Annotated in this window: 42 protein-coding genes (2 of these 42 running past the window's edge); 38 read left to right on the top strand and 4 right to left on the bottom strand. The window is 53.2% G+C overall.

What is annotated here, in order from left to right; translation table 11 throughout:
* Window positions 1-985, top strand: the 3' portion of a protein-coding gene (locus tag QMO62_RS29980; protein ID WP_284646143.1) for a glycoside hydrolase family 28 protein. Its footprint begins 398 nt before the window's first position; the window shows 985 of its 1,383 coding nt (coding positions 399-1,383); the start codon falls outside the window, past its left edge; it ends in the stop codon at window positions 983-985.
* A 21-nt stretch (window positions 986-1,006) separates the two neighbouring features.
* Window positions 1,007-4,438 (top strand): alginate lyase family protein, encoded by a 3,432-nt coding sequence (locus QMO62_RS29975; protein ID WP_284646142.1) that lies wholly within the window; start codon window positions 1,007-1,009, stop codon window positions 4,436-4,438.
* A gap of 147 nt (window positions 4,439-4,585) precedes the next feature.
* Here the strand turns inward: QMO62_RS29975 and QMO62_RS29970 are convergent, their stop codons facing one another.
* Window positions 4,586-5,581, bottom strand: a complete 996-nt coding sequence (locus QMO62_RS29970; RefSeq protein WP_284646141.1) for a helveticin J family class III bacteriocin — start codon at window positions 5,579-5,581, stop codon at window positions 4,586-4,588.
* A gap of 407 nt (window positions 5,582-5,988) precedes the next feature.
* Here QMO62_RS29970 and QMO62_RS29965 point away from each other — a divergent pair, with 407 nt between their 5' ends.
* The 18 genes from QMO62_RS29965 (at window position 5,989) to QMO62_RS29880 (ending at window position 25,475) form a co-directional block, all read left to right on the top strand.
* Entirely contained in the window at window positions 5,989-7,023 is a 1,035-nt protein-coding gene (locus QMO62_RS29965; RefSeq protein WP_284646140.1) for a dienelactone hydrolase family protein, read from the top strand.
* A 92-nt stretch (window positions 7,024-7,115) separates the two neighbouring features.
* The gene (locus QMO62_RS29960) at window positions 7,116-8,126 is read left to right on the top strand and encodes a medium chain dehydrogenase/reductase family protein (protein ID WP_284646139.1); all 1,011 of its coding nucleotides are present in this window, start codon (window positions 7,116-7,118) and stop codon (window positions 8,124-8,126) included.
* A gap of 17 nt (window positions 8,127-8,143) precedes the next feature.
* Window positions 8,144-8,575: a MerR family transcriptional regulator gene (locus tag QMO62_RS29955; protein WP_284646138.1), complete on the top strand. Its 432-nt coding sequence runs from the start codon at window positions 8,144-8,146 to the stop codon at window positions 8,573-8,575.
* 57 nt (window positions 8,576-8,632) lie between these two features.
* Entirely contained in the window at window positions 8,633-9,403 is a 771-nt protein-coding gene (locus tag QMO62_RS29950) for a glycerophosphodiester phosphodiesterase (protein WP_284646137.1), read from the top strand.
* Between the two features lie 303 nt (window positions 9,404-9,706).
* Window positions 9,707-11,695, top strand: a complete 1,989-nt coding sequence (locus QMO62_RS29945) for an ABC transporter substrate-binding protein (protein WP_284646136.1) — start codon at window positions 9,707-9,709, stop codon at window positions 11,693-11,695.
* Between the two features lie 58 nt (window positions 11,696-11,753).
* Window positions 11,754-12,752: an ABC transporter permease gene (locus QMO62_RS29940; protein WP_284646135.1), complete on the top strand. Its 999-nt coding sequence runs from the start codon at window positions 11,754-11,756 to the stop codon at window positions 12,750-12,752.
* A 3-nt stretch (window positions 12,753-12,755) separates the two neighbouring features.
* On the top strand, window positions 12,756-13,901 hold the full coding sequence (locus tag QMO62_RS29935; protein WP_284646134.1) for an ABC transporter permease: 1,146 nt from the start codon (window positions 12,756-12,758) through the stop codon (window positions 13,899-13,901).
* A 20-nt stretch (window positions 13,902-13,921) separates the two neighbouring features.
* A complete protein-coding gene (locus tag QMO62_RS29930) occupies window positions 13,922-14,983 on the top strand; it encodes an ABC transporter ATP-binding protein (RefSeq protein ID WP_284646133.1) in 1,062 nt (353 codons plus the stop codon).
* Complete coding sequence (locus tag QMO62_RS29925) at window positions 14,958-15,986, top strand: ABC transporter ATP-binding protein (protein WP_284646132.1); 1,029 nt, start codon at window positions 14,958-14,960, stop codon at window positions 15,984-15,986. Before QMO62_RS29930 ends, QMO62_RS29925 begins: the two co-directional genes overlap by 26 nt.
* A 4-nt stretch (window positions 15,987-15,990) precedes the next feature.
* Window positions 15,991-16,554, top strand: coding sequence for an HAD family hydrolase (locus tag QMO62_RS29920; RefSeq protein WP_284646131.1), 564 nt, complete (start codon window positions 15,991-15,993; stop codon window positions 16,552-16,554).
* Entirely contained in the window at window positions 16,544-17,602 is a 1,059-nt protein-coding gene (locus QMO62_RS29915) for a Gfo/Idh/MocA family protein (protein WP_284646130.1), read from the top strand. Before QMO62_RS29920 ends, QMO62_RS29915 begins: the two co-directional genes overlap by 11 nt.
* A gap of 21 nt (window positions 17,603-17,623) precedes the next feature.
* Entirely contained in the window at window positions 17,624-18,355 is a 732-nt protein-coding gene (locus QMO62_RS29910) for a ThuA domain-containing protein (protein ID WP_284646129.1), read from the top strand.
* Complete coding sequence (locus QMO62_RS29905) at window positions 18,352-19,164, top strand: MBL fold metallo-hydrolase (RefSeq protein ID WP_284646128.1); 813 nt, start codon at window positions 18,352-18,354, stop codon at window positions 19,162-19,164. Before QMO62_RS29910 ends, QMO62_RS29905 begins: the two co-directional genes overlap by 4 nt.
* Window positions 19,165-19,292: 128 nt before the next feature.
* Window positions 19,293-20,891, top strand: coding sequence for a response regulator (locus QMO62_RS29900; protein ID WP_284646127.1), 1,599 nt, complete (start codon window positions 19,293-19,295; stop codon window positions 20,889-20,891).
* A gap of 175 nt (window positions 20,892-21,066) precedes the next feature.
* Entirely contained in the window at window positions 21,067-21,990 is a 924-nt protein-coding gene (locus QMO62_RS29895) for an ABC transporter permease (protein ID WP_284646126.1), read from the top strand.
* Window positions 21,991-22,015: 25 nt separating this feature from the next.
* A complete protein-coding gene (locus tag QMO62_RS29890) occupies window positions 22,016-22,936 on the top strand; it encodes a carbohydrate ABC transporter permease (RefSeq protein ID WP_284646125.1) in 921 nt (306 codons plus the stop codon).
* A gap of 106 nt (window positions 22,937-23,042) precedes the next feature.
* Window positions 23,043-24,572: a type 2 periplasmic-binding domain-containing protein gene (locus tag QMO62_RS29885; protein WP_284646124.1), complete on the top strand. Its 1,530-nt coding sequence runs from the start codon at window positions 23,043-23,045 to the stop codon at window positions 24,570-24,572.
* Window positions 24,573-24,629: 57 nt separating this feature from the next.
* Window positions 24,630-25,475, top strand: coding sequence for a Gfo/Idh/MocA family oxidoreductase (locus tag QMO62_RS29880; protein WP_284646123.1), 846 nt, complete (start codon window positions 24,630-24,632; stop codon window positions 25,473-25,475).
* A 768-nt stretch (window positions 25,476-26,243) separates the two neighbouring features.
* On the opposite strand, the gene QMO62_RS29875 is transcribed toward QMO62_RS29880, so the two are convergent.
* The 3 genes from QMO62_RS29875 to QMO62_RS29865 are packed head-to-tail and all read right to left on the bottom strand — an operon-like array spanning window position 26,244 to window position 32,116.
* The gene (locus QMO62_RS29875) at window positions 26,244-29,417 is read right to left on the bottom strand and encodes a family 10 glycosylhydrolase (RefSeq protein ID WP_284646122.1); all 3,174 of its coding nucleotides are present in this window, start codon (window positions 29,415-29,417) and stop codon (window positions 26,244-26,246) included.
* 13 nt (window positions 29,418-29,430) lie between these two features.
* Entirely contained in the window at window positions 29,431-30,489 is a 1,059-nt protein-coding gene (locus tag QMO62_RS29870) for a Gfo/Idh/MocA family protein (RefSeq protein ID WP_284646121.1), read from the bottom strand.
* A 28-nt stretch (window positions 30,490-30,517) separates the two neighbouring features.
* Window positions 30,518-32,116 carry an FAD-dependent oxidoreductase gene (locus QMO62_RS29865; RefSeq protein ID WP_284646120.1) on the bottom strand — a complete coding sequence of 533 codons (1,599 nt, stop codon included), beginning with the start codon at window positions 32,114-32,116 and terminating at the stop codon, window positions 30,518-30,520.
* Between the two features lie 221 nt (window positions 32,117-32,337).
* Here QMO62_RS29865 and QMO62_RS29860 point away from each other — a divergent pair, with 221 nt between their 5' ends.
* The 18 genes from QMO62_RS29860 to QMO62_RS29775 form a co-directional block, all read left to right on the top strand.
* Window positions 32,338-33,858, top strand: a complete 1,521-nt coding sequence (locus QMO62_RS29860) for an extracellular solute-binding protein (RefSeq protein WP_284646119.1) — start codon at window positions 32,338-32,340, stop codon at window positions 33,856-33,858.
* A 27-nt stretch (window positions 33,859-33,885) separates the two neighbouring features.
* Window positions 33,886-35,727 carry a cache domain-containing sensor histidine kinase gene (locus tag QMO62_RS29855; protein ID WP_284646118.1) on the top strand — a complete coding sequence of 614 codons (1,842 nt, stop codon included), beginning with the start codon at window positions 33,886-33,888 and terminating at the stop codon, window positions 35,725-35,727.
* Between the two features lie 43 nt (window positions 35,728-35,770).
* Window positions 35,771-37,357 (top strand): hypothetical protein, encoded by a 1,587-nt coding sequence (locus QMO62_RS29850; protein ID WP_284646117.1) that lies wholly within the window; start codon window positions 35,771-35,773, stop codon window positions 37,355-37,357.
* Window positions 37,358-37,561: 204 nt separating this feature from the next.
* Complete coding sequence (locus tag QMO62_RS29845) at window positions 37,562-39,430, top strand: 3-oxoacyl-[acyl-carrier-protein] synthase III C-terminal domain-containing protein (protein ID WP_284646116.1); 1,869 nt, start codon at window positions 37,562-37,564, stop codon at window positions 39,428-39,430.
* Complete coding sequence (locus tag QMO62_RS29840; protein ID WP_284646115.1) at window positions 39,427-40,317, top strand: DUF6999 family protein; 891 nt, start codon at window positions 39,427-39,429, stop codon at window positions 40,315-40,317. Before QMO62_RS29845 ends, QMO62_RS29840 begins: the two co-directional genes overlap by 4 nt.
* Before the next feature lie 172 nt (window positions 40,318-40,489).
* Window positions 40,490-41,431, top strand: a complete 942-nt coding sequence (locus QMO62_RS29835; RefSeq protein ID WP_284646114.1) for an aldo/keto reductase — start codon at window positions 40,490-40,492, stop codon at window positions 41,429-41,431.
* Window positions 41,432-41,445: 14 nt separating this feature from the next.
* Window positions 41,446-42,459, top strand: coding sequence for a zinc-binding alcohol dehydrogenase family protein (locus QMO62_RS29830; RefSeq protein ID WP_284646113.1), 1,014 nt, complete (start codon window positions 41,446-41,448; stop codon window positions 42,457-42,459).
* Window positions 42,460-42,759: 300 nt separating this feature from the next.
* Window positions 42,760-43,599: a carbohydrate ABC transporter permease gene (locus QMO62_RS29825; protein WP_284646735.1), complete on the top strand. Its 840-nt coding sequence runs from the start codon at window positions 42,760-42,762 to the stop codon at window positions 43,597-43,599.
* A 28-nt stretch (window positions 43,600-43,627) separates the two neighbouring features.
* Entirely contained in the window at window positions 43,628-44,509 is an 882-nt protein-coding gene (locus tag QMO62_RS29820; protein ID WP_284646112.1) for a carbohydrate ABC transporter permease, read from the top strand.
* A gap of 26 nt (window positions 44,510-44,535) precedes the next feature.
* A complete protein-coding gene (locus tag QMO62_RS29815) occupies window positions 44,536-45,669 on the top strand; it encodes an efflux RND transporter periplasmic adaptor subunit (RefSeq protein ID WP_284646111.1) in 1,134 nt (377 codons plus the stop codon).
* A gap of 25 nt (window positions 45,670-45,694) precedes the next feature.
* Window positions 45,695-47,092 carry an ABC transporter permease gene (locus QMO62_RS29810; RefSeq protein ID WP_284646110.1) on the top strand — a complete coding sequence of 466 codons (1,398 nt, stop codon included), beginning with the start codon at window positions 45,695-45,697 and terminating at the stop codon, window positions 47,090-47,092.
* Window positions 47,073-48,494 carry an ABC transporter substrate-binding protein gene (locus tag QMO62_RS29805; RefSeq protein WP_284646109.1) on the top strand — a complete coding sequence of 474 codons (1,422 nt, stop codon included), beginning with the start codon at window positions 47,073-47,075 and terminating at the stop codon, window positions 48,492-48,494. The genes QMO62_RS29810 and QMO62_RS29805 overlap by 20 nt, the downstream gene beginning before the upstream one ends.
* A 10-nt stretch (window positions 48,495-48,504) precedes the next feature.
* Window positions 48,505-50,688, top strand: a complete 2,184-nt coding sequence (locus QMO62_RS29800) for a hypothetical protein (RefSeq protein ID WP_284646108.1) — start codon at window positions 48,505-48,507, stop codon at window positions 50,686-50,688.
* A 109-nt stretch (window positions 50,689-50,797) separates the two neighbouring features.
* Window positions 50,798-51,502 (top strand): response regulator transcription factor, encoded by a 705-nt coding sequence (locus QMO62_RS29795; protein WP_284646107.1) that lies wholly within the window; start codon window positions 50,798-50,800, stop codon window positions 51,500-51,502.
* Window positions 51,475-52,845 (top strand): sensor histidine kinase, encoded by a 1,371-nt coding sequence (locus QMO62_RS29790; protein ID WP_284646106.1) that lies wholly within the window; start codon window positions 51,475-51,477, stop codon window positions 52,843-52,845. Before QMO62_RS29795 ends, QMO62_RS29790 begins: the two co-directional genes overlap by 28 nt.
* Before the next feature lie 284 nt (window positions 52,846-53,129).
* A complete protein-coding gene (locus QMO62_RS29785; protein WP_284646105.1) occupies window positions 53,130-54,488 on the top strand; it encodes a diaminobutyrate--2-oxoglutarate transaminase in 1,359 nt (452 codons plus the stop codon).
* Window positions 54,485-56,008, top strand: a complete 1,524-nt coding sequence (locus QMO62_RS29780; RefSeq protein ID WP_284646104.1) for a pyridoxal phosphate-dependent decarboxylase family protein — start codon at window positions 54,485-54,487, stop codon at window positions 56,006-56,008. Before QMO62_RS29785 ends, QMO62_RS29780 begins: the two co-directional genes overlap by 4 nt.
* Before the next feature lie 6 nt (window positions 56,009-56,014).
* A protein-coding gene (locus tag QMO62_RS29775) for an IucA/IucC family protein (protein ID WP_284646103.1) crosses the window boundary here: on the top strand, window positions 56,015-57,671 show its 5' portion. It continues 158 nt past the right edge of the window; the window shows 1,657 of its 1,815 coding nt (coding positions 1-1,657); it begins with the start codon at window positions 56,015-56,017; its stop codon lies beyond the right edge, outside the window.

The following is a 57,671-nucleotide window of genomic DNA, read 5'->3' as shown; positions in this document are numbered from 1 at the left end:
TTTGCGCTGCAAAAACATTCACGTTAAAGGACTTCGTCTCTACAACTCGACGGCGTGGACCACGGCCTTCCTGGACAGTGAGAATATTTGGTGTGAGGACTTGGATATTCGGAATGACAGAAGGTACAACGGAGACGGGCTTGATTATGACGGCTGCAGGAACGTATTTGTCTCCAATTGCAAAATTTTGGGTACGGATGATAACCTTTGTTTACAAGCAAGCAGCAAAGACTTTCCGATGAAAAATGTGCACATATCGAACTGCCACTTCACCTCCATTTGTGCAGGCATTCGCATAGGACTTAAATCCGTGGGCGATATTTCGAACGTTACGATTCATAATTGTACGTTTGAGAATGTGTGGCGTGAGGGGATCAAGATTGAATGCACCGAAGGCGGCAGTATTACAGATATCGTAGCACAAGGCCTTGTCATGCGGAATGTAACACGGCCGATCTTTATCATTCTGAACAATCGTTTAGCTCGTATCGGTTCTTCGATCAGTCTTGGTGAAATGCCGGAGATCGGCACCCTGGAGCGGATTATGCTGTCGGATATTATTGCGACGGACGATGACGAGATGAGCAATACCCATTACCGCTTCACCGATGATATGATGGGTTGCCCCTCGTTCAACGGAATTCGAGTCGATGCCTGCGAAAGTTATCCTATTCGCGATCTAACCTTGAAGAACATAACCTATACTTTTGTTGGCGGGGTAAAAAAGGAGGACATTCCTTTGGCATATCCCAAGGTTTGGGATATGCGGTATGCGCACCCGAAGGCCGTATCTGAAAATTATTATCCGACCTGGAGCAGGACGACATTTATGGATATTCGAAATGTGGAGCGGCTTACGCTGGACGGCTTGAAGTTCCATGCCATGAAAGAAGATACGAGAATGTCATATATCCTTGAAAATTGCAAGACGTGGAAGGAAGATATCACCGAAATTGATAATAAAATTCGAATCGGGCTTCTATGATCATAAGGAGGTTATCAAATTATGGCTTTGTTAATGTCACTGCATGTTTTGATGGATTGGAACATCCAGGGGCAAAAGCTGGAGCAAGGCTACGAACTCAGCAACGGTTTAAAGGCAGAGTTTCCGGCGCCTGATGATGCGCAGGGATGGTTTCCTATCGGCTTTGAGCAGGGCAATGACTCTGCCGTGGATGTTATGGGATGGTTCGGATGTAAGCTCACGATCCTGGCAAGTGAGGAGGAAACGGAGATTTCCATGAAAGCGAGCTTCATGGACGATCGAAACGTAGAAACTTCGATAGGGCTCGCCGGAAAGGGAAAACACGAAGTAACGGTCAAATTGTCCGATTTCTCTATTGAATCTGCTAAATCGAACATCTGGAGATTCCTGAAACGGCTGGAATGGAGCGGTAACGCAGTGCTGCTCGATGCACGGCTGGTTCGAGGTGCGAAGCTATACGTCGAGTCGCCTATACGGGGGAAATCGGGTGATGCTGGAGAGACCGTTGTCTACTCCATGAGGGTGTATAATTGTACGGATCGGAGGCAAAGCGTTGCCGTGAAGCAACAGTTCACCGGCTGGGAATCGCTGCTGCCCGTGGTGACCCCGTCCCGGTTTGTGCTGGAGCCATACGGCAGCAAGGAAATAATGGTTGCCGTAAACGTGCACGAGAACATGGTGCACGGCGGCCATGAGAAGACGGTGCTTCGCCTCACTGCTAACGGAGACGGGGCAAGCGCTGTGGACATCGAGCTGCTGACGCTGCGCAGGCTGCCTCACCCGTATCTTTATCACAACGATGAAATGTGGGCTGCGGCGAAGGCCAAGATTGACCGATACCCACAGTTCCGACCGGGGTACAATCAGATCATAGCGGATGCGGAAGCCTGGATCGTACGGCCGCCGGTGCCGGTTGGGGAACGCGACTATTGTTATGAGACCAGCGAAGAGCATTACATCATGTCGGCCGCCTATGCCTATGCGTTGACCAAGGAGCTTCGCTATGCGGAGAAGGTGGCAGCGTTCCTGCGTTATTTTACCGATGAGGAGACCGGCTATCCGCGTAAGAAGAAGGGCTGCAGTCAAAGCTACGTGCAGGAGGGACACTTCTTCCAGCATCTGGCGATCCCTTACGATATCATTCACAGCTCCGGCGTGCTGACACCGGAGGATCATGAGGCGATAGAACGAACGTTCCGAATCTATATGGACATTCTGGATCACCATATCCAGAGGGGACATATTTCCAACTGGCTGCTGTCCGAAATTACGGGCGCATTCTACTGCGCGTTGGCGATTGAAGATATGGAGCGGGCGCTTCGCTTCGTCTTCGGACCGATGGGCGCGATCGATCAGCTGAAATACGGCTTGTTCAGTGACGGCTGGTGGTACGAATGCTCTGTGGGGTACAACAATTGGGTCTCCTCCATGTATATCCATACTGCGCATGCGCTGCTGCCCTTCGGGATCAATTTGCTGCATACGCATTTTCCAATTCCGTGGAACGATGAGGTAAACAGTACGTTTAACGGCCGGGAGATTCCGGTCCGCTTCGGCATGCACAACAAGAAATGGGGAGCTCGAATGAAAAATTACGTGTGCATCAAGGATATGTTCGATGCAACGCTTCCGTTCCTCAATGACCGGGGGGTGCTCTTCGGCATCAGCGATTCCGATGAGAAGAAGCTGGAGGGCGTGCATTTCGGTTCAACCTTCGATCTGGCCTACCATTATTACAAGGATCCCGAATACATACCCGTCATTCGCATGAACAGCTATGTCGATCCGATCTTCGGACATGCCGAGCTGCCGTCTTACGAGTCGACGTACAACAAGAAGAATGCCTTTGCGGACAATGTTGGCATTGCGATGCTGCGCAGCCAGACGGAGACCCGTGAGCCCAGGGAGCAGATCCAGGCGGTCATTCGTTATGGCTCGCACGGATATGCGCATGGCCATTTCGACCGGACCGGTCTCTTGTCCGTGATGCGTTACGGACGGAGCTTCTTTAACCCTGAGCATGTGTGGTGGGGCTATGCCCATTTCATGTACAAGTTCTATGTGCAAAATTCCATCACCAAGAACATGGTCGTAGTCGACGAGAAGCTGCAGGTGCCAAGCGATTCCCGCCGGCTGCTGTTCTATAGCGGGAAAGCGCTGCAGGCGACGGCGATAGAGACGAAGTCGCAGTGGGCTTACCCTCCGTACGGCGGGATGGTCTACCGAGAGGATGAATCGCTGGAGGAGCGCTGCCGGATGAATGCCAGCTCGCTGCCTTTCTTGAAAAGCCCGCCCAAGTATGGTGAGTTAACCGATTTTACAGAGCCGGTGCTTCAGAGGAGGGTCATGGCCGTTACGGACGATTACATCGTGTTATTCGATTATTTGCAGGGCGACTCGGAGCATCAATATGACAGGCTGTTCCAGATCAAGGGCTTCCAAGGCTTAAGCGGTTCTGACGGGCAGGAAGGCTTGCGCTTCATGAAGCATACGAGCCAGCTTACTGAGGATCCGCTGTCGGACGCTCAATTCGTTACGGATTGCCGCTGGTACGAGGCGGAGGGTCCGACGGTTGCAAGGTTTGAGACTGTATTCGGGGAAGGAGAGGACATGCGCGGCAACCGAACGAACCATAATGAACCGGGATTGCTCAAAATGGACGTCCATACCGCTTGGCCGCCGCGGACGGTACAGATCGTCGGAAGGGCCGCCGAGTATCACGGCGTGACGATTCCGTTGAAGTATGCGGTGGAGGTCGATGGCGAGATTCGGGCTGAAGGCGAATTCGGCGCATGGCTGCTCGGCGAGGGCAGGTGCGATATTGATGTAAGCGGCGCGCGGCTGCTCCGCTTGCGGGTGAAGAATGACCCGATCTATAACGAGCAAAGGTATCCGCAAAGGACCAAGCAAGCGCTCTTCTGGGGCGAGGCGTTCGTGGTTACGGCGAACGGCTCAACGATACCGCTTAGCGAGCTGAGCTATCAGTGCGATAACGTGGATCCCGGGCGCGGTGTCGGCAAGGATTATGAGGGCGGACGCGTGACGATCGTTGGCAACGAGTATCCGCAGGCCATTCCGGCAAGTCCGATCGACCATGAGCGGGAGGGTGTCATTACTGTCGACTTGGCCTGCCTGAACGCGGTTCGCTTCGTCGGGCTCATCGGCGCGGATGCCTTCCCTGGTGACGAGTCGCAGCGCCGGATGACCTATGCGGTGCGAACGAAGGGCAGGGTTGGGCGGTTTATTACAGTAGTCGAGCCGTATGAAGCGGAGGCGGTGGTCGTCGCTGTTAACGCATCGACGGAGCAATCGGTTACGGTGGAGCTTCGAGATGGAAGGACGCAGGAGCTCTTCGTTGACGGCTTGGCGGGAGATGACATTCGCGTTCGAATGGCGGAATATCGCTCAGGTCGATTACTTCGTGAGGAATGGGCTGATGGCACGAAGGGGTAAGCGGTAAAGGTCGGCGAACGGGAATAACCATAGTTCCCTTCGAGGGCGTACCGTCAGCTAAATTTTTTACCGAGAATAAAACAAAACGCAGCTTGCCCACGAAAGCGGGCAAGCTCGTATTGGTTTGGCAATCGGTTTTTGGCTTTATTATTCAAATACGCTATCGGCAACGTAATAAATTTTCTGCGTATTCGTTTTATTCACGGGATCTGTAACGATTGTAAAATAAACGTTGCCGTTTTTAGTCTGTACTCCTTCAATTTCATGAGTTCCCACATTGGTAATTTTCACAAGGGATTTGTAGGCTCCAGTGTTTGACATCATAACGATCTGCGGAGTATCTCCTTCCGCACCGCCCGATGTATATATTTCCGTACTACCGAGCATATCAAGACCCTGGAAGGATCCGTTCGGTCTGATAATATCGCTGCCCGACTGTGTAAAGCTGGTAATGCAGGCATCTACCGCCGCCGCACTGTCCAATCGTACCTGTTCGTTGCTGTCAAGAAGCTGGTTCAAGGCTACCGTATCGTAAATTGTCCAAGTTACGGTTCCTTCTTTCGTCTGAACACGGAAAATCGTATGGGTACTGTTGCCGCCGCCATCAACACGGTACGTTTCACCTAATCTCGAACCGGTTTCATTAGCGTAATTCATATAAGTGAACCGGCGAAGATCCGTATAATCCACGGTCGTGCCGGGTGAGTACTGGAGTCTTGCTACCTGAAGCGACCAGTAATACGTTGTGTTAGTTGTATCCGCTTTTGAACTGAAATAAAAGTAATTGATCCCGTTGTAGGTATACATGTCGAGCGTTTGGCAATGACCGGTATTCGTGACGGTCATTTCATCGACGTAGGTGGCGTCGCTTCCGTTGATGAGCAATCTGGAGAGATAGCATGTTCCTCCGGACCGCTGGGTCACATAAACATACGTTGAAGCGATGTAAGCCTTCTGTACAGCCACGTTGTGTTTAAGTCCTTTGAGGTTATAAGCAAGAGTTGCCGAAGCGTTGACCGTCTTCTGGGGAGTTGCCGCAAATGCGGGCAAAACAGACATTCCCCAAAGAAGAATGGAGACGACAACCATTGTGAGAGGCAACAATTTCTTTCGAATAAGGCTCAATACTTGAACTTGAAACATCCGGATACCTCCTTTTTTGTGCATTCTTTATAACTTAATCCAAGGTCTCATGCTGCCTTAGCCGTAAGCCGCGAAACGCACCTCCTCCTAGTCGGATGAGCCCTCGAACAAAACAAAAACCCCAACAATAAGATAAGCTCGCAAGCGAACGCATCCAATTGTTCGGGTTTTCTCGTGGACTCCAACCGTCACATTTGTATTCAAATAAGCACATATCGGTAAACGCTTACAAGGCGCTCACATGTTTCATGCTATCCGTTTATTTCCAAAAAGTCAAGGAAAGTTTCAGAGCCTTTTCGAGTAGGTATATGATGTAAATTAAATTTGCTCCTTGATTGCACAACGAATGAACAGGTTGGTTTATACTATGAACATGTACAATAAAACCGCTATGGGAGGGTTCGACAGTGCGAAAGCCCGACGCTTTTTTGAAGCAGTTGTTTGATGAATTGGAGAAACGGCGTGAGGAGCTGAACGAACCGTGGGGGGCAAAAAGGAATCGGGTGCTTTCCGAGCTACAAAAGTCGCTTGGGACATTTGATCTGCCTCATCGAGGGAATGAAGGATTAGATCCGGTTCTGATGGAACGGGTAGAATTGGAGGAAGTAGTACGGGAGCGCGTAGAATTCAGCACGCTTGGCGGCCTACGTATGCCTGCTTATGTCGTGATTCCAAAGGCAATGAAGCCTGGTGAACGCAGACCCGGTGTGCTGCTTTGGCACGGGCACGGGTATGGAAGCCGGTCATTGGTCGGTCTGGACAAGGACGGAAATCCGGGGCCCGAAACCGGTAAGCCATCGGATAACATCGCCTTGGAGTTGGCCCGCCGAGGTCTTGTGGTGCTGGCGCCCGAGATCGTAGGCTTCGGGGACCGTATGCTGGAACGAGATGAACGGCAAGATCCGACATTAGGCAATTCCTGTTACAACTTGTCCGTCTCTTTAATGATGAGCGGAAAAACGACCGCCGGCTTGCGTACTGCGGAAGCACTGCGTGCCGCCGATTATTTGTCCGGCAGGCCGGAGGTTTCGGGGGATCGTCTTGGAACCATGGGGCATTCCGGCGGTGGAATCGTCGCTTCCCTATCCGCTGCTCTCGACCCGAGAATTCAGGCTTCGGTGGTAGGCATCTACCCCAACACGTATCGGGGAAGTATTTTGGCCATGCGGCATTGTTTATGCAATTACATTCCTGGAATTTTGGCCCATGCGGAGATGCCGGACGTTCTTGCACTGATGGCTCCCCGTCCGCTGTTTGTGGAAGCTGGAATCGACGACCCGATTTTTCCGGTAGAAACAACGAAGACGGCTATCGAATATCTGCGTGTCATTTATGACGAGCTCGGGGAAGGCGCTCGGTTCCGTTATGATCTATTTGAAGGCAAGCATGAGGTTAGCGGACGATTGTCCTTCGACTGGCTCGCAAAGACGCTTCAGGCGTAAATCGTCGATCTCCTATCCCCCTTGACTTAGAGTTTACTCTAAGCCCTACAATAAACTCACTAGTGACATCAAAGGGATAGGAGAGATGGGAAATGGAAAACCGTCGAATCATTGTCAGTGAATATGGGGGCCCGGAAGTAGTAAAGCTGATCGAGGAACCGCTGCGGCTTCCGGGGCCGGGGGAGATAAGGGTGAGGATGCTGAGCGCGGGTGTCGCCCTTGCCGATGTAATGCGAAGAGAGGGCGTTTATCCGGCTTCGCCGGAACCCCCCTTTACACCGGGTTATGATGTGGTAGGGATAGTCGATGCTCGCGGTGAAGGGGTGGAGCAGATGGCCGAGGGTGAGCGTGTCGGGCTTCTGTTTCCGGGGACGGGAGGCTATGCGGCATATGTGTACGCTCCCGCGGAAGAGGCGGTGAAGGTGCCGGAATCGGTCGATCCCGCTCAAGCGGCAGCCGTCCTGCTCAATTATGTCACAGCGTATCAGATGCTGCATCGCGTCGCAAAGGTCTCCCAAGGGGATCATATTCTGATCCATGGCGCGGCGGGCGGCGTAGGTTCGGCATTGCTGGAGCTAGGGAGATTGGCGGAGCTGACAATGTACGGTACGGCTTCTGCGGCGAAGCATCCTGTGGTAGCCGCGTATGGAGCCAGCCCGATCGACTACCGTACGGAGGATTTCGTAGATTTGATCCAAAGTAGGGTGCCTGGAGGAGTAGATGCGGTCTTTGACCCGATTGGGGGAGACAACTGGCAAAGATCGATGCAAACGCTCAAGAGAGGGGGGCGTTTCGTAGGTTATGGGTATACCTCATCTTTGGGAGAGGCGACACAGGAGGATTGGATTCGCGATTGGAAGCTGCTCTCGAACCGGCAGCAGACAAGTGACGGCCCCGAGGTGTTTATGTACAGTATCACCACCTTGAAGCAGCAACGGCCGAATTGGTATCATGAAGACGCGACACGGCTTCTTTCCTTATTGGAGAACAGGACTCTGCAGCCGATCATCTCGCATCGGGTACCTCTTTCGGAGGCAGCCCGTGCGCAGCAACTGCTGCATAACACCGGCACCGTAGGGAAGGTTATCTTGACCGGTTTGTAAAGGGAGGAGGACGGACTTTGTATTCCATCGGGGAAATGGCGAAGCTAACGGGAATCAGTGCATTCACACTGCGATATTACGAGAAAATAGGCATTCTTCCTAAGCCCAGCCGCTACCAGGGCCATCGGAGCTACCAGGAGCAGGATTTGCAATATATTCGATTCATTCATGAGCTGAAGCAAACGGGCATGAGCCTGGAGGATATTGCGGCTTTCACCGAGTCGGGATGTCTGCTGGCTTTGCGCGAGGAGGATACGGATATCAATGAGCTGCTTAAGAAACGCATTCAATTTCTCGCACAGCATATGGAAAAGCTGAATCTGAAGATGGAGCAGCTCCAAGGCGTCAAACGGATAGCGGAGGAAAAAAGCGCCTATTACGCTGCGATTTTGAGCCGGCGGGAGGATGCCTGCCGTACAACTGGCAACCATGATCAAGCAAGGGATTAAGCGCTTAACCTTAGAAGAGGGATTAACCCTATCCGAGTGGCGAAAGGAGACATGAAAATGGCAGCATTTCCGATGATAACCGCACATAGCGGGTGCATGGGGACATTAGACAATACAATGGAATCGGTGGAGGCGGGTATTCGGCTTGGGGCGGACGTCGTGGAGGAAGACATTCGAGTTACGCGGGACGGAGTGCCGATACTTGCCCATGATGATCATGTACGCTCGGTTGACGGCACTTGGTACAGCCTCTCCCAGATGACGTATGCAGAAGCTCAGACATTAACTGTGGCTGTAGAGCATAACGGGGCAGTGCAAACCATGAAGCTCCTTCGGCTGGAAGACATCATGCCGCTTATTGCTTCGTCGGGCGTAAAGATGAATCTTGACCTGAAAGCGGATGAAAGCATTGAGTCGACAGCGGACTTGATCCATCGATACGGATTATCTCAATCCGTATATTTTTCCGGCTGTGAACGGGATCGGGCGCTAATGGTTCAGCGGCTGTGCCCCGGGCTGCCGAAGCTGCTGAATGCGGAGCAGAGCTTATTTGCGAAGGTACCCTACGAGGCTGCCATGCGACAAACCTGCCTTGATGCGCTGAAAGCAGAATGCGTCGGGGTCAATATCCATTATGGGCTTGTACGACAGCAGCTTATTGAATATGCAGCGTCTTTAGGGCTGCCGCTTTATGTTTGGACGGTGAACGATCCTTTGATAATGGAGGAGTTTATCGATATGGGCGTATTCTCCATTACGACTCGCAATGTACAGGCACTGGTGGAACTCAAAAACAAACGGACGCGTTCGAGCGGCAATGAGACATGATATCTTTTCGGGCCCGGTCATTTTTTTTACGAGAGAAGAATATAATAATTGAAAGTACAAGCAATGTTGTGATAGGATTTGGGTAAGCGCTTACGCGGTATATATTGCCAATTTAAGCGCATTATGAAAGAACGTGCTTCTGCACAAAAAAAGGTGAACGTTTGTCATTCATTAAACCGGTTTAATAAACCGGTTTAATGAAAAGGGAAGGAGGCGACACGGAAATAATGTCACGTAAGTCATGCAAGCTTTCATGAAGAAGCAAGGCCTATTAGGGTTTTATCCTTTGAAGGGGGTATTTGCATGGTGAAGCGATTATCCGTATATGTCCTTATGCTGCTGCTCGTACTGTTTGCCGCAGCCTGTGAAGACAGCAATGACGCGGCAAAGGCGCCTGCCGACAAGCCGCAGGTCACAGAACCGGTTAAAGCGGGAGAAAAATCAGCACCGACGAAAACGCCAGTTCTTTCTGTAAGCGCTTTAACTGAATCTCCGGTGCTGGCTCAAGCCGTGAAATCCGGCAGCTTGCTTTCTCTCGACAAACGAATTCCTGCAAAGGAAGACGTCATGGTGGAAGGCGTCGTGGAGGAAATCGGCAAATACGGCGGGGAATGGCGCATGCCATGGAAGGGACCGAACGACCGATGGGCTATCGGCAAGCCGACGGAGGAGGCGCTGTTCCGGTTTAAATCGGACGGCAGCGGCGTGGAGCCGAACGTAGCCAAAAGCTATGAGGTCAATGCAGATTCGACGGAATTCACGATTCATTTGCGCAAAGGTATGAAATGGTCCGACGGAGCTCCATTTACCGCAGACGACGTTATTTTCTACTGGGAGCACATGCTGAAGAAAGAAACGTTCGGCAAGAAAATTTATGATGCCTATTATTCAGTTGACCCGGTCACGGGGGAGAAAGCCCTGGCGGAAGTGACGAAGGTCGATGATTACACCTTTAAGGTGAAGCATAAGTATCCTAGCGTACTGTTCTTGGAAAGGGTAGCCATCGACAATAAGTGGTTTTTTGCCCCCGCTCACTTCCATAAGACGATTCTTCCCGAGTTTGTAGGCGAGGAGAAGGCGCTTGAAATTGCGAAGCAGTGGGGCTTTAAGGACGTCAAATCGTTCCTTGTTGAAACAGGGTATTATTTCTGGATCTATCCTCAGATTCCTACGCTGAGAGCATGGCATGCCAAGAACGACCCGAACAGCGACGTGTTCGTCATGGAACGTAATCCGTATTATTGGAAGGTTGACGAGCAAGGCAAGCAGCTTCCCTATATCGACCGGATCAACTTGAAAAAAATACAGGACCCTAACCAATCCCTGCTCGACTCCTTGGCGGGCAATTACGATTTGAACCAATTTACGTTTAAAGATTTCACGGTACTGAAGGAAAATGAGAAGCGCGGCGACTACCGCGTATTGCAATGGACGAATACCGCATGGTCGAGCACCGGCATTCAATTGAATCAAACAACGGAGGATCCGAAGTACCGCACCTTGTTCCAGGATATCCGATTCCGGGAAGCGCTGTCCGTCGCCGTCGACCGCAAAGAAATATCCGAGATTATTACCAGCGGGCTGGGTAAGCCGCAGCAGGCATCCGTACCGAAAGGGCTGGTAGGTTATCAGGAGGGCTGGGAAAACCAGTGGGCTGCCTATGACGTAGCCAGGGCTAACAAGCTGCTCGATGAGATCGGCTTAACCAAGCGGGATAGCCAGAAGTTCCGATTGTTCGCGGACGGCTCCGACTTGGCGCTTACCTTCTACACGGATACGACCACGAACGCTCCGTTTATGGAGCTGATTAAGAAGTATTATGAGACGGTAGGCATCAAAACGGATCTAAAAATCGTAGATCAAGGCACATTACAGGATCTCAAATACGGCAACAAGGTGCCGGCTTTCCCGAATACGGTTAACCTAGTGAATGTAGCGTATCGTCCTGACGAACTGGTTCCGCTCCGGGTACTGACCCCGTGGCTCGGTCATTACGGATTGTATACCCAATCGCAGGGGAAGGAAGGCGTGAAGCCGGAAGGTGACGTAGCCAAAATCCTGGAGAACTGGGATAAAGTGAAGGCAGCCAAAAACCAGGAGGAAATTTTGAAATACAGCAATGAAATCATCAAGCTGCATCAGAAAAATCAATGGGTGATCGGTTATACAGGCCCTACACCGTCGTTGACAGTGGTGAAGAATGACCTGCGGAACGTTCCGAAGGAGCTGGTGGATATCGATGAATTCCGAAATCTGGGCCATGCGCATCCAGCGCAGTTCTTTTTTAAGTAATCGTCAGTGACCCAAGGGGGAGTGACTTCCCCCTTTCTTAAGAAAAGAGGGAGAACGGATGCTGCGATATATTGTTCGAAGATGCCTGCTCATGATTCCTGTCGTATTTGTGATCTCCGTAATTGTTTTCTACATCATTCAACTTCCGCCGGGCGACTTCGTTTCGACTTATGCCGCCAAGATGGCGGCGGCCGGGGATGTCATGACAACGGAGGATATGGCGCGGATGAGGGAGCAGTACGGTCTGGACCAGCCTTGGTTTATTCAATACTTGTATTGGGCCAAAAACATTATTCTACACTTTGACTTCGGGTACTCCTACAACTTCAACAAGCCGGTGACGGCTGTCATCGGACAATTCCTGCCTTTGACGCTGATCGTGTCCCTGGTCACCATGGCCTTCACTTATTTAGTCGCAATCCCGGTGGGTATATACAGCGCAATCAAGCAGTATACCGTAGGAGATTATATCTTCACGGCTATCGGATTTCTGGGCATGGCAACGCCTCACTTCCTGCTGGCGGTTATTTTGATGTACCTCTCTTATGTGTATCTGGGCGACCCGCTGCTCGGACTTTTCTCAGAAGAGCATGCCAACAGCGCCTGGTCGGCTGCGAAGGTGCTCGACCTGCTCAAGCATATGATCATCCCGATTATCGTCATCGGCATGGCGAGTACCGCCGAGCTTATGCGCGTCATGCGAGGACAGATGCTGGAGGAGATCAATAAGCCCAACGTGGTAACGGCCCGCGCCAAAGGCTTGTCGGAAATGAAGATTATACTGAAATATCCGACCCGCGTCGCGATCAATCCCATTATCAGCACTATCGGCTGGTCGCTCACCCATATTTTTACCGGATCGACTATTACCGCAATTGTGCTTAACCTCCCGCTGCAGGGACCCGTTATGTACAACGCCTTGCTTGCGCAAGACATGTATTTGGCAGGGACGTGGCTGTTTTTTATGGCGATTTTGACCGTGCTCGGAACGTTGATTTCGGATATTCTGCTTGCTTGGCTTGACCCGAAAATCCGGACGGAATATCGAGGTGCGTAGCGAATGAAAACGATACTGAAACATCCGACCCAGCTTTTCGGCAGACGCAAGGCGAAGGCCGCGACCGAGGAATATTATAGCTCGCAGTGGCGCTTAATGTACAAGAAATTCAAGAAGCATAAGCTGGCTCGCGTGAGCTTGGTCTTCCTGCTGGTATTATACGCCGTTGCCCTATTCGCCCCATTTATCGCCCCGCAGGGGCTGCTGAGCTATGACAGCCAGTATATTAATACGGCACCTATGACGATACGGTGGATTGATGCGGAAGGGAAGTTTCAGTTGCAGCCGTTCGTGTACGGGCTTAAATCGAGCAGGGATCCGGTCACCCTCCGCAAAATGTATGTGGACGATACGCAAGTCAAATACCCCGTCAAGCTGTTCGTCGAGGGAGAGAGCTACAAGCTGTGGGGGATCATTCCCACGAATAAGCATCTGTTCGGGGTGGATCCGCCCGGAAAGCTGTTCCTGTTCGGAACGGACGGCATGGGACGTGACCTGTTCTCCAGAATTGTGCTCGGCAGCCAAATTTCATTAAGCATTCCGCTGGTCGGCGTAACGATCAGTTTCATCTTGGGCATTGTGATCGGCGGCATATCCGGATACTTCGGCGGCCTGCTCGACTCCATTATCCAGAGACTAATCGAGATCATCCGCTCCTTTCCGACGCTTCCGCTCTGGATGGCGCTCTCTGCCGCCATTCCGCCTAGAATCCCGGTCGTGCAAATGTACTTTTATATCACGATCATCCTTGCTTTTATCGACTGGACGGGGTTAGCACGGGTTGTGCGAAGCAAATTCATTTCCTTAAAAAATGAAGATTACGTCATGGCGGCCAAAATCTCCGGGGTACGCAATATGAAAATTATCCGGGTGCACCTGGTACCGGGCTTCATCAGCTATTTGGTCGTAGCCGCTACGTTGGCGATCCCGTCCATGATTCTGGGCGAAACCGCTATGAGCTTTCTGGGTCTCGGCATCCGCTCGCCGGCCACAAGCTGGGGCGTGCTGCTGCAAGAGGCGCAGCAGATCGAGAATGTCGCCTTATACCCTTGGAAGCTCATCCCGCTGGGCACGGTCATCCTTACAGTGCTTGCCTACAATTTCGTGGGCGACGGCTTGCGCGATGCCGCCGATCCTTACAAGAAATAATGGAAGTGAGGGATTAACCTATGACGGCACATCAGACGGACCCCGGGTCGCCTCTGCTCACCGTTCAAGATCTGAAGATTCACATCCGTATGGATGCCGGCACGCTGGCTGCTGTTGACGGTGTGGACTTTGAAATCAAGAAGGGGAAAACGTTAGGCTTGGTCGGAGAGTCGGGCTGCGGCAAGAGCTTGACCAGCAGGGCGATTATTGCTATCAATCCGAAGGAGTGCGAAACCTCCGGCAGTATTGTGTTCCATGGGAATGCGGCTCCTTCGGCGAAGCCGGCCGATCTGCTGCAGATGGATCCGAAGGGACGGCAAATACGAGCCATACGCGGCAAGCGGATTTCTATGATTTTTCAGGAGCCAATGACCGCCTTCTCTCCGATGTACACCATCGGCAATCAGATTATGGAGGCCATTCTGACGCATCGTACGAAGAATAAGCGTGAGGCCAAGCAGATTGCTCTCGAGATGCTGCGCAAGGTCGGCATTTCCGATGAGGAGAAGCGCTTCGAGCAGTTTCCCCATGAATTCTCAGGCGGTATGCGGCAGCGTGCGATGATTGCGATGTCGCTGTCCTGCAATCCGGAGCTGCTCATCGCCGATGAACCGACAACGGCGCTCGACGTCACGATCCAAGCCCAAGTCCTTGAATTAATGAAGGAGCTGCAGAAGGAATTCGGCATGGCAATTCTGCTCGTTACCCATGATCTCGGGATCATCGCCGAGATGTGTGACGAGGTGGCGGTCATGTATTTAGGCAAAATTGTGGAGCAGGCCCCGGTGAAGGAAATTTTCAATAATCCGAAGCATCCGTATACCAAAGGACTGCTGCATTCCATGCCGAAGCTTGGACGCAAGAATAAGCGGCTGGAGTCGATAGAAGGCACGGTGCCGCTTGCCCTGAATATGCCGCCGATGTGCGGATTTTATGACCGGTGCAAGGACCGGATACCCGGTTTATGCGACAAGAAGGCTGTGCCGTTAACCCAAATCGAATCCGATCATACCGTCCGTTGTTTCCTATATAACGAGGAAGGGGTGGAGGTACGTTATGCCCAAGACGATACTGCAGGTTAACCGGCTCACGAAGCATTTTGAAGGGAAAAAGAGCTTGTTCGGCTTTCGCAAGCATGCCCCCGTACGCGTCGTGTCGGATATTTCGTTCGAGCTTCGGGAAGGCGAGACGTTCAGCATCGTCGGTGAATCCGGCTGCGGCAAAACGACGCTGGGCCGATGTATCGTCCGCGGCATCGATGCGACGTCCGGCGAGGTAATTTATTATCCCGAGCAAGGAGGCAAGCGCGACTTCCTTAAGCTGAAGGGTGAGGAATACAATAACTACCGCAAGGACATTCAGATGATTTTCCAGGATCCGTACTCCTCGTTAAGTCCGAGAATGAGCGTTTTTAATATTATCAGCGAGCCCTTAACGGCCGACGGGAAGCTGAGCAAGGCGGAGGTAAGGGAACGGGTCACGGAAATTGCGGAAAAAACAGGCTTAAACGTCAGCTACCTGGAACGTTATCCCCATGCGTTCTCCGGAGGACAGCGGCAGCGGATCGCCATTGCCCGGGCGCTCGCCAGCCGGCCTAGGCTGATCGTTTGCGATGAAGCGGTATCGGCGCTCGACGTGTCCATCCAAGCGCAAATCATTAACCTGCTTAAGGATTTGCAGGAGCAATACAAAATTACTTACATCTTTATCTCCCACGACCTCAGTGTTGTCGAGCATATTTCGGACCGAGTCGCCGTGATGCATCTGGGAAAAATCGTCGAGCTGGCACCGGCGAATTCGATCTTCGCAAGCCCGGGGCATCCGTATACGGAAGCTTTATTATCCGCTGTTCCGCTACCGGATCCGAACATCCGCAAGGAGCGGATTATTCTGGAGGGAGAAGTGCCGAACCCTGCCAAACCGCCGAGCGGCTGCCATTTTCACCCGAGATGTCCCTACAAAACGGAGAAATGCGTCACCGACGAACCGACCGTACGCGAGATTGCGGATCAGCACTATGTGTCCTGTCATTATGCGGGGGAGCTTGCATTGAAAGGCGTAAATACTTACGAGAAGGTGGAGTAGAAGCATGGAGCCGAAAAAAATCATTGTATTTCTCGACAGCGGAGACACGATCATTGATGAGGGCACGGAAATCCGGGATGAACATGACGTTGTGATCCGGGCGAACGTGATTCCGGGGGCGGATCTCATGGTCCGAACGCTTGCTGAACGCGGGTATACCTTGGCTCTGGTGGCGGACGGGCTGGCCCAATCGTTTAAGAACATGTTCATCCAGAACGGGATTTATGACGAGTTCACGGCGATGATTTATTCGGAAACGATTAAAGCCTTCAAACCGAGCCCGAGAATGTTCAAGGCTGCCATGGGGGCACTCGATCTGCAGGAGAGCGACCGGTCCCGGATCGTCATGGTGGGGAACAACCTTAGCCGTGACATCAAGGGCGCCAACCAAATGGGGTTCACGAGCGTGTTCCTGGATTGGACGCCGAGATATCCGAAGCAGCCTGCGGATGAGAGCGAGCAGCCTGATTACACGATCCATATGCCGATGGAATTGATCGATCTAGTAGAACGATTAAATGAGGAATATGTGGAAGCGGAGCAGGGGAGGGAGAGCATTGAGCGGTAAACCTCGGAGAGCGGGTATCATCGGCTTAGGGAGAATGGCCAACGGTCACATTCGGAATTTGCTAAGCTTGGAGAGGACAGCGATTACGGCTATCTGTGACGTGAATGAATCGGCGGTAAAGAGCAAAGGAGAGGAGCTGGGTCTGCCGGAGCATAAACGGTATCGGAATTACGAAGAGCTCATCGACGATCCGGAGGTGGACTTCGTCATTTCGGTGGTGTCGAACCAGTTTCATTATAATATTTTGAAAAAATGCATCGAAGCGGGAAAGCCGGTCCTATCGGAGAAGCCGTTCACCCGCACGATGGAGGAGGCGGAGGAGCTTCTTGCATTATATCGCGAGCGCCCCATACCGTGCATGATCGGTTTCTCCTACCGCTATGTGCCGGCATTCCGATATATCAAGGGGTTGCTTGAGCGGCAGGAGATCGGCCGTATCCGGCATTTTGCCGCGCACTATTTGCAGGAAGAGAACGTCCCGATGCATAACCAGCCATACGCTTGGCGATTCAGCAAGGAAGCGGCAGGGTCGGGCGTATTGGCCGACATAGGCTCTCACATGATTGATGCGGCCCGTTACTTTGTCGGTGAGTTTCAGACGGTATCGGCGATGATGGCCACCTTTGTCGATGAACGCATCAATCCCCTCACGAACCAGCCGGCGAAGGTGGATGTCGATGACTTCACCAGCTTCCAGGGTGTGCTTGAGGGAGGTGTTATGGGAACCTTCTATACGCACAAGAACGCTGTCGGTACCCGAAATGAATTCAAGCTGACGATCTATGGGGATAACGGAACCATCGAAGCGTGTGTAGAGCAGCCCCAAACGGTCCGCTTGTGTGTTCGCCGTGGTCCCGGAGAGCCGCTGTTTGATCAAACGATCCAGCTTCCTCAGGAGCGCAACCGGGTGATGCTCGAGGATTTTCTTGCCTATATGGAGGATCCGACCATGGTACAAATCCCTACCTTTATGGACGGATATCGCAATCAAAAGGTGCTGCAGCTCATCCTGGAATCGGCTGCCGAGGGCGTTGCAAAGCGCGACTAGAAGCGCAGAAGGGGTGTTCTTATGATCAACGTGACAATATGGAACGAATTTATTGCGGAGAAGGTGAGCGAGCGCACCGCCGCCGTATATCCGCAGGGCATTCACACCGCCATAGCGGAAGGCATTCAGCAGGATGGCTTCCGGATCCGAACAGCGACCTTCGACGAACCGGAGCATGGTCTTACGGAGGAGGTGCTGGCGGAGACGGACGTGCTTGTTTATTGGGGCCACAAAGCACACGCCAAATTCAACGACGAGATTGTGGACCGGGTGCACAAGAAAATACTTCAAGGCATGGGTCTGGTCATCCTGCATTCCGGCCACCACTCCAAATTGTTCCGTAAGCTTATGGGAACGACCTGCGATTTGCTCTGGAGAGAGGCCGATGAGAAGGAGAGGCTCTGGGTAGTGAATCCGTCGCATCCCATCGCGGAAGGGATCGGTCCTTATATTGAGCTGGAGCAGGAGGAGATGTACGGGGAACACTTTGACATCCCGATCCCCGATGAACTCGTCTTCGTCAGCTGGTTTCAAGGCGGTGAGGTGTTTCGCAGCGGCTGCACCTACCGGCGAGGCCAAGGGAAAATTTTTTATTTCAGGCCGGGCCATGAAACGTACCCGACTTACCATCATAAGGATGTACTTCGTGTTATCGCCAATGCCGTCAAGTGGGCGAACCCGGCGGAACGACCAAGGCCGTATTACGGCTTTGCGGAGCAGCTTGAAGCATGGAAGACGGAAACCGGGGAATGATGAAGATTCATTTCCTTGGAACGGCTGCTTATGAAGGCATTCCGTCTCTGTTCTGCGGATGCGAAACGTGCCGGCAAGCCCGCTTGCTCGGGGGCAATAACCTGCGTACCCGCACGTCCGTCCTGATCGATGAGGTGTTTAAGATCGATTTTCCCCCGGATACTTGGTACCATTCGTTGCGTTTCGGTCTGGAGCTGGATCGTATTCAAGATCTGCTTCTCACTCACTCGCATTCGGATCATCTGTACGCCGAGGATATGGCCATTCGAGCGGAGGGGTACGCGAAGTCGGCGAATACTCCGATTCATGTACACGGAAACGATCTCACGCTGCGGCTTTGCGCCAAGCATTTGGCCGGCTTGCGCCATCATTACGTATTTCACCGGGTTCGCCCGTTCGAAACGTATAACACACAAACGGCGACGATCACCCCTTTACCGGCTTCTCACGATCCGATGGAGACCTGTTTAATCTATTATATTGAGAAAGACGGGAAGGCGATTCTGTATGGACATGACAGCGGGTGGTTTCCGGAGGAAACCTGGGCCTGGTTGAAGACTCGGCAGCTGGATCTGGCGATATTGGAATGCACGGTGGGGAGGTCTCCCCACCGGACGAACCATATGAACATTGAGGCTGTGCTTGATGCGAAGCTTTGGTTGGAAGCCAATCAAGTGCTGAAACCAGATGGGTTGATCGTCGTTACTCATTTTTCACACAATGCAGGCTTGCTTCATGAGGAATGGCTGGAGATCTTTGAGCCGCATGGCATTCATGTTGCCTTTGACGGTAAATTAATAATTTTGTGAATTAACAGAAGCAGTCCACCATCAACGGCACGGTGGACTGCTTCTGTTTTTTGGCAAAAGAGGAGCTTTTTCAGCGTATGGAGAAATATACGAATATGATTTATTGAGCATGGAAGGAGATGCGGCCCGTGAATTTACTAATTGTCGAAGATGAGGTTCGTTTGAGAAATGCGCTTGCCAATAACATTCCATGGGAGAAGCACGGCATCGAGGTTGTCGGCAAGGCCGCGAACGGCAAAGAGGCGCTGGAGCTGATTGACCGTAAGAAACCGAATCTCCTCCTCCTGGATCTGCAGATGCCGGAGATGGACGGACTCAGCTTGGCAAGGCGGCTTCGCGAGGCGGATCCGCTGATGAAAATCGTCATCCTCAGCGGTCATGACGATTTTACCTACGCGCAAGCGGCATTGGAGCTTGGAGTCGTGAGCTATTTATTGAAGCCGGCGGGGGACCAGGAGATTCTGGAGACAATGCTCAAGGCGGCCGAGCGGCTCCGGCGCGAGCTGGAGCAGCGGCATAATGAGGACGAGCTCAGACAGAAATGGAAGCTGCATCTCCCCCAGTTGGTCAATGAATTTTTCCAAAGCTGGCTCACGGGTAAATACGAGCTTTGGGAGATCGAACAAAAAAGCAGGAATCTTCAGCTGGACTTGCCCATGGATGCCCGGTACGCGGTAGCGGTCTTCGATATGGATCCGCTGCCCGAGACGGAGACCCGGTTTACGAGGAAGGACGGCCCGCTGCTTCAATTTTCGCTCCTCAGTATTGTAAAGGAGTCGCTGCACGGCATACGCTGCTGGGTATCGACGAACGATGCAGGCTGTACGGTCGTTGTATTTCCGTCCGGGCACGAGGAAGAGCCGAACGTCGTACTTCAGAAGATCAATGCGGTTGCCGAGAAGCTGCTGTTTACCGTCAAAAGCAGCCTCAAGCTGACCGCAAGCGCGGGGATCAGCGGAACGACAGGCACGGGTACAGAGATGAGCAAGCTTTATGTACAGGCGGTTCGCGCTCTGCAGAATCGTCTTGTTCTCGGCCATAACCTGGCCATTCCTTACCGCGGGGAGAAGGGGACAAAGAAGGAGCTATCATGGCAGCCGAATCTGGAGAAAGGGCTGGAGATCGCACTGGAGACAGGGGACGGCGGCAAGGCGCTTGAGACGCTTCACACCCTCTGGAATAACGGGATGGCGCAGGCGGAAACCGCCCAAGAGATGCATGAACGCATCCTGTATTTTTCCAGTTTATTTATTCGGATGATTCATAAGCAAGGCTGGACCGTGCAGGAGGTGGCGGGAGAGGACTACGTCTTCTTCCATAATCACCGAGAGCTGACAGCCAAGGAGCAGGTGCTTTCCTGGCTTCAGCGGATCATCAGGGCGTATCTCCTTTATGCCGGACAGCGGAGAAAATCAACGAGCCATGAAACGGTCAAGACGATTCTGACTCTTGTGGAGAACGAAATCGATCAGGAGATCTCGCTATACTCTGTGGCTGATCGGCTGTATGTCAACTCCTCCTACCTCAGCCGCCTCTTTAAGCAGGAAACGGGCAAGGCCTTTTCCTCCTATGTGCTTGAACGCAAGATGGAAAAAGCCAAGGCGCTCCTGCAGGAGGGGGCACGAATCAACGATGTCGCTGCGGCCGTCGGATACAATGACGTCAGTTATTTTACCCGAGTTTTTCGTAAATATTGGGGCGTTACGCCTGGGGAAATGCGCCAGTGATTTCCCAGCCCTGCTAAGAGCCTTCTTCTGCATAACCGCGGGGAAGGCTCTTTGGCATTACGGCTGGCGAGAAGTTATGAAAGTACCAAAACAAGTAATCGTCCTCTAATTCACAAGGAAACGCAGGATGATACACTGGATGTAACCATAAAGAATCAGGAAGGAGAGGGGCCCCATGGGAGGTAGAAGCTATACAAGAAGACTGTGGATCGATATCAGGAAGGATTGGGATTTGTATCTGGCGCTTATTCCGGGCATTGCGTTCCTGCTGCTGTTTAAATATACGCCGATGTACGGAATTATTATTGCTTTTAAGGATTTTAATATTTTCGACGGCATGGCTGCAAGCCCATGGGTGGGTTGGAAGCATTTCGAGAAGCTGTTCGCGTCCGCCAGCTTTTTGCAGGTATTTCAGAACACCTTACTTATTTCCGTGTACAAAATCGTCTTTCTTTTTCCCCTCCCGATCGTGATCGCGATCCTGCTGAATGAGCTGAAGCATATGGCGTTCAAGCGAAGCGTGCAAACCGTCATTTATTTGCCTCACTTTCTGTCTTGGGTTATTGTCAGCGGCTTATTCATCGACCTGTTATCCACAAACGGCGGCATTGTCAACAAAATGATCGTCGCCATGGGCGGTGAACCGATCCGCTTTTTCCTGGACAGCGACATCTTTCGTTCCGTTCTCGTCGCTTCGGCGGGATGGAAGGAAGTCGGCTGGAATACGATCATCTATCTGGCGGCATTGGCAAGCATCGATCCGGGACTGTATGAGGCGGCTAAGATCGACGGCGCAAGCAAATGGAAGCAGGTGGTGCATATCACACTGCCCGGCTTGACCCCGGTTATTCTGCTTATGTTCATCCTTCGCCTCGGCTATGTGCTGGAGGCAGGCACGGAACAAATTCTTGTCATGTACAACCCCAGTGTTTACAACGTAGCCGATGTGATCGGCACCTATGTATACCGGATCGGACTGGGCGAACAGGATTACAGCTTCTCTACCGCGGTAGGTGTTTTCGAATCCGTCGTTGCGTTCATTCTGATCATTTCAGGCAACCGCTTGGCCCGGAAATTTTTCGGCAGAGGGATCTGGTAGAACGGGAAGGGAAGGAGAAACCGACATGAAGACAAGCGGCACCGTGAAAGCTGCGGCCGTCAGAGGACCAAGAGCTATTAAAGCGTCCCCCGGCGAAACCGTATTCGCTATTGTGAATCATTTGTTTTTTATCCTGTTAGGACTTTCCACCATCTTCCCGTTTATCAATCTGATTGCCAAATCGCTCAGCAGCGAAGCGGCGGTTGTCTCGGGCATGGTCACATTATATCCGATCGACTTTCAGCTCGGGACTTATCGTTATGTGGCGAGTAACTCGCTCTTTCTGAATGCCTTTATGGTATCCGTAACGGTAACGCTGGTCGGTTCGCTGCTCTCGCTGTTCATGACGACCTTGGCCGCCTATCCGCTTTCCAAGCCAAGACTGCGCGGGCGCAAGCTTTTCATCTTGATGTACTTGTTCACGATGCTGTTCAGCGGCGGATTGATCCCGACTTACCTGCTAATGCATAAGCTTGCCTTGATCGACAAGCTTCCCGTGCTTTTCCTTCCGTTTATGATCAATGTCTATAACATGCTAATTATTAAAAGCTATTTCGAGGAGCTGCCCGACAGTTTGGAGGAATCGGCCAAAATCGACGGAGCCGGAAACATGACCATTCTGGCACGCATCATTCTGCCATTATCGCTGCCGGTGCTGGCGACCATCGCTTTATTTTACGCCGTTACGTTCTGGAACGATTATTTTACGTCGCTCATCTATATCAATTCGGCCGAGTTGAAGCCGCTGCAGCTGTATCTCAAGGAGCTGTTCGTCACATCGACCGACGCCTTTCTGCGGACCAATGTCGACGCTTCGCTCAACGTTTCGCCCCAGTCGATTCAGGCGGCATCCATCATTTTGGCGACGCTGCCGATCATCCTCGTATATCCTTTTCTGCAAAAATATTTCGTGAAAGGCGTACTGGTCGGCTCTGTTAAAGGCTGAAGAATTCTCATGGGGATCTTGAAGGGTGGTGGTGTACGGAGTTGAGGAGGGTTCGTGTAATAGGGTTTCCAATTCTTCGAATGAGAATGAAAAGGGAGGTTCATCCATGCTCAAAAAAGGATTAACGGTTCTCTCCATCACGACTTTGGCGGCGCTGGCTGCCGCCTGCAACGGGGGTGAGAAGGTTGACAATACGAAGCCGCAAGGAACGACTCCGGCACCTACGGCACAGGGAGACGCGAATAAACCCAAACCGGAATTCAAGGCGCTGCTGCAGTACGGTCGATTCGACCCGAATAACGAGGTTGTCGCGAAGCTGTTGAACGAGAAAACCGGCTACAAGGTCACCTACGACATGCTGCCCGTCGAGAACCCGGACGATAAGCTGAACCTGCTGATGGCCAATAAGGAAAAATACGCCTTTATGCTGCTCTCCGCCCCTCAATACTCCAAGCTGGCCGCATCCGGTGCGTTGGAGCCGATTGACGAGCTGGTCAACAAGTACGGGACGAACATGAAGAATGTGATTTCCCAAAACTCCTGGAACGGCGCGAAGCTGAACGGCAAAATATTCGGCATCCCGCAGACCGGGTCGGGTACCGTCGTGAATACCGCGCTGATCGTTCGCCAGGATTGGATGGATGAGCTCGGACTGAAGGCCCCTACAACCCGTGACGAATTGTATAACGTGATGAAAACGCTGAAGGAGAAGAAGAACGTCATGGCGCTATCGGGCGGCAAAACTCCGCTCGTTCCGGAACTATTGCCGACCTTCGGACTTACGATGGTGCAGTCGACCGCAACGACAGGCTGGCAGGACGTGAACGGCAAGCTTGTGAATGCCGTCGAGAACCCGAACATGAAGAAGTATTTGGAGTTCATGAAGAAGCTTTACACCGAGAAGCTGATCGACCAGGAGTGGTCCCTCAATCAAGCCAACAAGGTGATCGAGAACTTTACGAGCGGCAAGGCGGCCATCATCTCGAACGGTTACTTCAATGCGCCTACGGTGCAGAATGCGCTTTTGAAAAATACGCCGAACGCCAAAATCGCCAGCCTGCCTTACCTGAAGGGGGATGACGGCAAGGTGCAGGTGATGGGAACCGCGGGCATCAGCTATTACGTGGGCATTCCGAAATGGGCCGAGAACAAGGAAGAGATTATTAAATACCTCGACCTGAAGCTGGATAAGGAAATTCACAAGGAAGCGACTATCGGGAAGGAAGGTGTGCACCACAAGGTAGAGAACGGCAACTACTTCCCGATTCTTCCTATCTTTAACGATCAGTATAACAACGCTTCCACCTTCCTCACAGGCGTGGATGAGAAAAACTACCCGATTTACTGGCAGGCGCGCGTTCGGAAGGACCCTATCCTGACGGATGCCTTCAACAAAAACCAGGAAGCCGCCAAGGGCAATGTTGTCGTCGACCCGCTTGCTTTTGCACCTCCGCTGGAAGCGATCGGCAAGTACAACCAGAAGCTGCAGAAGCTGATGGAGGATACGTTCCTGAAGTACATTACCGGCTCGGAGCCGCTCGAAAACTACGACAAGTTTTTGGCTCAGTGGAAAGCGGAGGGCGGAGACGAAATGACGAAGTCTGCCAACGAGTGGTATGCCGCTAATAAGAAATAGGTTTGTTCCCTGCGGCTTCCACCGCAGGGTGTTTATCTTTCGGAGGGAGAGAGAGCGGTGAAGAAGATCGGATTTATTGACAATTATTTGGACGAATGGCACGCGGAGAAATATCCGGGTTGGATAGAGCAGGCTACGGAGGGCCGGATGAAGGTGGCTTATGCCTACGGGCGAGCCGATACGGAAGGAAAGCTCAGTAACGAAGAGTGGTGTAAGCGGAAGGGCATCCGGCTTCTGGATTCGATTGCGGCCGTCGTGGAGCAGAGCGACTATTTGATCGTTCTGTCTCCGGATCATCCGGAGTATCATGAGGAGCTGTCGCAGCTCCCGCTTCAATCGGGCAAGCCCACTTACATCGATAAAACGTTCGCGCCCGACCGGGCGGCGGCTGTGCGGATGTTCGAGCTGGCCGGCAAGCACGGGACGCCGATGTACTCGAGCTCGGCGCTGCGGTTTGCTTCGGAGTTTACCGAGGCGGATAGACTGGGGATTGAGTCGATCTATAGTGCAGGTCCGGGCAAATTTGACAACTATGCGATCCACCAGGTCGAGCCGATCGTTTCGCTGATGGGGACGGAGGTGAGCAGGGTGATGTGGATGGGAACGGAGAATGCACCGGAGCTGCTGATCGGGTATGCGGACGGTCGCCAAGCGGCAGTTACCCTGCCCGGAGGTGATTGCCCGTTTCGAATGTCGCTTAGCTATGAATCGGGGGCAACCAAGGAGCTGACGGTGGAGTCGGATTTTTTCGGTGCTTTCGTCCGCAGCCTTGTTGGGTTCTTCGATTCGAGGGAGCCCGTGGTTCCACAAGCGGAGACGATAGCCATTGCTACGATTCTGGAGTATGGCTTAAAAGCAATGAAGACGCCGCAGCAATGGTTGACGCTGCCGGCAAGTAAGTAGGAAAAGCATCCGAAGTCTTCCTTCAGGAAGGTTCCGGATGCTTTTTTGCCATTTGAGCCGGGGGGCGATCGGAGGGGCCAGGTTAATGGCAGATGTGCGATTAGGCGGAAGTGCCGGCGGGTTTTCGGTGCAGCAGGGCCCGTCTAATGGCAGATGTGCGATTACGGGTGGTCAATAGTCCAAGAATGGTGCGTGTAATGGCAAATGTGCGATTAGGCGGAAGTGATGGCCGGATTTCGGTACAGTAGTGCCTTGCTAATGGCAAATATGCGATTACAGGTGTCAAAAGGCCGAGAATGGTGCGATTAGTGGTAAATATGCGATTAGGCGGAAGTGCCGGCCGAATTTCGGTGCAGCAGGGCCGTCTAATGGCAGGTGTGCGATTACACGTGATCAAAAGGCCGAGAATGGTGCGATTAGTGGCAAATGTGCGATTAGGCGGAAGTGCCGGCCGAATTTCGGTGCAGCAGGGCCGTCTAATGGCAGGTGTGCGATTACAGGTGTCAAAAGGCCGAGAATGGTGCGAGTAGTAGCAAATGTGCGATTAGGCGGAAATGCCGGCGGGTTTTTGGTGCAGCAGGGCCTGTCTAATGGCAGATGTGCGATTACAGGTTACCAAAAGGCCGGGAATGGTGCGTGCAATGGCAAATGTGCGATTAGGCGGAAGTGCCGGCGGGTTTTCGGTGCAGCAGGGCCCGTCTAATGGCAGATGTGCGTATAGTGGCACATTTGCCATTAGGCCCCAAAGTGACTGCACTTTTCCCGCAACTACTCCTCTTTATCCTGCATAAGCTCCTTATGGCTGTTGAACACCTTGACCTTGGTTTCCGCCTGCTTGCCCCGGTAGGATGCGGATACCGTAGCGGAGCCCGGCTTAACGGCGGTAATACTGCCATTCGAAGCAACGGACGCGACCTTGTCGAGCGAAGAAGTGTAAACCGGTCCCACGGTGATATACTCCGTCGCCCCGTCCGAGTAGGCAGCCTTGAGCGGTGCCTGCAGCACTTGCCCCTCGACTAAGCGGAGCTTCTTCTCGTCATAAGCGAGCCCGATCATTTCAACGACAGTGACCGTCGAAACGGCGGTCTTTCCTTCATAAAAAGCGGTGATGACCGCAGTACCCGCCTTCAGCGCGGTTACGGTTCCATCCGCTGCAACGGTTGCCACCTCGGGATGGCTGGAGCTGAACTGCGCGCCCGCCACCACCGTCCTCGATTCGTCCGAATAAACAGCCGTAGTGACGGTCTTCAGCGTATCCCCCGCCACAAGACGGTATGCGGGACGATCCAGCTCGATGCCCGTAAGGACAGGGGCGGTACGCGTGATGGTTACGCTCTTTTCGTTCGTCTTGCGGCCGTCGACATAAACGGAGAACGTAACGGTATTGGCGCCAAGGTTCAGCGGAACCGTCCCGCTGAAATCTCCGCTGCCCAGCAGCGCAGCCTGTGCCCCGTTCAGACGCACCTCCGCTGTGCCCGGACCGAGCACCTCGACATTGCCCTTCAGTTCAAGCGATCTCAACGGCGTTTCGAGGTTCTCATAAGGCAGGTAGCCTCGCAGCACAGCCGCTCTTACGTCGTCCCCGACTTTGTAGGTCCGGGCCACAAGCTGCCGCTTCGTTCGTATGCCGGATGCATCCAGCGCGGAGATCACGAAGCCGCCTGCCGGAATAGGACTGTTGTTGGGAGCAGTATTCACCCAGTTCCAGGTAAGCGCCTGCTGCTGATTGACGACCTTGGTCACCTTGCCGGTCCCATCGACGGTCGCCTCCACCCCGAAGGTGCTGGTAGCGGTCGTAAGGCCGAACGCTTCCGTATACACGTTCAAATTGTTCTCATTACGGCTTACATTGTACAAATCCCCTTCAAGATATGCATTTTGGTTGGCGGGTACGCTCATACCGAGTTGATAATCCTTCACGTACTCCACGTTCCGAAGAGAGGCTTTGACGACCGGCCAATTGACCATCGCAAGGTCGAAGAGCATCAGCCCGTTCGATTGCGACAATCCGGCTTGAAAAACAGAACGCTGCAAAGGCGGATCCTGTATATTGGCCAAGGCAATACTCGCATACATCGGAACTTCCCCATTAGTAACGATATTGCCGAGGGTAATGTGGCGCTCGATCTCTTTTTGCGTCGTCTGATACGTGCCGATCATAAGAAAATCAAGGTTATCGGTATAGCCGGTCTGCGCGTAAGTATCGGTGTACAGGCTGTCCGCCGGGAACTTCAAGCGGCTGTCGTACCGGAAGTTCGGACTGCCCCAATGGACTCCGTTCAGGTAGTACGTCTCGAACCAGGAGCCGACATAGGCCGAGGTATGGATTTTCTTTCCTTTCAGTGTGGTATAGCGGTTCGTAAGCGAACGGACTTCATCTGTAAACGTTTTGATCGTCAGCGATCGGAATTCCCACCAGTCGTTGATGAGGGGACCGAACTGCCGGGTATTATTCACATAAGTAAAAATATCGGCAGGCCAGTTCGTCAGCTGTTTGCCTCGTGCGGCGAGGAAGGCCTCGAACTTCGCGCGGGTCTGAGGGCTGAAATCGGCCGTTTCGTTGTCGTAACGAGTCCGGTCGAGCACAATGCCGTCGACGTCGTAGTTCTTGATAACTTCCTCCATATTCTTCAGCTGGAACGCTCTGACTTCATCATGGGCTGGGTTCACGAAAGCAACAAGGGATTTGCCTGTTTTAAAATAGTTACTTTCACGCAGCCGCAAGATTTGTCCTCCGTCCTCAGGACGGAATACGCGTTCTTCCCAATCCAGATGCTGATTCAGCAGCCCGTATTCGTTGTGGGCAGGCGAGCCCTCGGCGAAGACATTGAACGCTGCGTGAATTTTGAGGCCAAGCTGATGTCCGTATTTGACGAACTCCTCCAGCATATCAAGGTTTGGATTCGCCCCGGCTCGGGTAGGCGCCGTCATCTGAGAGATGTGCGGACGGCCCGTCAAATCGTTTTTCTTGTAATTGGCGAAGCCTTCTACACCTTTGACATCCAGCGCTATAGCCGTAACACCGGCGTCCTTGGCTTTCGCAAGCATGTCGCGAACGTTCTCAGGAGTCTGCAGCTTGAAAATATTCGTTCCTTGATCCACCCAAAGGACGACTTCCTTTGAGCTGCCGCTCGGCTTCTTATAGAACGCGACAAGCGTCATGCGATCGTTTTCCGTTCCGTTCTTGGACACGACGACGTCCAGGTAATTGACGCCCTCCGCAAGCCCTAACGCAAGCTGGAAGCTACCGTCGGCCTGCAAAGGCACGGCAGTTTGGTTTACCCGTACCGTATACGAAGCGCCTGATTCCCTATTTTCCACCTTTCCGGAGACCGTCGTGTTTGGGCTTGTTACCGTATACCATTCATCGTTTGTCAGTCGAAGCCGGGCTTTCAATCCCTGTCCCGTCATGAATTCCGTTATCGGGACCACTTCGCCGTTTTTTCGCAGCTTAATCCGATCCCCGACCTTGAAATTTTTCGCGAGATACTGCTTGTAGGTCTTGTTGGCCCAGCTGTCATCGTTAGCGACAAGGATGTAGCCTCCTTGGGGGATGACTAGGTCGGTAGGTCCCGTCCAGTTCGGAACCCCGCCGTTTATGGACGGATTCACCACTCGCGTCACTTGGCTGGCGATGTCGACGACAACAGCGACGGAGGTTTTGCTTACCGTAATTTGCGGCGCATATTCCCCAGTAAATAAAGCCAGGTAATCCGTTACTGCGCTTACGTCTTTATCCACGAAGTTGATTTGCTTGCGGGGGCCTTCCGGATCGATGGTGATGTCAACCGGAGCGGCTTCCACCTCAATGTAATCGGCGGCACCGGGAGCCGTGGCAGCGTAGGAGCCTGCTCCGGTATCCGCCGCAAACGCGGCCATCGGCCATAGGGAGGCGATCAAGGTCAGCAATAGGGCGGAGCTCAACCATTTGGACGTTTTCAACGGCGTTTCCTCCTTAGAATCGAATTTCTTCTCCTCTTTCGCTGGATTCGTAGATGCCGCAAAGTATTTTCATCATTTCGACCCCATCCTCTACAGGGGACAGCGTTTCTTTCTTCCCTTGGCACACCTCGATAAAGTGATTGATTTCATCCTGAAATCCGGCGACAAAATCGAACGACAGGTTATTGACCTGAGGCGTCAGATTCAAGATGGTATCGTGCTTCTCCGTGACGATAGCGAGCTTAGGCTCCAGCTCGGCGCCGCCTTTGTCGCCGAACAGCTTGACGGTAATCTCGTCTTCCTTCGCATGAAGCGTGAAGCTGACGTCCACAAGCAGGGAGGCGCTGTTCTCGAAGCGAATCATCGCATTGGCCAGATCCTCCACATCATTATGGGACGCATCATAATCCGAAGCTTTGTAATAGGAAAGATTTCGCACGTTGGCGCGGTTGCCGAGCTTCCTGTACGTGTTGCCCGAAACCGACTTCACCTTCGGCCGGCCCATCAGGTACCAGCATAAATCAATGACATGAACGCCCAGATCGATCAGCGGGCCGCCGCCCGAGCGCTCGATATCCGAGAACCAGCCCCCCGGGTTCCCCAGACGGCGGATACAAGAGGCCTTGGCATAATAAATATCGCCGAGCTCGCCGTTGTCCAGAAAGGACCTCACAATGCCGGTATTTGCCGCGTACCGTCGGACGAAGCCGACCTGGAGCGTTTTGCCGGAATTTCGGACCGCCGCTTCGACGCGGAGGGCTTCGTCTACCGTTTTGCAAAGCGGCTTCTCGACGAGCACATGCTTCCCGGCCTCCAGGGCTGCGATAGAGATCGGCGCGTGGCTGTTATTCCACGTGCAGATGCTGACGGCATCGATCTCCGAATCGGTCAGCAGCTCACGATAATCGGTATAGATACGAGGAATGCCGTATTTCTCCGCCTTCGTTCGGGCACGCTCCTCGTTCAGGTCGCAAATAGCGTAAAGCTCCGCTTGCGGATTATTCTGGTACGATCTCAAATGCATTTCGGAAATGGAGCCGGCTCCGATCACCGCAATCTTCACCTTGTTCATATCAATACACCTCATTTTATTGGTTTAGTTATACCGGATGAACGGCAGGCCAAGCCAGCTCAATGCCGCTTCCGGACAGCAGCCGCTGGAAATCGCGGAGCTCAGATTCCCGGCTGCGCACCTCGCGGGGCCGCAGACCGCGGTCGACACAGTAGCTTGCCAGATGGCCCGCCGCCTCGCCGATGTTCCACTCGACCGGATGAAGCCGGTAGCAGCCATTGGTAATGTGCGTAACACCAAGATTTTTGCAGGCTGGGAGCAGATTATTCATCCGGATCGGAATGAGGCTGCCCAGCGGTATCTGGAACGGCAAAGAAGAAATATCAATATAATGGCGGTTCCCTGTACTCGGGTGCAGGTCAATGCGATAGCAGCCGATACCGACGGAATCGTCGAACGGCTCCGCCTTGCCGTCCGGTCTGCAAGCGGTGCTCACATGCTGCTCCAGTACCGTGAATTCGGCCTTGATCCGCCGTGATTCTCGTATGTAAGGATACATGCCCAGCCCGTCCTCGGTTCCTACGACGTCTCTGCGCAGCCGAAGTCCGGGGTAGCCTTGACCTCCGTCCGGCCGGGGAGCCTCCGTCTGCAGCCAGTAGAGCAGCGAGAGACTGAGCTGTTTGGCATCCCGAAGATGACGCTCTTTGTCCTCTTCGCTCACGTCGATGATGGAGCCGAGCCAGTAATCGTTCTGCGGCCAATTCACCAGGGTGATGCTGCTCGGATAAACGCCGTTTTCGAAGTTCCGGCTGTCGATGATGCGGCGATAATAGAACAGGGGATACCGTTCCGTCCCTTCGAAGAGCTCGTAGGAAATCGGCTCCAGCGTATGAGGACGGACACCGGACCAGCTCAGCAGCCGGTCGGGCCAGAAATCGGCTTGATACTGCCGCCAGAAGCTGTATTGCTCCGGCCGTGCAATCGTGTGATCCTGATCTTGGATGTAATCCATAGCGAAGCAGTACGTGAAGCTCTGCATATCCTGCGGCAGCGGGTCGCCATCCACGGCGTGGGGTTCTCCGGTCTGGCTTACGGATTCCGCACCGGTCACATACTCGGCTCCGGCGAGCGGAAGCAGATCTCCGCATTCCGTCGCGTCCAGGAAGTAAGCGGCGGTTATTTCCGCGAGCTCTCCCGTTGCCGTGTTTCGTACCGTTACCGAACGGATATCATCGCCGTCGACGGAGGCTGATTCTACTTGGTGGTGTGTCAAAATGCGCAGTCTGCCGCTGTGAACATAGGGAGCCAGCATCGCTTGCAGCACCGCTAAAGCAGCCCGCGGTTCATGACATAGCCTCGATACGCCTCCGTTGCCGGGATTGAGATAAAGGCTCGACCGTGCCTCGGCACTAAGCGGAAAGTGCTGCCGGTAATAATCACGCACCCCGTCCCGAAACTGCCGATACGTACGGGTGCAGCCGAACTGCTCAATCCATGGGTGTTCGTCCGGCGGAACGGCTTGGCTTGTGAATTGACCGCCGATCCATTCCGTCTCCTCGGTCATGATCACGGTCTTGCCCGACTTGGCCGCGGCGAGCGCGGCGGCACAGCCGCCGGTACCTCCGCCGATCACGGCGATATCGGCATGGTATTCTTGAAAATAGTGCTTGCTACCCCTATTGGACAATGAGGTGATCCCCCCCGTTTTCGATACTCGCCTGCGGATGTATTCAGGCTACCCTCATTGTATTACAGCGGGAACAGGGCGACAGCGGAGGACGATGACTTCTTTTGGTACTTTAATAACTATCGCAGGTGGGAAATAAAGGGATTGCCCGGGCGGGGGACGAATATTCATAGAATGAACGCGATAACTTCCTGAAACATCTGGCTGAAGGGGTGGGATGAATGAAGCTTGGAAAACAATCGGCCGTATTCGCCGTGCTTGGTGTCATCGGTATTGCCGGATGCAGCTTTCCCCTGAATGAGAAGTACAGCGGAGAAACATCCGAGATGATCCGCAAGCCGGTCATTAAGATCGTAGTGAATAGCCTCGGCATGACCTTCCCGGATGGAATGGATCCGAACAGCAACCCCTACCTTGACTATATTGAAAGCAATACCGGAGTAGAAGTGAATGTAACCCTTCCCCCGCTGAACGGGTACGATGAAAAGCTTAATGTGATTATGACCTCGGGGGAGCCGCCGGATCTCCTGAACACTACCAGCGCATCCTGGTTTATGAGCTATGTGAACCAAAAGGCGCTTACCCCTCTTAACGACTACATCGAGAAGTACGGAGCGAACCTGAAGGCCAAAATTCCCAAGGAGGTGTGGGAACACGTCACGGTCAACGGGAACATCTATGCCATCCCCAGCTTGAACGAAGTTAAAGGAACGGAAATCGTCTACGCCCGAAAGGACTGGCTGGACAAGCTCGGGCTGCAGCCTCCGAGAACCGTAGAAGAGTACACGGCGGTAATGGAGGCATTTGCCCGGCAGGATCCGGACGGTAACGGAAAGAAGGATACCTTCGGACTGTCGATCATGGAGCGTCTCGGGAGAACGTCGCCGTTCCTCGGCGCATTCGGCGCTCAGATGAATGCCTGGTATGAGAGGGACGGCAAGCTTGTGTATTCCGGAATATTACCGGAGATGAAGCAGGCGCTCGCCTATCTGCGCACTTTGTATGAAAGGGATCTGCTCGACCCCGAATTTCCGCTCAATAAAATCGACGTTCTCGGAGAGAAGGTGGCCTCCGGGCGGGTAGGGCTTTATTCCGCCGCATGGTCCGATACGCGGACCCATATTGCGGCCAGCCGCGAGAAGGATCCGAAGGCGGAGTGGATTCCGCTTGATTATCCCGTAGGACCTGATGGCAAACATGGCGTCTACAGTACGTCCAGCGTCCGTTCTTACAATGTTGTTCCTATCCAAAGCCGGAATGCCGAGGCCGTCGTGAAGTTCCTTGATTTTATCGCAGGACCCGGTCACAAAAGTTTAAAGCTCGGGTTCGAGGATAGTGTGTGGACACGAGTAAACGGGAAGCTGTCCATACGCTTTGAAGAGCACATCAAGCACGGCTACCGGGGCATCTACGGAGCGCTCGCAGATACCGTTGAGCGGGAAGTGACGCGGGACCGGCTTGAGGGACTAGGCGAGCAGTATCGGCTGTACGATAATGTGCAGCGGATAGAAAGCAACCTCATGGCGAATCGTTTCGACGGTGCGCCCACCCCGGCCATGGGGAAGCATCAAGTGAAGCTGTCCAAGCTTCAAGAAGAGACCTTTACCCGGATCGTTGCGGGACTCAGCCCTCTGGAGGAATTCGATGAGTTTGTCAAGAGGTGGAAGGATTCCGGCGGTGACGAAATTACCGGGGAAGTAAACGACTGGTGGCGGGACAACCCGCGGGACATCGTGAAGTGACGGGGATGAAGGGAGGGACGGGCAAATATGATGAGGAAGGAAATGCTGCCCAAGCTGCGTAGACTGCATAAGCTGCTTGCAGGCTATATTCAGGTTCGGCTGATCTGTTATTTTTTGCTTATTCTTGTACCGCTTGCCGGGGTCAGTCTGTTTGCTATCGCCCAGTCGCAGACGATCCTCGAGGAGCAGACGGGAGAGCGAACTCAGGGAGCCCTTCATACGATGGCGGACTACATTGACTTGACTCTGCAAAATATTGAGCAGCTGTCCTCTCTCATTGCGTTCGACACGAACATCAACACGACACTGCAATCGGTCGGACAAGAGCCCGCAAAGCAATCGTTTGTTCTCTTTGCGCAAGTCATGGATCAGATTGCCAATATGACGACGGTCAATTTAATGGTCGACCAAATCTCCATCATTCATATGCCTTCACGTACGGTCATCTCCACCAAGCTGGGGGGGCGCAAGCTGCCGGAGGGAGCGGAGAAGCAAGAGTGGTACCGGCGTTTAATGGAAGCGAACGGGGGGACCATCTTCTATACGCCGCCGGAGGGAGAGTCGTACTTTGCAGCGGATAGCGTACACTTGATCCGAACGATGGATCCGTATAACCGGACATTGATCAATCCCAATCTGCTCGTGCTCTCCGTCAAGAAAAGCGCGCTGATCGGGCTGGCCGAGCCGCTTCTTCCTTCTAAGAAGGCGAACATTTACTTATTCGACAGTGACGGCAGCCCGATCGCCGGGGCCGGGGCGACCGTTGATCTGTTCAGGTGGGATAAAGGCGGCGAAAGCCGGTCCATCCTAAAGTCACCGGATACAGGGGCGGAGCTGGTGTCGATCAGCGTGAAAACGAAATTTTCCGGCTGGTCCCTTAAGCTGGAGCAGCCCCTGCAGGAGCTTCGCAGTCATACGGACTCCTTGAAATTTTTTACTTACGCCATCCTGGCTGTCAGTTTACTTCTTGCTTTGCTAATCTCCTGGATTGTTTATAGAGGCATTTCCGCTCCGCTTCGCAAGCTGGCGTACGGAATGAAGCAGCTGCGCACAGGCAATTTTACGATCCAGCTGGAGGACAGACGGGTTGATGAGCTTGGTTACGTCATCGAATCTTTTAACCGGCTGGCCGAAAACCAGAAGCTCCTCATTCGCGACCACTATGAAAAGCAGCTTCTGCTGTCCAAGATGGAGCTGAAATTTCTACAATCGCAAATCAACCCACATTTTTTATATAATACGTTGGATTCTATCTATTGGATGGCGAAAAACTATGACGCCGATGAAATCAGCGACATGGTTCTCCACCTGTCCAAATTTTTCCGGCTTAGCCTGAACAAGGGGAAGGAGACGTTCTCCGTCGGGGAGACGATCGAGCATTTGAAGTATTATATCAAGGTGCAGCAAATTCGATTTATGGACCATTTTACCGTCAAGTACGATATAGCCGAGGACAGCCGATCCTATCATGTGCTGAAGCTTCTCCTGCAGCCGATTGTCGAGAATGCTGTGCTTCACGGCTTGGAGAAGAGGGGCGCGGGAGGAGAGCTTGTCGTTACCTCTTTTGTTGAGGGGAATCGTCTTATGCTGGAGGTAAGAGACAACGGAATCGGGCTCGACGAAGCTAGGCTGGCCTATATTCACGGCGAGCTGGAGGAGGTTTCGCGGCTGGCATCGGAAGGACTTCTGATGGCGGACCGGAAGAAAGGGCAGGATCTGTTCGGCCTGCGAAATGTAGTCACCCGCATGAAAATGTATTACGATCAGGAATCGGAATTTGTGTTCGAGAGTGTCCACGGTGTGGGGACCCGGGTCATGCTCTGCCTGCCGCTGGATAAATGCTTAGTAACGTCCGAGCAGGCAAGCTGAGGGCACCGGTGACGGAACCCTGCTCCGGCCTGGAATGTAAAAAATGTTAAGATTGCTTAGGATCCGCAACAAACGGAAGAAGCGTCGCGTCTACACAAGTAAATCCATTAGCAAGGATGTGCTTTCGGTGGCGTTAAAACGAGGGTTTATCGGTTTCTCCTTGATCTTCCTGTTGTTTGCATGCTTTCTTACCATGCCGGTACAGGCGGCAGAGGGAGATATGCAGATGAAGCTCCCTGCGTTTTCCATTGAATTGAACGGGAAACCGGTGGATAACCTTCACTTGAAGTACCCTTTCTTCGTTTACAAGGATATTACCTACATGCCGTTAACGTGGGAGGTCACCAGCACATTAGGGATCCAGCTCCACTATTCCGAAGGCGGCTTGACGATCCTGAGGGGAGGAGGCCAAATGGGCGGGGGCTGGTTCGGCTGGAAAAAGGAGCAGTATCCGCTCGATCTATCCGGTTCCCACGATGCGAATAAGAAGTATACGGCAGCTATGCCGGGCTTTGGGTTGGTAATCAACGATATGTATATGGATAACGGAAACGAAACGTATCCTTTTCTGTTGTGGAATGATGTGACCTATATGCCTCTTACATGGACCAATGCCCATGATTATTTGGGGCTCCAGCTTCGGTGGAAAGGTGACCGGACCCTCGACATTATCGGAGGGCAGCTTCAGGTGCTTGAACGTATCTACTATGATGATGCAGAACATCTCTATATTTACCCCACGTTCGTTACTGAGAAGTGGCAGGGCAGTCTGAAGGTAAAGAAGTCGATGGACGAAACCCCCGTGTGGATGACGGTCGAGGAAACCGATGCGTTGAGGAAGCGAATCGAAGAGGAGAGCAAGCATCTCGGAGGAAGCCCGGTAACATTAACGTCTAAGGATGACGGCCTCTATTACGAGGGCATGAAGCTGCTGCCGAAGGAACAAATAACGGTGGACTCTAAAGAGGCAGGCAACCCCTTCATTCGGGAACTCACCGGGACCTTGTACCCGTTAGGGGCAGATCGTTCCTTTCTGGACGTAACCAAAGTCACGGCTTATAACTATGGAAATTCGATGACGGGTCATTATTCCTTTCTCATAGAGAAGGGTGATGCTAAGGACGTCTCCGATACGTTTCAAAACCCCGCCCGAGTCATTCCGAATTCGGACGGCAGCTTTTGGCTCGCCTCTAACGGCACAAGCATGATGCGCGGCCGGATAGTGCCCGGCACGCGTAAGCTGGCTTTAGTGACCGAGCAGGGAGAGATCCGGTTAGCCAACCAGGCGCTCGGCACTTACGATGTCATGGTGCCGGGAGTTACGAATCCGGGGTTACATTCGTTGGACTCCGAGGGGAGACTCTTGATTTACGCTCATGAGCTTAACTTTGATCCGCAGCAATCTCCCAACCGTGGGTATTATTGGATTGATACGGCCCTCCGTACGACAAAGGTAGAGGATCTGGACCCGCTCGCTCAGGAGACGCCCTATCTACCGACATATACCTATGAGTGGCCGGTGTATCGCGGGATCGACGGCAAGCTGTATCTCATCCGTAAGAACAACGATTTGGCCAATTACACGGACAACACCTCTGTGCAATGGTACGATGACCAGCTGCTTCGCTAGCCGACTGCAGGGGCTGTTGGTAAGGAAGTGGTTTCCATATCATGGGAGCCGCTTCTTTTTTTTTTACGTCATGGGGGATTACCGTCGGTTCCTCCGTTCGCGTCGGTACTAGAAAAAGTTAGTACTACAACGACTTCATGCTTGCATATATGATGGGGTTGTTGGTAAATCAAGGCTACACCGAAGCAGCTTGGAGGGATAACCGTGAACGAGGTTTACATTACAAGTATGGGAAGCTTTCTCCCGGGACCGCCTGTCGGAAATGACGAGATCGAGGAGTATCTTGGCCGCATCGGAGGCAAGTCGTCCAGAACGATGCGCCGGATGCTCGAGCAAAACCGCATTCGATATCGGCATTATGCCATTGATAAAACGCAGAGAAGCCTATATACGAATGCGGAAATGGCCGCCCTGGCCATTCAGCACGCGCTACGCCTGGGAGAGGAGGACCTGTCAAAGCGGATCGATTTCCTAGCCGCGGGTACGACGCAAGGAGATCTGCTGGTGCCCGGCTTTGCCAGTATGGTTCATGCGGAAACGGGGCTTCCGACGCTGGAGATTGCCACGCATCACGGCGTATGCGGAAGCGGTATGCAGGCGATGAAGAATGCGTTCCTGCAGGTGCAGTCCGGGGAAAAGGCGGCTGCCGTCGCCTGTGCGAGCGAGTTCCCGAGCCGGGCCTTCAAGCACACTCGCTTCGAGGAGCAGACGAAATTCATGGATCAGCCGATCCCGTTCGATACCGATTTCCTTCGCTTTATGCTCTCCGATGGCGCCGGAGCCGCGGTGCTGCAGCCTAAGCCCAATGCGAAGGGGCTGTCGCTGCGGATCGAATGGATCGACAACCAATCGTATGCCCATCTTTACGATATATGCATGTATGCTGGTACGAACAAGGAGGATCCGGAGCGCACCGGCTGGCTGGATTACCCTTCCCTTCATGCCGCGGCCAACGAGGGGGCTATCAATCTTAAGCAGGACATCCGGCTGGTGAATGAAATGCCCAAGGTCGGTGTGAAGCGCTTCTTCGAGCTGGTGGAGGAGGGGAAGGTACAGCCGGACCGGATCGACTGGATGGTCTGCCATTACTCCTCGCATTTTTTCCGTGACGAGATCTTCCGGCTGCTGCAGCTCGGGGGTCTGACGATTCCGGAGGACAAATGGTTTACGAATCTGTACACCAAGGGGAATACCGGTGCGGCGTCCATCTATATCATGCTGGAGGAGCTGCTGCATGAAGGACGGCTGAAGCCGGGGGATACGATTCTGTGCATGGTGCCCGAAAGCGGACGCTTCCAAACCTCCTATATGCTGTTAACCGCGGTCGGCTCTCAGGCGGAGAACGTGCAAAACGACCTTCAGCCGATGCGTCAGCCCGAGGCTCCGAAGCTCGACTACGATGGGCACAACCCGCTGCAGGCACACCTGGTTAGACAGCTGGTGAACATCTGGATTGACTTCGAGCAGCGGCTGGCACAGGTGCCGGTCATTCGTAAACTGTATTCAGAGAAATTCACGTTGGCTGACTATATGCTGCTGATGGAGAACCTTCGCCAGCAGGTCATCGACGGCTCCCAGTGGATCGCCCGGGCAGCCTCCTATATTGCCATCGAGCATATTGACCTTCGGTCGCTGTTCATCGCCCATGCACGTGACGAACACCGGGATTTCCAAATTCTCGAGCGTAACTATGTTGCTGTGGGGGGAAGGCTGGAGGACATTCAAGCCGGGGAGAAAAATATCGGAAGCGAAGCGCTGTCCGCCTACCTGTTTCAGCGGGCGAGCCGCGACAATCCGGTCGATTTGATGGGTGCGATGTGGATTATCGAGGGCCTAGGCTGCCGGATGGCGCGTTACTGGGGCGAGATGATCCGCGATCAGCTGGGGCTGACGGATGAACAGGTGTCCTTCCTGCTCTATCATAGCGATTCCGATGAGAAGCACTTCGAACGGCTGGAAGCGGGAATAAGGCATCCGATGCTGACCGAAGACGTGGTGGAACGGATTATCAAGACAGCCAAAACAACGGCCCGCTTGTATCTTCTGCAATTGGAGGAGCTGGGAAACGTATGAGAATGCAAGTAACGAATCCCTTTGAGGGGATGCCGCATGACAAGAATGACCCGAACCCGTTCCTCGCGGTCTATTTGGATCAGAGCATTCCTTTCAACAAGGAGGCTAAAGCCGCGTATTTGAAGGATTGCTCCAGCAAATCGAGGCAGTTCCTGCTTCCGCTGATTCGGCCTCTGTCGCGCCTGCTGATCATTCTTTTTCAACTGTACAAAATCGTCGTGCCAACGGCATTTACTTCCTCTAAGGCTTTACACCGGGTGCTGTATTGGGGCATGAAAACGTTCATCAGTCCTGAGGCGAACTACATGATTTTGCGGCATTTTTATTTGGGCTCGGAGGTGCTTCGGTTTATTCGGGATAACGTGCCAGGGGTAGAGGTGCCCCTTAATCCGCTAAAGCCGACAAATTTGGAGCCGGTGAAGGATGACCTGTTCCTTATCCATGACCTGAACCTATATAATTTCGTGATCAACCTGAACCGCGAGCTTCTGGAGAAGGGTATTGAGGTGACGAAGCAGGAGAAGCTGACTTTTGACGGCATTACGGAAACGCAGATCCCGATCGAGCCGATGCCGAAGCGCTGGACCAATTTTATGGATTTGACCACCGCCATCGAATGCTTCACGCCGGTCTATCAGCTGTTTCTTACGGATAACGATTTTTGGCGGGCGACCAACTCGCTGCAGCTGGACGAAACGATCGGCATTCTTGCTTCCAAGATCGTCGGCAATAACGAGCGGCTCGCACTGATCAACAATAAGCACCCGATGGTTCCGCTCACGACGCTTCGCGCCGGTTTTCGCTTGGTGCTGCATGGACTGGCGACGGAGCAGCTGCATGCTCTCTTAGTGGAGCTGAAGCTGAAACAGAGGCAGGAAGGGTTTTAGCATAGCATGATTACAAAATATCAAAATTCAGTATATTTATGCAAAAATAAGCTATTATATCTCTGATTTATGCTTGATAAAATAAGGTAATAGCGCTTTCATAAACAATTAACTTTTAGGAACTAGGAGCATGGCTACCCACATAGGCTATTAAGGAAGGAAGGAAACAAACGTGAATTATCGCAAGCTGGGCAAAACGGGGCTGGAGGTGTCCGCACTAAGCTTTGGGGCCTCATCGCTTGGCTCCGTCTTCCGGGATACGGATGAGCGGGAAAGCATTCGTACGGTCCATACGGCGCTGGACCTTGGCATCAATTTGCTGGACGTATCTCCCTATTACGGCTTAACCAAGGCGGAGACTGTGCTTGGCAAGGCCATCTCGCAGGTTGTGCGCGACCGCTTCATTCTGACGACGAAGGCCGGGCGTTACGGGGCGGATGTGTTTGATTTTTCCGCGCAGCGCTTGACGGACAGTGTCGAGGAGAGCCTGCGCCGGCTCCGGACGGATTGTATTGATATCCTGTTCCTGCATGATTTGGAATTTGTGCCGTTCGAACAGGCAGAGGGTGCGTTCACAGCGCTGCGGCATCTGAAGGAGGCCGGTAAAATACGCTATTACGGCGTATCGGGGCTCCCGCTCTCGTTGTTCGAGAAGGCGATCGGCTATACGGAGCTGGATGCGATCCTCTCCTATTGTCATTATTCCTTAAATGACACGAGCTTGCTGGAGCTGCTCCCTCTGCTGGAGAGCCGTAACATAGGGCTGATCAACGCTTCTCCACTATCCATGGGTCTGCTGAGTACACGCCCTGTCCCGAACTGGCATCCGGCCGGAGAGGAAATCCGGGCCGTTTGCAAGCAGGCAGCTGTTTTTTGCGCGGAGCAGGGGGCGGATCTGACGAAGCTGGCGATACAATTTTCCGTCTCTGACGAACGGATCCCGACTACGCTGGTCAGCACAGCGAACCCGGAGAATATCACGAAAAATATCGAGTGGGCCAATGAGCCGATGGATCAAGCATTGCTGGAGGAGGTTCTTGCCATATTAGAGCCGATTCGCAACAAAACCTGGCCCAGCGGTCAGCCGGAGTACAATGAAACCATTAAGCTCTAAAGGAGGAACGACTGATGAAAGGCGTCATTTGCGAACAGCCGGATAAGCTGGCCATGATCGATATGACCGAGCCGGACTTTGTCCAGGGAGAAGCTATTGTGAGAATTCGCCGCGTTGGGATCTGCGGCACGGATATGCATGCGTACAAGGGCAGACAGCCCTTTCTTTCCTACCCTCGCGTTCTGGGACACGAGCTCTCCGGCGTGATCGAGCGAATCGGGGACAACGATGCCGGTCTGCGTGCAGGCGATCCGGTAGCGATCATTCCTTACACGCATTGCGGAAGCTGCATCGCCTGCAGGAAAGGCAAAACGAACTGCTGTGTGGAGATGAAAGTGCTCGGTGTTCACACGGACGGGGGCATGAGAGAGCGTATCTCCGTTCCGGTAACACATCTGATCAAGACGGAAGGGATGACGCTGGATCAGGCTGCCGTGCTGGAGCCGCTTGCGATCGGTGCCCATGCTGTTCGCAGGTCCGGTCTGCGGCGCGGAGATACGGTGCTCGTGATCGGCGGAGGCCCAATCGGGCTCGGTGTGATGGCCTTGGCCAAGGCAGCCGGCGCGCAGGTCATTGCCATGGATATCAATGAGGAACGACTCGCCTTCAGCCGATCCTGGGCGAAGGTCGATCATCTGCTCAATGCCCTGCAGCAGCCGAAGGAACGGCTTGCCGAAATTACCGATGGAGACCTTCCTACCGTAGTCTTCGATGCGACCGGGAATGCAAGGTCGATGGAAGATTCCTTCCAGCTGGTTGCGCACGGGGGGACGCTCGTCTATGTGGGCCTCGTGAAATCCGACATTGCCTTCCATGACCCAGAGTTCCACAAGCGGGAAATGACCTTGTTGGGCAGTCGTAACGCAACACCGGAGGACTTCGTTCAGGTCATTCGAGCGATAGAAGCAGGCCATATCGATGTCGACCGTTATATTACTCATCGCTCCTCCTTCGAGGAATTGATCGGCTGCTTCGACAGCTGGCTGCTGCCGGAGTCCAAAGTCATTAAGGCGATGGTTGAGCTATAATACTAAAACAGGGGCGATCGGAACATTTCCGAACGCCTTTTTTGCAGAGGTAAAGCGAGTTCTGGAAGAACGGGTAAAAACCGGGCGCTGCTGAATCGAGAAGAGGGCCGATTTTTCTGATAACAGAGAAATCGGCCTTTTTATTGATTGCTCATTTTTTGTAGCTTAGGCTCTCTTGAAATGTCGGGTTTGATGAGCGGTTTTCCCTTCTAAGAAAATTCTAATTTTCCCATGAGAAAATGAGTTCAGAGGAAAGGAGGTCATCGATTTGTGCTAAGACGCTTTCCGTTCAGAGAGGGAATGACGGCGCTCTTGTTTCTGCTGCCCAGCCTCGCGGGGTTTGCCGTGTTTTTCCTGATTCCCTTCGGGATGGGCTTTTACTACTCGCTTATGGACAGCCCCATTGACGGCAGGTTCGCCGGAGTTGCGAATTACCGCGAGCTGCTCGGCAATCCGGTTTTTCTGCAGGCGGCGGCAAACACATTCTTGTTCACGGCGGTTTGCGTTCCGCTGAACATGCTGTTATCGCTGGGACTGGCCATGCTGCTTAACCTTAAGCTGCCTTATCGGCAATCGTTTCGGCTTTCATTCCTATGCCCGCTGGTTGTGCCGGTTGCCTCCGTTGTGCTGGTTTGGCATGCCTTGTTTGACTTGCAGGGTGCGGTGAACGGGTGGATAGCCCGATGGGGATTCGGATCGAAGGATTGGATGGAAAGCGGCACCGCGCTGTTCGTGGTAATCCTTGTATATCTCTGGAAAAACATCGGCTACAACATGGTATTGTTTCTCGCCGGACTTCAGAACATTCCCGCCGATTACTACGAGGCCGCTTCGATCGACGGCGCAGGAAAATTCAGACAGTGGAGGTCCATCACACTCGTTTATTTGACGCCGACTGCGTTTTTCGTATTCATTATGTCGATTATCAATTCGTTCAAGGTGTTCCGGGAAACCTACCTAATTGCAGGGGAATATCCCGATCCAAGCATCTACATGCTTCAGCATTACATGAACAACATGTTTACTTCGCTTGACTATCAGAAGCTGACGTCAGCGGCATTTATGATGGCACTGGTGATTGTGGTGCTTGTCTGGATTCTTTTTGTGGCAGAGCGACGAATCGGCAGGTCGCTTGGTTAGCGGAGGATTTGAAGCAGGGGAGGATCGAATGAAGCTAAAAAGGATCGGGCAATTTACTCTGGTCGCGGTTCTCGCGGTGCTTACGGCTATATTCTTGTTCCCGATGGCGCTGACGTTTGCCAATTCCTTCATGACGGAGGACGAAATTACGGCCATATATGGCGTACTTGCCGGAACCGAGGAGAATCAACGGGATCTTTCTGGCGAAAGCAAGTTCGTCAATCTGAAGTGGATTCCGGAGCGTGTCACGTTATCGCAATATTACGATGTGTTAATCGGCAAACCGCAGTTTCTGTTCATGTTCTGGAATTCCGTCAAGATTACCCTACCCATCATTGCAGGACAAATCGCGGTAGCTTCCCTTGCCGCCTACGCGTTCGCCCACTTGCGCTTTCGATTTCGCGAGCCGCTCTTCTTCATGTACATAGTAACGATGCTGATGCCGTTTCAAGTGACGCTTGTGCCCAACTTCATTATAGCGGATAAGCTTGGACTGCTGGGCTCGTACGGAGCGATCATTTTTCCCGGCATATTCAGCGCTTTCGGCGTCTTTCTGCTGCGGCAGTTCATGATGTTCGTGCCCGGAAGCTATATTGAAGCGGCCCGTGTAGACGGGGCGAGCCACCTGTACATATTCTTGAGGATCGTACTGCCGATGTGCGGAACGGGGGTTGCAGCCCTTTCCATTCTCGTATTCATAGACAGCTGGAACATGGTGGAGCAGCCGCTCATTTTTCTCAAGGATGCAGTCAAACAGCCGCTTTCCGTCTATTTGACCGTGATAGGGGAAGGGGAACGCGGGATCGCATTCGCAGCCTCAGCGATTTACATGCTGCCGCTTCTGTTGACGGCATGGTATGCGGAGCAATATTTGGTCGAAGGCATCCAGCTTTCCGGCATCAAGGGCTAATAAACATAAAGGAGGTATACGAAAATATGGACATAAGGCTGGCCGCAGGCGACGAAGAACGCAGCAGGAAAAAAGCAATAGGGCGGGCCATCCTAGCCCTTATCCTAACCATGGTTGCGTTAACTTTTTTCTCAAATACGCTGCTCACTCTTTCCCTTGCGGAGGTAACGGTTGAACAGGCGGCAGCCGGCCCTTTATCTCATGTGGTCACAGGCTCGGGAATCGTAGAGGCGGCGGAAACGGCGGATCTCTATGCGGAGACCAATTGGCCGGTGAGTGACGTCAGGGTCAAAGTCGGAGACAAGGTGGAGGCCGGACAGGAGCTGGTTGTTTTTAAAACAAGAGATACGGAGGATACGCTGAAGGACAGCCAAGCCAGATACGAGCAGAAGCGGCTCAGCCTATTGAAGCTGCAGGAGAACTACCAGGATTCCGTCCGCAGCGGGGATGAGAAGCAAACGCGAAGCTTATCCCGGGATATCGAAAGCATCCAACTGGATATGCAGATTCTCGAGCGGCAAATCGCCAATCTGCAGCGTCAGCTGACCGAGTCCTCGCAGCTAAGAGCCCCTGTTGCCGGCGTGGTTACCGAGCTGAATGCGGTGAAGGGTGCGGCCGTTCCAAGCGGGAAACCCGCCTTGCGTATCGCCGACTGGTCCAAGGGTCAGCAGTTGAAAGCGACGATTGATATCGCAAAGGCTCCCTATGTTGCCGTCGGGGACGAGACGGAGATTCTCTTTGCCGCATTAAATAATGCACGGATTAAGGCTAAAATTACCGAGATCCGCGATGCGGTAGACGGCGCTTCCGCTGCGTCACGCAAGGAGCAAAAGGAAATGACGCTCACGCTTCGGGATGACCGCTTGAACGGAGGGGAGGCCGGCGAGTTTACTATTACCAAGAAATCGGCAACGCTTCGAGCATTGCTGCCCAATGAAGCCGTTCGTGAAGATGATAAAGGGACGTATGTCCTTGTGCTTAAGGAGAAAAAAGGGCCGCTTGGCAGCGAATATGTCCTACAACGGGCTTCGGTTCAGACAGGAGACGCGGATGACGGCAAAACCTCCATCGATAACGGCATCACGCCGCTGGATAAGGTGGTTGTCTCCAGCAGCAAGCCTGTTGCAGAAGGAGACCGGGTGCTGAACCGCAGCAGATGATGGGACTGAGAGGAGGCAAAAACCTATGCAGAGCTCCCGACTAGCCGGATGGATGGTGTTTACCGGGATTCTCCTGGTGCTAGCGAGCATCGGACTTTTAAGTTCCGTCGCGGACGACTGGGAGCAAGCGAACGGTCCCCTACTCCAGCAGAAGATTACAGTGAATGCCGGTCGTTCCGAGGCAGCAGGGAGCACGCCGGGACTTCATTGGAAAGACGCAGAGCGATTGGCCCAGAGGTGGAGCCCGCTTCCTACGGCCTATTCGGCCAGAACACAAACCGCAGCACTCTTCGGCAGCAATGCCGCCCATACCGACGTCTTCGGGGTGAGCGGAAGCTTTCGGGATTTTACCGCCATCCCCATGGTGAGCGGTTCGTCCATCACGCAAAGGCCCGTCGATGAACATAGCCGTGTAGCCGTCATAGGAGCTCGTGTTGCCGATAGCTTGTTTCACTCCACATCGGTCGCAGGCAAAACCATCGAGCTGTTCGGCGTCGCCTTTACGGTCATTGGCGTATTCGACGACGAAGGCTCCTTGCTCCGGATGATGTCCGACGACGGCGTCCCGGATGTGCTTATCCCCATCACCACAATGTTCGACGTATATCCGGGCGCTCGAATCGAAACTATTCAGCTGGCGGTAAAATCGGACGCCGCCTTCGGTGTGGAGAATAAGGCGAGCGAGGCCCTAAGAGCCATCGGCAGTAATCCGGCCCAGTTCCATTTCGTTAACGATACGCTTACGTTTGCGCGGTTTGCCCAGCTAAGATTTCTGCTGCTTACTGTCTGCATGTGGATAACGGTGGTCCTTCTTGCTCGTTTCATCGTTCGGCATACCAGAGTAATCTACGATTTGCTGCGAAGCAGGCTTATCACCGATAACTGGACTGATGCGCTTCGCAACGAACGTTCCCGGATTACGAGGCATTTACTTGCAGTGATCGTTATGGCGGGGGGCGCCGTGGGAGTGTGGAAGCTCACTATATTTCGATTCGATGTCCCCCCGGAGTGGATTCCGGAGCAAATCATCGACATTTCGTTCTATATGGATAAACTTCGCAGCTTGTGGCAAGAGCAGGCATCGCAGATAGGGTATCTCCCTCCCCCGCATGAACTTATAGCGGATGCTGCGGGGCAGCTGACGGTGAAGCTTTTTATCGCGGGAGCTATGATCGGGTTGCCCCTATTCCTGCTTGGCCTCCGGCTCTGGGCATTGGAGCGGATTGCCTTATCCATCCAACTGCAGCGCTTGTGTATTTATGTGGTGTTATCAGCGGTCGCGTCATTTGGTACGGCACGCTTGGCGGGGATGGCTTACCGAATCGAACCGCTGGAATATATGGTTACAAGTGCCTTGTTTCTCGTTTCTATTCTTCATTTTAATAAAGGAGTGACACCTTCACATGGGAAAAATGTCAGCTAAAACATCGGTAATCGCTTGTTCCGCTCTATCCATGCTCGTCCTGTCCGCTTGTTCGGGAGGCGGTGCAGGAATCACTGCAGGCAATGACGGCGGCAGCCCGGCCTCTTCCCCGGGAACCAAAACCGTCACGCTGTCCGTTATGACGTCAGACCGTTTTCTTGAGCTCGCCAAGCAGAAGTTTGAAGAGAAGCATCCGGACATCAAGATCGACATTAAGGAATATGTTGCGGCTCCGGATACGGGGGCGAAAGGGCAAAATATGATGGTCATGAACCGGCCGGACCCGAAAAATACCGAAAAATACGTCACCACCGTGGGAGCCGAGCTGATGAGCGGCAAGGCATCGGATCTGATTGTTATGAACGAGCTGCCCTATAAAAAATACGCGGATAAGAAGCTGCTGGAAAACATCAGTGAGCTGATGGGCAAAGATGCTTCCTTCCGGACGGACAATTACTATACGGCAATCCTCGATGCAATGAAGTACAATGGATCCCTATACACGATCCCTGTAAAGATAGGCTTGAATACATGGATCGGTAATGAAGCCGTATTGAACGGTGTAACCGTCGACGACAGCAAGTGGACATGGGCTGATTTCAAGAAAACCGCCAGCCAATGGGTAACGGACAAAAATAGCGACGGAAAGCCGGATGTGTATCCGCTGAGCCGAATTCAGCCTGAACAGTTAATTGCACTCATGTTAAACAGCAGCTTCACCAAGTTCGTCGATATGGGCGGCAAGAAGGCAAAGCTGGATTCCCCTGAGTTCATCCAAATGCTGAAGCTGGCGAAATCGTTATATGACGACAAAATCATTGCTGCCGATGACGCCGATAATAACAACGTGGTTTTTCAATCGAGAGCAAACGTCTTGGGTTATATGGATATGTACATGCTGCCGAAAATGAGTTTTGACGGAAAATCGGCCTACTACGATCTGCCTTCCGAGAATGAGACAAGAGGAACAATGTTCACTACTTCCATGCCGATCTCCATCAACAGTAAATCGGCGAACAAGAAGGAAGCATGGGAATTCGTAAAGTTTCTGCTGTCCGATGAAATGCAATCGGCCCGGGAATTGAATGGATTCGCCATTAACAAAAATGGCGCGAAGGCGCAGCTCGAAGGCTTGAAAACGCTGGGTGCGGGAGAAGGGGGTGCCGGTAAAGGGCTGCGAATGAATATTAACGGCAAGTCCGCAACGGTTCAAGCGGCCACAGACCAAGACCTCGCAGCGATCGAGAAAGTCATTGGCAACGTCAAGGTATACGCCGAAAGCGATCCGAAAATTACTGCCATTGTTACGGAAGAAACGGCTCCATACTTCCAAGGAAAGAAATCGGCGGAAGAGGTAGCCAAGGTCGTTCAGAACAAGGTCAGTACCTACTTGTATGAATAAGAGGTCCGGAATGAAATTCCATCGTAGATCGATCATAAGTCTAGTCAGTCTAGTCATGCTGTTGATACTCTCCAGCCTAAGCTCGGCTTCTTCGGCTCCGGTCGCTGCAAGCCCCGTAGATGCCCAATCTTCCGTAGAGCTTACATCCGGCGCTCAGACCCTCGGCTCTGCGTCACTGGGAAGGGTTGACATTGGTGAAACAGGTTTTATGGAATTGAAAGATGTCATGCTGCTGCCTGGCGATGTATACGGAACGACCGCTTTTACATTAAACGTCTATAACGGCAGCAACACCGACCTTGAATTCAACCCATATTGGATCCGTGTGCTGTCCAAGGGCGGGAATAGCTTTCAGGTCCGCCTGCTCCCTCAGGACAAGGATAAGAATCGAATCCCGCCCCAAAGCAGCGAGACATTCAGCTTCTATGCGAAGCTGAATGCGGACACACGGCTTCAGGATCTGGTTTTCCAGCTCATTCAAATGGATTTTTCTGTTCCCGGCTTCGAGAAAGTCCTCGGGCAAATCGATCTGCCTGACGATTACAGCTACGTGACCCCAAAGGGGTGGAAACGTTCCTTAAACGTCGGTGGTGTCCCTTTTCACCATTTCGTTACCCGTGTGTCCGTGAGTCAAAATGACGAATATTATTTACCCACGCTTGCTCTTGAAATGGAAAATGTCGGTAGAGGCAGCGCGAGGCTTCCTGAGCTGTCTTATTATTTGCGGACAAAAGGGGGAGCGGCCTATCCTCTCCAAGCCTCCGAATGGTTGAAGAATTCCTCTATTCAGCCTTTCGATAAAAAGGAGGGATTGCTTAGCGGGTCCATCCCGAAGGAAGCGGGTACCGAAGGCTGGGAGCTGGTCATTGCTCAAACTGTGGCAGGCGGCGATACCGGCGGCAGCATTCAGCTGCCTGTCGCCTCCTTCGAAGTTCCGTTCGCTGCGGCGGAGAAAGTATCGATCGGCAACGAGTACGACTTCACCAATGCCGACGGCACCTATACGGCGCGGCTGACTTCCCTGCAGCGATTGCCATGGGAGGAGAAGGATGTACTAGCGGCAGCGATTACCGTCATGAATAAGGGGAGCAAGGCGCTTCCGATTCCAGAGCTTCAAGGGTATTACTTATTGGATGACATGATTCGTATAGACGCCGCGAGGCTGGAGAATGATCACGTGGCCAGCCTTCAGCCGGGAAAAGAGATCACGATACAAATGGCAGCCAATATTCCGTATACATACGATTTCCAGGAGATCAAACTGATTCTGCAGGAGAAGGAGAAGACGGAGAAGAGTAAAGACTTGGTGACGTTCTATCATAACAAGGAGCTAATGAATATCACCGTCATTCCGGCAGGCGAGTCAAGGAAGCTGACGGACTGGGGACAAAGTGCGGTCTACACGGTTCGGGACGTCCACATCTTCGAGGGAGATGTCTCCGAGCTGTATGCCGTTCAGATGGAGGTGGAGAACCGGGAGAAGAGACTTGCCCTGCTCCGGAAGCAGGTCGCCCAGCTTAAGGCCGCCGACGGCACCTTGTTCCCTGCTACCGTGTCGGAAAGCAAGAATAAACTGATCCCTGGGGGAAAGGCTCTACTCTATTTATGGGCGAAGCTTCCGAAAGGGTACGCTGCCGAGGGGATGCAGCTTATTCTAGGTGATGAGATACCGGGTACGCCGACGCCATCGAAAGATGCGGCTGCGGCTCAGGCCATGCCGGAAGGATATGTGAATGCAGCATCCTTCGCGCTGCCGGCGGAGAAGAAAGAACCCAAGGGTGATTTTGCTAATCTTGAGGTTTTCCCGTACACCGTGTCCTTCAGCAGATTCGGCACGCAGGCAAACTTCATTGCGGGAACCTTGCTGCTGGATTTCGATTATGAGCTCAAGAAGAACTCCTTGGTGGAGGCGGATCTGAAGGATCATAAAATTATCGTAGAGCTCCGCGACGAGCTGGAGAATAATGGGAAGGATATCATTTTCTCCAAAGCCTTCGGACTTGACGGTGCGGATGCAAGCCAATCCTTGCTGCCCGGACAGCATGATGCGCAAATGTCTTATACCGATAAAGACAAGGTTTTTGCCGTCCAATACCTTAAAACCTACGAGCTGAATATTTACCACCAATTTCAGGACGGACATAAGAAGCTGCTGGCAAGCAAGGAGCTGGACTGGTTTGTATATAGTGATTAAAAGGTTTAAGAAAAGATAAGCTGATTTTAATCTGATTTTCATATTCTCTCTTTATACTGAATCCGACGGAGGGAACGGAGCGTGCGGTGGAACTATAGGGAGGCAAGATATGAAAATACTCGTTGTGGAAGACGATGTTCATTTGCTTAGAACGATAAAAGCTTTACTCACCGAGGAAGGGTATACGGTAGACCTGGCGGAATGCGGTGAAGAAGGATGTTATATGGCGGAGCAAGGTATTTACGATCTGCTGGTTCTCGACAAAATGCTTCCGGGAATGGATGGTCTTCAGATTGTACGGAAGGTACGCGCGAAGCAGGTCATCACCCCGATCTTGTTTCTGACGGCGAGAGACAGTGTTGAGGATATGGTCAGAGGTCTTGATTCGGGCGCCGATGATTACTTGACCAAGCCGTTTGCCGTCCCCGAGCTGTTGGCCAGAGTGCGGGCATTGCTGCGAAGACGGGGGCCTCTCGACAATGAGGCGGGACTTGAGTATCATCGGCTTGTTCTAAACGTGAGAATGAAGGAAGCCTCTATCGGCGGGGAGAGGGTGGAGCTGACCCAGAAGGAATTTGAGCTGCTAGAATATCTCCTGCGAAATCGGGAACAAATTTTGACTCGCGATCAAATCTGTATGCGGGTATGGGGCCTTGATTCCGATGTAGGATCGAATGTAGTCGATGTGTATGTATATTACTTGCGCAAAAAATTAAAGGCCTTCGATTATGAGCACATTATTCATACCGTTCGGAATGTCGGCTACATGCTAAAGGAGAATGCGGTATGTTCGGCAAAACGCGAATCCGTCTGACCACGCTGAATGCGGCCGTGTTTTTCATTATTATCGCTTGTCTGGGCGGAATCGTATATACTGAGCTGCGTCACCAGCTATATGCGAATGTAGACGAGTCCTTACGGATGAGAATCCAGCAGATTCCGCAGATCCATCTAAGCAGAACGCTTGTTTCGATGCCGGATGAGCCGCCTATGCGCAACGAAGGATCACTCAAGAAAATGTTAATTCAGGTACAAGGAATCGACCCCCGGGTGTTCATGGTGCTCTGGGATGCGGACGGCACACCGATGCCGCTCTTGGCCGGGGAAGAGAACCTCAAGACACTGGAAGCCTTCAAGCCGTATCGTTCAATCCGAACGCCTCAAACCGTGAAAGCGGATGGGCATACCTACCGAATGATTGCAACGGATATTGATCCGGCGGTTTCCGCCAACTTACAGGTGCCTGCCGATTTCTTGCGCATACAGGATAAGGAATCCGCCTTTCCGTCGATGACGACCCAAGGATTGACCACCGCCCAAATTGTGTCCGTACAGGCAATCAGCATCATCGATTCCGAGGAAAATATGCTGAAGAGGCTTCTTGAGCTTATGATGCTCGGTATTCTTGGGGGAGGAGCCGTGACGATTCTGGCGGGATTTTACTTAGCCAATAAGGCGATGAAGCCGATTAGGAAGTCTTGGGAGACGCAGCAGCAGTTCGTCGCCGACGCATCGCATGAGCTTCGAATGCCTCTGTCGATCATCAGGGCCAACGCAGAGCTTGTATTTCGCCATCCGCATCGAACGATCCTGGAGATGAGCGAATCGCTGTCGATGGTGCTGGAGGAGTCCAAGAGGATGGGGAAGCTGACGGATCAGCTCCTCACCCTGGCAAGAGCCGACTCCGATCAGGAAGAGCTTGTGCTAAAGCGTGTACGGATCGAGGAAGTGATACGCGAAGTCGTGCAAAAGTTCGATCCGATTGCCGAGCTGAAGGGCCAGTCGCTTGAAATGGACCTGGATAGCGAACTTGAAATCATGGGGGACCGTGAGCGATTGCACCAGCTGCTTGTCATTTTGCTGGACAACAGCATGAAGTTTACGCCGGAGCATGGGATCATCAAGGTGTCAGCCCGCAGAGGACAGCAGGTGGAGATCGTCGTCAGAGATACGGGTCCCGGGATCTCCCCTGAAGACTTGCCGCATATATTCAACCGGTTCTACAGAGGCGACAAAACGCGCAGCCGCCATGGCGGAGGCACCGGACTCGGACTTGCGATTGCACAATGGATTGTTAAGAAGCACGGAGGAGAGATCACCGCAGAAAGTATGCTTACGCAGGGCACCACGATGACGATTCATCTGCCCCAGGGGTAGGAAGTCCCGTCGTTTAAAGGAGCTGTTTCCAACGCCGTATAACGGCAGGGGCAGCTCTATTTTGTTATGTTTCGGCAACCAGTTGAAAATGATAATCAATATCATCACAAGCCCATTTTATTGCGAAAGGAATAAGCTGTCAATTGTTTTTTTTAGAAAAAATGTATCTTATGACTGCTGCCAAAGCTCAAAGAAAAAAGTGTTGCATTGATAATGATTATCATTTACAATGAGCGACGTTAGCGATTTGTAACTTATTCCCAAAAGGAGGATGCACGAAGAGTATGAGCAATGCGACGTATCTCAGCAGCCAAGAACGACGCGAATCCAATGCGCGAACGTACCCGCGTAAGCTCCCCATAGCTGTTGTCGAGGGAAGGGGCGCGTATCTTAAGGACGCTGACGGGAAGCAGTATTTGGATTGTTTATCCGGAGCCGGCACACTTGCTCTAGGTCATAATCATCCCGCTGTTCTAGGCGCGATTCAAGATGCCATCAGCTCCGGCCTGCCGCTTCATACACTGGATTTGACAACCCCGGTCAAGGAACGCTTCGTGGACGAGCTCTTTCAGGTGCTTCCGGACGAGCTGGCACGCAGGGGGCGGATCCAGTTCTGCGGGCCTTCGGGTGCGGATGCCGTAGAAGCGGCTATGAAGCTCGTGAAAACAGCGACCGGGCGAAGCACGATGCTGTCCTTCCAAGGCGGCTATCACGGAATGACGAACGGGGCGCTTAGTGTTACCGGGAATCTCCAGCCGAAGCGCCGTGTATCCGGCCTCATGCCGGGGGTGCAATTCCTGCCTTACCCGTATGAATACCGGTGCCCGTTCGGTGTCGGCGGAGAGGAAGGACATCGAATCGGCAGCCGGTATATCGAGCGCCTGCTCGACGATCCCGAAAGCGGCGTTACCTCGCCCGCGGGAATGATCATGGAGCTCGTGCAGGGAGAAGGCGGCGTCATTCCGGCCCCTGACGAATGGGTGCATCAGGTAAGACGAATGACGAAGCAGCGCGATATCCCGCTGATCGTCGATGAGGTGCAGACGGGGCTCGGACGCACGGGACGCATGTTCGCGATGGAGCATGCAGGCGTTGTTCCCGATGTGGTCATAATTTCCAAAGCGATTGGAGGCAGCTTGCCGCTCTCGGTCATTGTGTACAAGGAGGAGCTGGATGTTTGGGAGCCGGGGGCGCACGCGGGAACGTTCCGGGGCAATCAGCTTGCTATGGCAACGGGATTGGCTACGCTGCGGGTCATTCGGGAGGAGAGGCTTGCCGAGCATGCCGCAGGCATGGGGGAACGCTTGCTAGGACACCTTAGGCGCATTCGCGGATCGGCCCGGTCGGTCGGCGATATCCGGGGAAGAGGTCTGATGCTCGGCGTGGAAATGGTCGATCACGAACGACCTGCAGATCTTCTGGGCAGTTATCCGGCTCATCCGTTGCTGGCAAGGGAGATTCAAAGGCAATGCTTGGAGCGGGGTCTTATATTGGAGCTGGGGGGACGGCACGGAAGTGTGGTGCGTTTTCTGCCACCGCTTATCATCACTGAGGAGGAGATCGACCGCATTGCCGAAATATTCCACGACGCCGTGCTGAGTGCGGAGAGCAATTGTTATGCAGGTGAGGAGGCATTGACGTGAACCGGGACTTTGCAGCGCATTTCGTGACTCCCAATGATGCGAGTCAGGCCGGATACCGGCGGCATATGAACGATGCGATGAACATCCTGCTTTCTCATTTTGCAGGCTCGTCACAGCCCTACAGCGGCCTAAGTCCGCAGGAGCTTTCAGTCCGGCTGAGGGAGCATCCGGTATGCCCCGAGGAGGGTATGCCCTTGCCGGAGGTGCTGCAGTTTATCGGCGAACAAGTGCTTGAGCATTCAGCCATCGTAACGCACCCCGCCTGCATGGCTCATCTGCATTGTCCGCCTCTTCAGTCCGCGCTTGCTGCCGAGGTATTGATCTCTGCGGCGAATGCATCGATGGATTCATGGGACCAGAGCATGTCGGCAACCATACTGGAGCAAGAGGTGATCCGCTGGTTGGCCGGGATGATGGGGCTGGCGAAAGGCGATGGGGTGTTTACCGGAGGTGGAACGCAGTCCAATCTGATGGGGCTGCTGCTGGCCAGGGACCACTATGCATATACCCGCTGGGGCTGGAGGATCCAGCAGAAGGGACTTCCGGCGGAAGCGGGACGCATGCGGGTGCTGTGCTCCGATGCGGCGCATTTTACCGTGAAGCAATCCGCTGCTTTACTCGGACTGGGGCATGAGTCGGTCGTCCATATTCCCACGGATGAAGCAGGCCGAATGCAGCCGAAGCTGCTGGAGCAAACCGTCGTGCGTCTGAAAAGCGAAGGATTCCTGCCCTTTGCGCTTGTGGCAACGGCAGGCACGACGGACCTGGGAGGCATCGATCCGCTGACCGAGCTTGCGGAGATCGCACAGAGAGAGGGGCTGTGGCTGCATACCGATGCCGCTTACGGCGGAGCCTTGATGCTTAGCGGGAATCACGCTGCCAAGCTCACGGGGATCGAACGATCGGACTCCATCACTATCGATTTTCACAAGATGTTTTATCAGCCGATCAGCTGCGGTGCCTTTCTGGTGAAAGACAAGACCCATTACCGCTATATTCGGATGAAGGCCGATTATCTTAACCCTCAGCAGGACGAGGAGGCGGGCGTCCCGAATTTGGTCGACCATTCGATTCAGACGACGCGCCGTTTCGATGCCTTGAAGCTCTACGCCACGCTGCGGCATCACGGAAGGGCGGGGCTTGCGGCGATGATCGATCATAATGTTCTGCTGGCCCGGCAAACGGCAGAGCTGATCAGGCAGGAGCCTCGCTTGGAGCTGCTGGCGGAGCCGGCGATCAGCACGGTAGTGTTTCGTTTTGTTCCGAATCCGTGCCGAGATCGCTGTGATCAAGACGGGATACAAGAGCGAATCCGAAGCAGGCTGCTCCAGGAAGGGCTTGCGGTCGTTGCCCGTACGAGGGTAAGGGGAAAGGCATGGCTTAAGCTAACCTTGATCAATCCCCTCGCGGAGCTTCAGGACACGGGTGAAGTACTGCAGCAGATTGTTCGCATCGGAACGATGCTGGAATCGGAGACACAAGGAACCATAGGAAACGTTCCACATCAAATCGGGAGGTAATTCAGGATGAGTACACTGCAGACGAAGACCCCGGCAGGGGGAGGAACGCTGGATGCACGCAGGATTGCCAATCGGGCTGCTTTGCAAAGTCTGATCAACTGCATCCTTAGAGAAACGGATATGGCTGCTTGGGTGGAACAAGACGGAAACATGAATCTGCGAATCGATCTCCCTAGCCAGAAGGGCTCGATTCATGCGTCCGTTGCTTACAAATCCTCTACCGGAAGGCATTTGATCCAGTTTCCCGTACATTGGCTGAATGCTGAGAGGGAGCTTCAAACGGCGGAGGAGCCGCTTTTGATCCGACGTCTCATTCAGGAGCTGCAGCTTAAGGCTCCGGGCGCAAGTTCCAGGCTTGCGGAGGAACTGATCGAAAGCATAGAGGAGAGCTGCGCCTTGACCGAGCGTATTGTAGCGGCACGGGCGGAGGATATTCAGGAGCTGTATGGCTGGGAGGGGGACTTCCTGACGGCAGAGCAAGCGCTTGTCTTCGGACATCAGCTGCATCCGACGCCGAAGTCCCGGTCAGGTATTTCGGAGGAGCAGCTGGCCGTTTATTCTCCGGAGCTGAAGGGCAGGTTCAAGCTGCACTACTTCCGGGCGCACCGATCGATTGTGAGAGAGGATTCCGCGAGGAAGGACTTAACGGCAACCGAGTGGATTGCTTCCGAGCTTCGGACGGCCTTGTCAAGCGACGGGGAGTTTGCAGAGCAGCCGTCAGAACTGAGCGAGTATGTGTATATACCCCTTCATCCTCTGCAAGCACAAGCGCTGCTGGCGAAGCCGCCTGTACAGATGCTGCTTCACGAGGGTCTGCTGCAGGATGTCGGGCCATTGGGTAGAGAATTCGCTGCAACCTCCTCGCTGCGGACGGTATACCACCCGCAATCGCGCTGGATGGCTAAAGGCTCTATTCCGGTGCGGATAACCAATTCCGTGCGAAGCAATCGATGGAAGGAGCTTGAGAGGGGGGTCGAGGTGGCCCGACTGCTGCAAACCGCTGTCGGTCAAGTATCCGAGCGATATCCCGGCTTCGAAGTGATCAGAGATCCCGCATATGTATCCATAACACTGGAAGGGGAAGAGGAATCGGGCTTTGAGGTCGTTCTAAGAGAAAACCCGTTCTACGGGGACGATAGACGGCATGCCGCCGTTGTGGCTTCCCTGCTGCAGGACCCGCTCCCGGGAGCGGAATCCCGGCTCGGAACGATCATCCGTACCTTAGCGGAACAAGAGGGCCGCAGTACGGAAGAGGTCAGCTCGGACTGGTTCCGCCTTTATCTGCAGCTGTCACTGAAGCCGATGCTCTGGCTGTTTATGACCTATGGCATCGCGCTGGAGGCACATCAGCAGAACAGCATCGTTCAGCTTTGCGGCGGATACCCTTCAAAGTACTATTATCGAGATAACCAAGGCTACTATTTCTGCGAGTCGACGAAGGAGCTTCTGCGGCAGCAGCTCCCGGACATCGGGGAGAAAAGCTTTACTTTCTGCGAGGACGCCGTTGCCGACGAACGCTTCCGTTATTACTTGGTTTTCAATCATTTGTTCGGCATCATCAATGGCTTCGGAACGGCGGGTTTGGCGGATGAAAAACAGCTGCTGCGGCAGCTTCGCGAGGCGTTAAAGGAGTTCGAGCCGATCAATCGGCCTTCTTCCCGGT

The sequence above is a fragment of the Paenibacillus silviterrae genome, assembly GCF_030167925.1.
Lineage (GTDB): Bacteria > Bacillota > Bacilli > Paenibacillales > NBRC-103111 > Paenibacillus_G > Paenibacillus_G silviterrae.
The sequence above is the reverse complement of the archived record's forward strand: the minus strand, read 5'-3'. Positions and strand labels throughout refer to the sequence as shown.

Coding starts and splice junctions, on each gene's coding strand:
- QMO62_RS29925 (WP_284646132.1), top strand. CDS start 14,958: ATGCCCAAGACGATACTGCAGGTTAACCGGCTCACGAAGCATTTTGAA.
- QMO62_RS29940 (WP_284646135.1), top strand. CDS start 11,754: ATGCTGCGATATATTGTTCGAAGATGCCTGCTCATGATTCCTGTCGTA.
- QMO62_RS29935 (WP_284646134.1), top strand. CDS start 12,756: ATGAAAACGATACTGAAACATCCGACCCAGCTTTTCGGCAGACGCAAG.
- QMO62_RS29820 (WP_284646112.1), top strand. CDS start 43,628: ATGAAGCTAAAAAGGATCGGGCAATTTACTCTGGTCGCGGTTCTCGCG.
- QMO62_RS29890 (WP_284646125.1), top strand. CDS start 22,016: ATGAAGACAAGCGGCACCGTGAAAGCTGCGGCCGTCAGAGGACCAAGA.
- QMO62_RS29885 (WP_284646124.1), top strand. CDS start 23,043: ATGCTCAAAAAAGGATTAACGGTTCTCTCCATCACGACTTTGGCGGCG.
- QMO62_RS29785 (WP_284646105.1), top strand. CDS start 53,130: ATGAGCAATGCGACGTATCTCAGCAGCCAAGAACGACGCGAATCCAAT.
- QMO62_RS29945 (WP_284646136.1), top strand. CDS start 9,707: ATGGTGAAGCGATTATCCGTATATGTCCTTATGCTGCTGCTCGTACTG.
- QMO62_RS29895 (WP_284646126.1), top strand. CDS start 21,067: ATGGGAGGTAGAAGCTATACAAGAAGACTGTGGATCGATATCAGGAAG.
- QMO62_RS29970 (WP_284646141.1), bottom strand. CDS start 5,581: ATGTTTCAAGTTCAAGTATTGAGCCTTATTCGAAAGAAATTGTTGCCT.
- QMO62_RS29810 (WP_284646110.1), top strand. CDS start 45,695: ATGCAGAGCTCCCGACTAGCCGGATGGATGGTGTTTACCGGGATTCTC.
- QMO62_RS29805 (WP_284646109.1), top strand. CDS start 47,073: ATGGGAAAAATGTCAGCTAAAACATCGGTAATCGCTTGTTCCGCTCTA.
- QMO62_RS29825 (WP_284646735.1), top strand. CDS start 42,760: ATGACGGCGCTCTTGTTTCTGCTGCCCAGCCTCGCGGGGTTTGCCGTG.
- QMO62_RS29975 (WP_284646142.1), top strand. CDS start 1,007: ATGGCTTTGTTAATGTCACTGCATGTTTTGATGGATTGGAACATCCAG.
- QMO62_RS29950 (WP_284646137.1), top strand. CDS start 8,633: ATGGCAGCATTTCCGATGATAACCGCACATAGCGGGTGCATGGGGACA.
- QMO62_RS29905 (WP_284646128.1), top strand. CDS start 18,352: ATGATGAAGATTCATTTCCTTGGAACGGCTGCTTATGAAGGCATTCCG.
- QMO62_RS29840 (WP_284646115.1), top strand. CDS start 39,427: ATGAGAATGCAAGTAACGAATCCCTTTGAGGGGATGCCGCATGACAAG.
- QMO62_RS29920 (WP_284646131.1), top strand. CDS start 15,991: ATGGAGCCGAAAAAAATCATTGTATTTCTCGACAGCGGAGACACGATC.
- QMO62_RS29830 (WP_284646113.1), top strand. CDS start 41,446: ATGAAAGGCGTCATTTGCGAACAGCCGGATAAGCTGGCCATGATCGAT.
- QMO62_RS29790 (WP_284646106.1), top strand. CDS start 51,475: ATGTTCGGCAAAACGCGAATCCGTCTGACCACGCTGAATGCGGCCGTG.
- QMO62_RS29870 (WP_284646121.1), bottom strand. CDS start 30,489: ATGAACAAGGTGAAGATTGCGGTGATCGGAGCCGGCTCCATTTCCGAA.
- QMO62_RS29815 (WP_284646111.1), top strand. CDS start 44,536: ATGGACATAAGGCTGGCCGCAGGCGACGAAGAACGCAGCAGGAAAAAA.
- QMO62_RS29800 (WP_284646108.1), top strand. CDS start 48,505: ATGAAATTCCATCGTAGATCGATCATAAGTCTAGTCAGTCTAGTCATG.
- QMO62_RS29930 (WP_284646133.1), top strand. CDS start 13,922: ATGACGGCACATCAGACGGACCCCGGGTCGCCTCTGCTCACCGTTCAA.
- QMO62_RS29855 (WP_284646118.1), top strand. CDS start 33,886: ATGATGAGGAAGGAAATGCTGCCCAAGCTGCGTAGACTGCATAAGCTG.
- QMO62_RS29850 (WP_284646117.1), top strand. CDS start 35,771: ATGTTAAGATTGCTTAGGATCCGCAACAAACGGAAGAAGCGTCGCGTC.
- QMO62_RS29795 (WP_284646107.1), top strand. CDS start 50,798: ATGAAAATACTCGTTGTGGAAGACGATGTTCATTTGCTTAGAACGATA.
- QMO62_RS29860 (WP_284646119.1), top strand. CDS start 32,338: ATGAAGCTTGGAAAACAATCGGCCGTATTCGCCGTGCTTGGTGTCATC.
- QMO62_RS29960 (WP_284646139.1), top strand. CDS start 7,116: ATGGAAAACCGTCGAATCATTGTCAGTGAATATGGGGGCCCGGAAGTA.
- QMO62_RS29910 (WP_284646129.1), top strand. CDS start 17,624: ATGATCAACGTGACAATATGGAACGAATTTATTGCGGAGAAGGTGAGC.